The sequence below is a fragment of the Flavobacterium sp. ARAG 55.4 genome, from assembly GCF_051846875.1.
GTDB lineage: Bacteria > Bacteroidota > Bacteroidia > Flavobacteriales > Flavobacteriaceae > Flavobacterium > Flavobacterium plantiphilum.
The window spans coordinates 90,968-148,638 of sequence record NZ_JBPYCT010000008.1; the positions used below are offsets into that span (position 1 = coordinate 90,968).

At 35.4% G+C, this 57,671-nt stretch carries 46 protein-coding genes and 1 tRNA gene (1 of these 47 cut by a window edge); 16 read left to right on the forward strand and 31 right to left on the reverse strand.

Translation table 11 applies throughout. From position 1 onward, the window contains the following. Nucleotides 1-1,733: the 5' portion of a prolyl oligopeptidase family serine peptidase gene (locus ACSV4D_RS10540; RefSeq protein WP_439228250.1), read on the reverse strand. 121 nt of this gene lie to the left of the window's left edge; the window shows 1,733 of its 1,854 coding nt (coding positions 1-1,733); it begins with the start codon at nucleotides 1,731-1,733; its stop codon lies beyond the left edge, outside the window. Nucleotides 1,734-1,951: 218 nt separating this feature from the next. On the opposite strand from ACSV4D_RS10540, the gene mtgA reads away from it, so the two are divergent. From mtgA to ACSV4D_RS10570, 6 genes are all read left to right on the forward strand, one after another. Further along, entirely contained in the window at nucleotides 1,952-2,695 is a 744-nt protein-coding gene (gene mtgA, locus ACSV4D_RS10545; RefSeq protein WP_408079900.1) for a monofunctional biosynthetic peptidoglycan transglycosylase, read from the forward strand. Further along, nucleotides 2,696-3,658 (forward strand): lipid A deacylase LpxR family protein, encoded by a 963-nt coding sequence (locus ACSV4D_RS10550; protein ID WP_439228251.1) that lies wholly within the window; start codon nucleotides 2,696-2,698, stop codon nucleotides 3,656-3,658. Between the two features lie 123 nt (nucleotides 3,659-3,781). Beyond that, the gene (locus ACSV4D_RS10555; protein WP_439228252.1) at nucleotides 3,782-4,846 is read left to right on the forward strand and encodes a formylglycine-generating enzyme family protein; all 1,065 of its coding nucleotides are present in this window, start codon (nucleotides 3,782-3,784) and stop codon (nucleotides 4,844-4,846) included. 107 nt (nucleotides 4,847-4,953) lie between these two features. Further along, nucleotides 4,954-8,946 (forward strand): hybrid sensor histidine kinase/response regulator transcription factor, encoded by a 3,993-nt coding sequence (locus tag ACSV4D_RS10560; protein ID WP_439228253.1) that lies wholly within the window; start codon nucleotides 4,954-4,956, stop codon nucleotides 8,944-8,946. Nucleotides 8,947-9,054: 108 nt separating this feature from the next. Further along, the gene (locus ACSV4D_RS10565; protein ID WP_439228254.1) at nucleotides 9,055-11,541 is read left to right on the forward strand and encodes a glycoside hydrolase family 31 protein; all 2,487 of its coding nucleotides are present in this window, start codon (nucleotides 9,055-9,057) and stop codon (nucleotides 11,539-11,541) included. A gap of 131 nt (nucleotides 11,542-11,672) precedes the next feature. After that, a complete protein-coding gene (locus ACSV4D_RS10570; protein ID WP_439228255.1) occupies nucleotides 11,673-12,155 on the forward strand; it encodes a hypothetical protein in 483 nt (160 codons plus the stop codon). Nucleotides 12,156-12,216: 61 nt separating this feature from the next. Here ACSV4D_RS10570 and ACSV4D_RS10575 read toward each other — a convergent pair. After that, nucleotides 12,217-12,290, reverse strand: a tRNA-Ala gene (locus ACSV4D_RS10575). 101 nt (nucleotides 12,291-12,391) lie between these two features. On the opposite strand from ACSV4D_RS10575, the gene ACSV4D_RS10580 reads away from it, so the two are divergent. The 3 genes from ACSV4D_RS10580 (at nucleotide 12,392) to ACSV4D_RS10590 (ending at nucleotide 14,635) form a co-directional block, all read left to right on the forward strand. Next, a complete protein-coding gene (locus ACSV4D_RS10580; RefSeq protein ID WP_439228256.1) occupies nucleotides 12,392-13,159 on the forward strand; it encodes an enoyl-CoA hydratase/isomerase family protein in 768 nt (255 codons plus the stop codon). Between the two features lie 191 nt (nucleotides 13,160-13,350). Beyond that, nucleotides 13,351-13,803, forward strand: coding sequence for a 6-pyruvoyl trahydropterin synthase family protein (locus ACSV4D_RS10585; RefSeq protein ID WP_408079886.1), 453 nt, complete (start codon nucleotides 13,351-13,353; stop codon nucleotides 13,801-13,803). Nucleotides 13,804-13,891: 88 nt separating this feature from the next. Further along, entirely contained in the window at nucleotides 13,892-14,635 is a 744-nt protein-coding gene (locus tag ACSV4D_RS10590; protein ID WP_439228257.1) for a UDP-2,3-diacylglucosamine diphosphatase, read from the forward strand. Here ACSV4D_RS10590 and ACSV4D_RS10595 read toward each other — a convergent pair. The 7 genes from ACSV4D_RS10595 to ACSV4D_RS10625 form a co-directional block, all read right to left on the reverse strand. After that, entirely contained in the window at nucleotides 14,632-14,985 is a 354-nt protein-coding gene (locus ACSV4D_RS10595; protein WP_408079882.1) for a hypothetical protein, read from the reverse strand. The two genes, ACSV4D_RS10590 and ACSV4D_RS10595, sit on opposite strands and share 4 nt — an antisense overlap. A 75-nt stretch (nucleotides 14,986-15,060) precedes the next feature. Beyond that, nucleotides 15,061-16,101, reverse strand: a complete 1,041-nt coding sequence (locus tag ACSV4D_RS10600) for a glycosyltransferase family 9 protein (RefSeq protein ID WP_439228258.1) — start codon at nucleotides 16,099-16,101, stop codon at nucleotides 15,061-15,063. 120 nt (nucleotides 16,102-16,221) lie between these two features. Next, nucleotides 16,222-17,502: an MFS transporter gene (locus ACSV4D_RS10605; protein ID WP_439228259.1), complete on the reverse strand. Its 1,281-nt coding sequence runs from the start codon at nucleotides 17,500-17,502 to the stop codon at nucleotides 16,222-16,224. Further along, the gene (gene recJ, locus ACSV4D_RS10610; protein WP_439228260.1) at nucleotides 17,502-19,193 is read right to left on the reverse strand and encodes a single-stranded-DNA-specific exonuclease RecJ; all 1,692 of its coding nucleotides are present in this window, start codon (nucleotides 19,191-19,193) and stop codon (nucleotides 17,502-17,504) included. Before recJ ends, ACSV4D_RS10605 begins: the two co-directional genes overlap by 1 nt. A 74-nt stretch (nucleotides 19,194-19,267) precedes the next feature. After that, nucleotides 19,268-19,612 carry a HopJ type III effector protein gene (locus tag ACSV4D_RS10615; protein WP_439228261.1) on the reverse strand — a complete coding sequence of 115 codons (345 nt, stop codon included), beginning with the start codon at nucleotides 19,610-19,612 and terminating at the stop codon, nucleotides 19,268-19,270. Between the two features lie 90 nt (nucleotides 19,613-19,702). Further along, nucleotides 19,703-20,428: a 16S rRNA (cytidine(1402)-2'-O)-methyltransferase gene (rsmI, locus tag ACSV4D_RS10620; protein ID WP_439228262.1), complete on the reverse strand. Its 726-nt coding sequence runs from the start codon at nucleotides 20,426-20,428 to the stop codon at nucleotides 19,703-19,705. A gap of 35 nt (nucleotides 20,429-20,463) precedes the next feature. Further along, on the reverse strand, nucleotides 20,464-21,489 hold the full coding sequence (locus ACSV4D_RS10625) for a hypothetical protein (protein WP_439228263.1): 1,026 nt from the start codon (nucleotides 21,487-21,489) through the stop codon (nucleotides 20,464-20,466). Between the two features lie 212 nt (nucleotides 21,490-21,701). Between ACSV4D_RS10625 and ACSV4D_RS10630 the strand changes: the two genes are divergently transcribed. Next, a complete protein-coding gene (locus ACSV4D_RS10630) occupies nucleotides 21,702-22,292 on the forward strand; it encodes a thymidine kinase (RefSeq protein ID WP_408079868.1) in 591 nt (196 codons plus the stop codon). A 103-nt stretch (nucleotides 22,293-22,395) separates the two neighbouring features. After that, nucleotides 22,396-22,815 carry a YMGG-like glycine zipper-containing protein gene (locus ACSV4D_RS10635; protein WP_408079866.1) on the forward strand — a complete coding sequence of 140 codons (420 nt, stop codon included), beginning with the start codon at nucleotides 22,396-22,398 and terminating at the stop codon, nucleotides 22,813-22,815. Between the two features lie 67 nt (nucleotides 22,816-22,882). Here ACSV4D_RS10635 and rpoN read toward each other — a convergent pair whose 3' ends face one another. From rpoN to ACSV4D_RS10670, 7 genes are all read right to left on the reverse strand, one after another. Continuing rightward, nucleotides 22,883-24,343: an RNA polymerase factor sigma-54 gene (gene rpoN, locus ACSV4D_RS10640; RefSeq protein WP_408079864.1), complete on the reverse strand. Its 1,461-nt coding sequence runs from the start codon at nucleotides 24,341-24,343 to the stop codon at nucleotides 22,883-22,885. Nucleotides 24,344-24,469: 126 nt separating this feature from the next. Further along, nucleotides 24,470-25,903, reverse strand: coding sequence for an asparagine--tRNA ligase (gene asnS / locus ACSV4D_RS10645; protein WP_439228264.1), 1,434 nt, complete (start codon nucleotides 25,901-25,903; stop codon nucleotides 24,470-24,472). 977 nt (nucleotides 25,904-26,880) lie between these two features. Next, nucleotides 26,881-27,750 (reverse strand): S1 family peptidase, encoded by an 870-nt coding sequence (locus ACSV4D_RS10650; protein WP_439228265.1) that lies wholly within the window; start codon nucleotides 27,748-27,750, stop codon nucleotides 26,881-26,883. 358 nt (nucleotides 27,751-28,108) lie between these two features. Beyond that, nucleotides 28,109-30,733 carry an MGH1-like glycoside hydrolase domain-containing protein gene (locus tag ACSV4D_RS10655; protein ID WP_439228266.1) on the reverse strand — a complete coding sequence of 875 codons (2,625 nt, stop codon included), beginning with the start codon at nucleotides 30,731-30,733 and terminating at the stop codon, nucleotides 28,109-28,111. 200 nt (nucleotides 30,734-30,933) lie between these two features. After that, a complete protein-coding gene (locus ACSV4D_RS10660) occupies nucleotides 30,934-32,070 on the reverse strand; it encodes an MORN repeat-containing protein (protein ID WP_439228267.1) in 1,137 nt (378 codons plus the stop codon). 132 nt (nucleotides 32,071-32,202) lie between these two features. After that, the gene (locus ACSV4D_RS10665) at nucleotides 32,203-33,039 is read right to left on the reverse strand and encodes a mechanosensitive ion channel family protein (RefSeq protein WP_439228268.1); all 837 of its coding nucleotides are present in this window, start codon (nucleotides 33,037-33,039) and stop codon (nucleotides 32,203-32,205) included. Between the two features lie 106 nt (nucleotides 33,040-33,145). Further along, nucleotides 33,146-35,545, reverse strand: coding sequence for an efflux RND transporter permease subunit (locus tag ACSV4D_RS10670; RefSeq protein ID WP_439228269.1), 2,400 nt, complete (start codon nucleotides 35,543-35,545; stop codon nucleotides 33,146-33,148). 191 nt (nucleotides 35,546-35,736) lie between these two features. Between ACSV4D_RS10670 and ACSV4D_RS10675 the strand changes: the two genes are divergently transcribed. Together ACSV4D_RS10675 and ACSV4D_RS10680 are read left to right on the forward strand one after the other, a co-directional pair. Beyond that, nucleotides 35,737-38,007, forward strand: coding sequence for a cation:proton antiporter (locus ACSV4D_RS10675; protein WP_439228294.1), 2,271 nt, complete (start codon nucleotides 35,737-35,739; stop codon nucleotides 38,005-38,007). 3 nt (nucleotides 38,008-38,010) lie between these two features. Continuing rightward, entirely contained in the window at nucleotides 38,011-38,340 is a 330-nt protein-coding gene (locus tag ACSV4D_RS10680) for a DMT family transporter (RefSeq protein WP_439228270.1), read from the forward strand. Here ACSV4D_RS10680 and ACSV4D_RS10685 read toward each other — a convergent pair. From ACSV4D_RS10685 to ACSV4D_RS10700, 4 genes are all read right to left on the reverse strand, one after another. Further along, nucleotides 38,337-40,829 carry a DUF5686 family protein gene (locus ACSV4D_RS10685; protein ID WP_439228271.1) on the reverse strand — a complete coding sequence of 831 codons (2,493 nt, stop codon included), beginning with the start codon at nucleotides 40,827-40,829 and terminating at the stop codon, nucleotides 38,337-38,339. The two genes, ACSV4D_RS10680 and ACSV4D_RS10685, sit on opposite strands and share 4 nt — an antisense overlap. A gap of 115 nt (nucleotides 40,830-40,944) precedes the next feature. Then, nucleotides 40,945-41,508 carry a ribosome recycling factor gene (frr, locus tag ACSV4D_RS10690; protein ID WP_408079845.1) on the reverse strand — a complete coding sequence of 188 codons (564 nt, stop codon included), beginning with the start codon at nucleotides 41,506-41,508 and terminating at the stop codon, nucleotides 40,945-40,947. Nucleotides 41,509-41,571: 63 nt separating this feature from the next. After that, entirely contained in the window at nucleotides 41,572-42,279 is a 708-nt protein-coding gene (pyrH, locus tag ACSV4D_RS10695) for a UMP kinase (protein WP_408079843.1), read from the reverse strand. A gap of 61 nt (nucleotides 42,280-42,340) precedes the next feature. Beyond that, nucleotides 42,341-43,126, reverse strand: a complete 786-nt coding sequence (locus ACSV4D_RS10700; RefSeq protein WP_439228272.1) for a patatin-like phospholipase family protein — start codon at nucleotides 43,124-43,126, stop codon at nucleotides 42,341-42,343. 107 nt (nucleotides 43,127-43,233) lie between these two features. Here ACSV4D_RS10700 and ACSV4D_RS10705 point away from each other — a divergent pair, with 107 nt between their 5' ends. Next, nucleotides 43,234-43,857, forward strand: a complete 624-nt coding sequence (locus tag ACSV4D_RS10705) for a thioredoxin family protein (RefSeq protein WP_408079840.1) — start codon at nucleotides 43,234-43,236, stop codon at nucleotides 43,855-43,857. 475 nt (nucleotides 43,858-44,332) lie between these two features. On the opposite strand, the gene ACSV4D_RS10710 is transcribed toward ACSV4D_RS10705, so the two are convergent. The 8 genes from ACSV4D_RS10710 to ACSV4D_RS10745 form a co-directional block, all read right to left on the reverse strand. Next, on the reverse strand, nucleotides 44,333-45,295 hold the full coding sequence (locus ACSV4D_RS10710) for a peptidoglycan DD-metalloendopeptidase family protein (protein WP_439228273.1): 963 nt from the start codon (nucleotides 45,293-45,295) through the stop codon (nucleotides 44,333-44,335). A 146-nt stretch (nucleotides 45,296-45,441) separates the two neighbouring features. After that, complete coding sequence (gene truB, locus ACSV4D_RS10715; RefSeq protein WP_439228274.1) at nucleotides 45,442-46,143, reverse strand: tRNA pseudouridine(55) synthase TruB; 702 nt, start codon at nucleotides 46,141-46,143, stop codon at nucleotides 45,442-45,444. Further along, the gene (locus ACSV4D_RS10720; protein WP_439228275.1) at nucleotides 46,143-46,940 is read right to left on the reverse strand and encodes an undecaprenyl-diphosphate phosphatase; all 798 of its coding nucleotides are present in this window, start codon (nucleotides 46,938-46,940) and stop codon (nucleotides 46,143-46,145) included. The genes truB and ACSV4D_RS10720 overlap by 1 nt, the downstream gene beginning before the upstream one ends. Before the next feature lie 75 nt (nucleotides 46,941-47,015). Continuing rightward, nucleotides 47,016-47,249, reverse strand: coding sequence for a DUF3098 domain-containing protein (locus ACSV4D_RS10725; RefSeq protein WP_408079833.1), 234 nt, complete (start codon nucleotides 47,247-47,249; stop codon nucleotides 47,016-47,018). A gap of 86 nt (nucleotides 47,250-47,335) precedes the next feature. Continuing rightward, a complete protein-coding gene (locus ACSV4D_RS10730) occupies nucleotides 47,336-48,211 on the reverse strand; it encodes a cell division protein FtsX (RefSeq protein WP_439228276.1) in 876 nt (291 codons plus the stop codon). A 253-nt stretch (nucleotides 48,212-48,464) separates the two neighbouring features. After that, on the reverse strand, nucleotides 48,465-49,202 hold the full coding sequence (locus ACSV4D_RS10735) for a sulfite exporter TauE/SafE family protein (RefSeq protein ID WP_408079829.1): 738 nt from the start codon (nucleotides 49,200-49,202) through the stop codon (nucleotides 48,465-48,467). A gap of 5 nt (nucleotides 49,203-49,207) precedes the next feature. After that, complete coding sequence (locus ACSV4D_RS10740) at nucleotides 49,208-50,593, reverse strand: alginate export family protein (RefSeq protein ID WP_439228277.1); 1,386 nt, start codon at nucleotides 50,591-50,593, stop codon at nucleotides 49,208-49,210. A 27-nt stretch (nucleotides 50,594-50,620) separates the two neighbouring features. Further along, nucleotides 50,621-50,965 (reverse strand): winged helix-turn-helix domain-containing protein, encoded by a 345-nt coding sequence (locus tag ACSV4D_RS10745; protein ID WP_439228278.1) that lies wholly within the window; start codon nucleotides 50,963-50,965, stop codon nucleotides 50,621-50,623. A 187-nt stretch (nucleotides 50,966-51,152) separates the two neighbouring features. Here ACSV4D_RS10745 and ACSV4D_RS10750 point away from each other — a divergent pair, with 187 nt between their 5' ends. Together ACSV4D_RS10750 and ACSV4D_RS10755 are read left to right on the forward strand one after the other, a co-directional pair. Continuing rightward, nucleotides 51,153-54,704 (forward strand): leucine--tRNA ligase, encoded by a 3,552-nt coding sequence (locus ACSV4D_RS10750; protein ID WP_439228279.1) that lies wholly within the window; start codon nucleotides 51,153-51,155, stop codon nucleotides 54,702-54,704. Between the two features lie 191 nt (nucleotides 54,705-54,895). Further along, nucleotides 54,896-55,585 (forward strand): zinc metallopeptidase, encoded by a 690-nt coding sequence (locus tag ACSV4D_RS10755; protein ID WP_408079821.1) that lies wholly within the window; start codon nucleotides 54,896-54,898, stop codon nucleotides 55,583-55,585. Nucleotides 55,586-55,710: 125 nt separating this feature from the next. Here the strand turns inward: ACSV4D_RS10755 and ACSV4D_RS10760 are convergent, their stop codons facing one another. The 3 genes from ACSV4D_RS10760 to ACSV4D_RS10770 form a co-directional block, all read right to left on the reverse strand. Beyond that, nucleotides 55,711-56,070: a hypothetical protein gene (locus tag ACSV4D_RS10760; protein ID WP_439228280.1), complete on the reverse strand. Its 360-nt coding sequence runs from the start codon at nucleotides 56,068-56,070 to the stop codon at nucleotides 55,711-55,713. A 121-nt stretch (nucleotides 56,071-56,191) separates the two neighbouring features. Next, nucleotides 56,192-56,941, reverse strand: coding sequence for a uroporphyrinogen-III synthase (locus ACSV4D_RS10765; RefSeq protein ID WP_408079817.1), 750 nt, complete (start codon nucleotides 56,939-56,941; stop codon nucleotides 56,192-56,194). Between the two features lie 13 nt (nucleotides 56,942-56,954). Beyond that, nucleotides 56,955-57,626, reverse strand: a complete 672-nt coding sequence (locus tag ACSV4D_RS10770; protein ID WP_408079815.1) for a DUF4271 domain-containing protein — start codon at nucleotides 57,624-57,626, stop codon at nucleotides 56,955-56,957. Nucleotides 57,627-57,671 lie beyond the last annotated feature (45 nt).

Genomic DNA, 57,671 nt, shown 5'->3' on the forward strand with positions numbered 1-57,671 from the left:
TGTGCCGCTTGAAAAGCTTCTTGTGCCTGACCTGTTGGCACACGAAAATCTTTTCCGCCCTGAATGATTAGCAGGGGCGTATTCCAGTTTTCGACCCGGTTGATCGGATTGAATTCGTTGTATGCTTTTTGAGCCGCAGTATTGTCTTTTTCCCAATATGGACCACCAAAATCCCAGTTGCTAAAGAATATTTCTTCGGTAGTTCCGTACATACTTTGGGTGTTGAATACGCCATCGTGTGCAATAAAAGTTTTAAAACGATTTTGATGGATTCCGGCTAAATAAAACACAGAATAACCACCAAAACTGGCACCAATACAGCCCAACCGATTGGCATCAACATAACTTTCCTGAGCTACATCATCAATAGCAGAAAGATAATCGTTCATTACCTGTCCGCCCCAGTCTTTGCTGATTTGTTCGTTCCATTCAACCCCGTGACCGGGCATTCCACGACGATTAGGAGCCACAATAATATAATCATTGGCAGCCATTAATTGAAAATTCCATCGGTAAGAATAAAACTGGGTCAACGCACTTTGAGGTCCACCCTGACAATATAATAGAGTTGGATATTTTTTTGAAACATCAAAATTAGGTGGAAAAATAAGCCAGACCAGCATTTTTTTACCATCAGTAGTAGTTACAGATCTTTTTTCGGTTTTGCTTAAAGCCAAAGACTGATAAATTTCAGTATTAATATGGGTTAATTGTTGCCAAATATTTTCAACTAAATCGTAAGAAAATATTTCAGCCGCATGATTGGTATCTTCTCTGCTGACTATAATTTTTGTATTGTTAAAACCAATCAGATTTGTAATGTCAAAATAACCATCCGTAATTTGTTGAATTTGTGGTTGCATCTTTGTAAGTCCGGGAAAATGAACTTCAAATAATTGTTTAGTGCCGTCAACGGGAGCGATGAAATATATTTTTTGGCTATCTTCACTCCAAATAAAACTATCCACTGTTCCATCCCAATGTGCAGTTAAGTTGATTTTTAGTCCTTGAAAAAGAACAATAATATCATTTTTATCGGCTTCATAACCATCCCGTTTCATTTGCAGCCATGCCAGAATTCCTGTAGCTGAAAATTGTGGCGCTACATCATAACCTGCATTTTCTTCCGTAAGATTAGTGGTTTTAGCTGTTTGTAATTCATATTGAAAAATATTAGTATTGGTAGAAAGGGCATATTGTGTACCTGTTTTTTTCTTTGATACATACAGAATATTTTTACTGTTCGGAGACCAGATGTAATCTTCATCTCCACCAAAAGGTTTTTGCGGGCAATCAAAAAGTTCGTTTTCCATGATGTCTTTTTGCGGAGCATCATCTTTATCTTCTTTATAAAAAACATGATTAAATTTACCTTCATTCCAGCTATCCCAATGGCGGTAATTTAAAGAATCATAAATTTGAACGTCAGCTTTTTCCAGTTCAGGATAAAAATCTTTCCCTAAGACATTTTCCAGTTTTACTTCCTGATGGGAAAGCAGGTATTTGCCATCAGGCGATAGTTTTTTATTGACTAAAATTGTATTCGGGTCTTCAATTTCAGTAGGATTTCCGCCGTTTATGGGAATAAAATAATTTTTGATTTCCTGTTTGTTTTCTTCAACTGAAGGCGTACTTACTTTATAAACAATATATTTTTTGTCTTTGGATATCCCCAGAGTTGTTATCCGTTTTAATTGCCACAGTAAGGAGGCTGTCATTTTATTTTGAGTCATGTTTTGAAGCTAACATTTATTTAGAACCATAAAAATAGGAATTTTAAAATGGCTGGTTCAGGTATTGTAAAGGTTTTAAGATTTAATTGAGAAATAAGAATAAATGTTATTGGATGATTAATTAAAAAAAGTAATTTTACCTTATCTAGAAAATACGGATAATTTATGAGTGTCTGTATTTTATTTTTTTTCAAAAAAGTATCAGGAGAATAGCATAAATGGCAACAAAAATCACACCTAAAAAATCAAATTCAAAACCTCAAACTAAGAAGTCGCAGGGATTCATGGCTAAAATGAGGAGGATTGTATTAAAAATTATTTTGTGGTTTATAGGTCTTTCTTTGTTTTTTGTAGTCTTTTTTAAATTTGTTCCGGTACCTTTTACGCCGCTTATGCTAATCCGTGCTATTGAAAATAAAGCGGCGGGTAAGCCTGTTTATTTCAACCATGACTGGGAACCATTGGAAAACATTTCGGTTAATTTACAAAAAGCTGTTATTGCCAGTGAAGACGGTTTGTTTTTAAAACATCATGGTTTTGATTTTAAAGCCATGCAAAAAGCCTATAAAAACAACGAGCGCGGCAGAAGAATAAAAGGTGGAAGCACTATTTCCCAACAAACGGCAAAAAATGTTTTTCTCTGGCAGGGACGTAGTTATGTCAGGAAAGCTCTTGAGGCTTATTTTACAGTTTTGATTGAGTTGATTTGGGGAAAGGAACGCATAATGGAAGTGTATCTCAATAGTATAGAAATGGGCAATGGCGTCTATGGAGCTCAGGCTGCTGCCGAACACTGGTACCGAAAAGATGCCGCTAATTTAACACCAAGACAGGCAGCAGGAATTGCAGCCATTTTACCAAATCCCCGAAAATTTACCGCTACCAGTTCTTCGTCCTATATCAACAGAAGAAAAGACAAAATTGTACGTGTAATGCGCACAGTGGGAAAAATAGAATATTAAATGCAATCGAAAAAAGTACTTTTTTTCTGTTTTTTTTTATTGATTTCGGCAAATGCAGTAAGTCAGAAAGCTCCTTTTGAAATAGGTATCGTTACCGATAATGATTTATATACTTCTACTAAAAATGACCAGTATTATACCAATGGACTGGAAATTTTTTACAGGTATTTATCTTCAAAAAATAAACCGAATGTTTTAAAAAGAATAAATGAAATTAAGGCAGGACAATATATGTACAGTCCCAGATTCATTTATGTTGATGAAGAACAAATGTTTGACAGACCGTTTGCAGGTTACCTTTTTGGTCAGTTTGGCAGAACCACCTTTTACAGCAATCAGTCCGTATTTAAAAAACAGCTCCAGATAGGTGTTCTGGGACCTAATTCTTTTGCAGATAAGATACAAAAGGGAACGCACCGTTTATTTAATTACACTGCTTTTGAAGAGTGGAAATATCAAATTCATAATGCGTTCGGACTACAATTTAATGTTTTGTTTGCTAAAGCTTTTTCGGGCAATAAACAAAGAGACAGAGTTGATTTTCATTGGCAGTCTGAGGCAAAATTGGGCACAATTTTCACGTCTTTTTCTACAGGGTTTGTTACAAGAATTGGATTTAAAAAATTAGTTCCTCTTTCGGAGTCTAATTTTTATGGTGCTTCATTGACAACTGAAAAGGAGGGTCTAAAAGAGGAGTTTTATTTTTATATGGCTCCTTATTTTAATTACCAGATGTATGATGCCACTATACAGGGAAGCCTTTTTAGTAACAGCAGCCCGGTTACTTTTGATGTCATTCCGTTTCGTTTTAATGCCGAAGCAGGATTGAGATACCGAAAAAAAAATCTGAATCTTTCTTATGCTTTTGTATACAGGGGGAAAGAATTAGATATGGAGAGAAATACAGGATATTTTTATGGTTCAATAGGTATTTCCTATATTTTTAATAATTCAAGTCACTAGTTTAAAATCGAATCGAACATACCAGCACAATCAGTTTTGTTGTTAGAATTGGAATAAAAAAGTAGTAGTTTTGTCTGGTACTATATTTCAGGATAGTACTTTTTAGATAAACATTATGATTGTATGAAAATAAACAAATGGATTTTTGGAGTTTTGTTGATTGTTATTAATGCTTGCAATAACAAAGAACAGCTTGTCAAAGAACAGCCTGAGGATGTTGCGACGCCTCCTAATATGGTTTGGATTCCGGGAGATAGCTTTACGCAGGGAGCAAAAGAAAATGATCGCTTAGCACTCGAACATGAGAAACCGGCACATAGTGTGGCAGTGGATGGTTTTTTTATGGATATCACCGAAGTGACCAATGCCAGTTTTAAAAAATTTGTCGATGAAACACATTATGTAACTACTGCCGAAAGACCTATTATATGGGAAGAATTCAAAAAAAGTCTGCCTGAAGGAACACCTAAACCGGCCGATTCATTATTGCAACCTGGGTCTTTGGTTTTTAATGAGAAAGTAAAAAATGTGACCAATTATACTGATTTTCGCCAATGGTGGAAATGGGTAAAAGGAGCAAACTGGCGTCATCCGGAAGGAGATAACTCTGATATCATTGGAAAAGAAAATTATCCCGTAGTTCATATTTCTTATGAAGATGCTCAGGCTTATTGTAAATGGGCAAAACGCCGATTACCTACAGAAGCCGAATGGGAACTGGCAGCAATGGGTAATTTAAAAAATCCGGTTTACAGCTGGGGAGATGATGCCTCAAAAACAGACAAAGAAGCAAATACCTGGCAGGGTGATTTCCCTAATTACAACAGTAAAAGCGATGGCTATTCGGCTTTAGCAGCAGTAAAATCATTTGTTCCAAACTCATTGGGGATTTATGATATTGCAGGAAATGTTTGGGAATACACTCAGGATTGGTACAACGTAAATTATTATCAGGAGTTATTTTCGAAAGGAGAAACTACCAGAAATCCTCAGGGAGCTAACGAAGCTTGGAATCCTGCCAATCAATATGAAAAAGAGCGAATTATAAAAGGCGGTTCCTTTTTATGTAATGAATCGTATTGTTCCAGTTTTAGAATCTCTGCCCGAATGGGAATGGCGGAAGGTTCCAGTTCTAATCATGTGGGCTTTAGAACCGTAGTTGATTTAAAAATGCTTCAAAAAGATTAATTTTTGAAACTGTAAAAAATTATAAAACCGTTTCGTTTAAAAAAGCGAAACGGTTTTTTTGTAGTTTCGTCAGAAGTAATTCCATATTAGAATTCCAAATAATAATTATGAGTATTCATTTTCGGCGAATTTTACCAATGCTGTTCTTGTGTTTTTGTGTATTTCTAAATGCGCAACAATCTTTCGTATTTACAGCTATCGATTCTAAAAACGGGCTATCGGACAATAGGGTTCGAACTATTCTTCAGCTTCACGACGGACGAATGGTTGTTACTACCGAAGGTGTTACCAATATTTATGACGGAACTTCCTTTAAATATTTGCATTTAAAAGGCAATAACATTTCCCGATTAACTGGTTATTCAGGATTTCATCACGGATATGTGGATAAAGATTATGTCTGGATAAAAGACAAAGGAAAGCTGATGTGTATTGACATTAAGCAGGAACGTTTTATAACCAAACCCGATAGTGTTTTATTTAAAATGGGAATTCAGGAACCCATAGCTGATTTTTTTGTCGATACTTCTCAGAATTATTGGGTGCTTACGTCATCTGATAAGTTGTTATTTCGAAATGCCAAAAACGGAAAGATTTCAGTTTTTCTTAAAAATGTTTCTACCCGCAATGGAGTCAAAGATCAACTCTATGATGTAGCTGTTATCCGGCAACAACTTTTTCTTTTTTATAAAAACGGATTAATTGTTTGTTATGATTTGAATACGGCTAAAGAGTTGTATAAAACCAATTCGTTATCAAATCAGGAACAATCGAAATACAATAATACGCTGATGGTGGTACAATCAGACAACGCATTGTACCAAATCCGAAATGGATCAACAGGCCTTATGCTGGCTTACGATATTAAAAAACGAACACACACTAAAATACTTGAAACCGATTATTGGCTCAATACTATTTCTGTGGATAGTAAAGGTAATTTATGGGTGAGTTGTGCCATCGGATTGTGGTTTATTGACAAAAATCTAAAAGAAAAACAATTCATTCCGTCGTTCCGATTGGTTGATGGAACGGAAGTAAATACCGAAGCCAGCACACTATACAACGATTCACAGGGCGGTCTCTGGATAGGGACATTCAATCATGGGTTGTTGTATTATCATCCTGAGCGATTCAAATTTAAGAATGTAGGGAAAACTTTTTTTGGAAAGCAATCAAAAGATATTGATGTCAGCTGTTTTGAGCAAACGGCAGAGAATACAATCTTGGTTGGAACCAAAAACGGATTGTACACCTATTTACCTGAAACTCTAAAACTTTCTGTTTTTTCGGGATTCCCGGTCGATGCAGATTGTCTTTCTATGACTAAAGATTCCCAAAACAGGATTTGGATTTGTACCAGAAATAAAGGAGTGTATTGCTTACAAAACAATCAGCTTAAACGTATTGATAAACTAGGTAAAAATTGTCGTTACATAGTTGAAAAACCGGATGGGCAGTTTTTAGCAGCAACAGCAGAAGGATTAGCTGATTATAATCCTGTAAGTGGTTTTTTCCAACTGTTACAGCTGAAATTAAATGGGGAAGAATTAGGTTCTGTTTCTCAGCTGATTGCTTTTGACAAACAATCTTTTTTTGGAAGAAGTGATGCTGGATTATTTGTTTATAATTATAAAAATAATGAGATCAGCCAACCTCTGAAAGTACTTTTGAAGAATGAAAACCAACATTACACCGCTGTTTTCAAAGACAGTCGTGGGATTATATGGATTGGAACTCAGGATGGGTTAAGTGTCTGGCAGCCATCAAAAGCCGAATTACATACACTTTTTACAGATGACGGCTTAATTAATAACAGCATTAAAGGGATTGCAGAAGACAAAAAAGGACTCATTTGGGTTACTACTGCTGGAGGAGTATCCCGGATTGCAGTGGATAACAAAGAAAAGCAACTTCGTTTTTTGATGGCAAATTTTAATCATTTGGATGGTGTGATTGAAAATGAATTTACCACTTCGGCAGTATTTGCTTCGGATAACGGACAGTTGTATATGGGCGGTGTAAATGGTTTTAACAGCATCGATTTACAGAAGCCCTGGTCGTTTAAACAATTACAAAAGCCTTTGTTTACGGGTTTGATGCTTTTTGGAACCCATGTAAAAACAGGGGAATCCTATGATGGCAATGTTATATTGAAAAATACAATTGCTACAACTAAAACTATAGCCTTAAACTACAATCAGAACTTTATAAGTGTTGCCTTTTCGGCATTGAATTATGTGAATCCCATGCAAACGTATTACCGCTATCGCTTGGAAGGCATTGATGAAAACTGGCGTGAAATAGTGGCTCAAAATGGTACCGGAACTGCTTCTTATACTAATTTGGCTCCCGGAACTTACATTTTGAAAGTAAAAGCGGCCAGCAATAGCAGAGAATGGTCGAAAGAGTATGCCGAAATCAAGATTGTTGTAAACCCACCTTTTTGGAAAACACCAATCGCTTATGTATTGTATTTAATAATCGCTTCAATGTTGCTTTATTTGTCTTTATCCTATTATAAAAAATGGACCAATCAGCAATTAATACGCAAAAATGAAGAAAAACTGAATGAAATGAAATTTAGTTTTTTTACTAATGTCAGTCATGAATTCCGTACACCGCTTACGTTGATTATTAGCCCGCTGGAATCTGTTTTGAAAGAAATAAAAGAAACTGCCATTGAATCAAGAATCAAATTAGTGCACCGTCATGCGTTACATTTACAGCATTTGGTCAATCAGTTATTGGATTTTAGACGCCTGGAAATTTCGGGTGAAAAGCTGAATCTGACTTTTGGGGATGTAGTAGATTTTATAATGCAGTTCGAAGATTTGTTTGGCAAATTAGCAGAAGAAAAACAAATCGATTTTTCGATACAATCTGAAATAACAGAGCTGTTCCTGTATTTCGATAAAGATAAATTGTATAAGGTAATCAGTAATTTACTGTCCAATTCCTTCAAATTTACTGCTAAAGAAGGAGTTATAATGGTTCGAATTTCACAAAAAAAGGCAGATGCTGTTTATTTAGAAATCATTGATTCGGGTTCGGGAATTTCAGAAAATGATTTACCAAATGTATTCAACCGTTTTTATCAGGCTTCGAGAACTCAGGGTGGAAGCGGGATTGGATTGCATTTGGTGAAAGAATATATTGAGATGCATTCGGGAGAAATTATCGTAACGAGTGAACCTAATATAAAAACAGTATTTACAATTACAATTCCAACTCATCTTGTTCCGTTACAAACAGATTTGGAAATAAAAAATAAAGATTCACAGTTTTTAACGGAGAGTCAAAGTTTGCTGACAGATGTAAAAAAAGAGAAAATTTTGGTAGTGGAAGATAATGAGGATTTAAGGTCTTTTCTGGTGAATGAGTTAGCTAATACCTACGAAGTTTTTGAAGCTGTAGATGGTGAAATAGGTATAGAAACGGCTTTGTCACTAACTCCTGATTTGATTATAAGCGATGTAATGATGCCAAAAGTAAGTGGATTTGAATTATGCGAAAGCATAAAATCTAATGTGCAAACTTCACATATTCCCGTAATATTATTAACTGCCCGTTCCTCAGAAGAACTCAAAATTACAGGCTATCAGGCAGGAGCCGATGAATATTTGTCAAAACCCTTTAATCTCGATATTTTGTTGCTTCGAATAGAGAAATTAATTGCGCAGAAGAATCTTCGTCAAGCTGCTTTTTCTCAAAAATTAGCAGTAAACCCGAAAGAGATTACCATAACATCACTTGATGAACAGTTAATTGAAAAAGCACTTAGCTGTATGGAAAAAAATATGGATAATGCATCTTATTCTGTTCAGGAATTCAGTCATGATCTGGGAATGGATCGAACGGTATTGTACAAAAAACTGCAATTTATTACAGGACTGGCTCCTTCGGAATTTATTCGTTCCATTAGATTAAAACGCGCTGCACAACTATTAATTCAGAGTCAATATTCAGTAGCTGAGGTATCCGAAAAAGTAGGCTTTAATACACAGAAATATTTCAGTAAATATTTCAAAGAAGCTTTTGGAGTCAGTCCTTCAAAGTATGCCCAAAGTGAAAAAAATACTGATAATGAGTTACTATAAAGGAATAAACAACGAAATGTACCCATGAAAACAACATATCGTACCTATGCTTTTAAGTGAATAGATTTAGCTTTGGTTCTTTATTGATTAACTAAAAAAATAAACCAAATGAAAAATGCATTTCTGAGTAGAAACTCCAAGTATATGTTATTGCTTGCGATGTTTTCTTTTTCGTCTTTAGTAGCTCAAAGTTTTCAAAAAACAGCTTTGGGGATAAAAACAAAAATTCAGGCACTCGATGTAGAAGTCCAATTTTACAGTCCAACAATTGTTCGTGTTTTAAAATCACCCGAAGGAGTTGCTTTCAAAAAAGAGAGTTTATCTGTTACGAAAAAACCAGAAAGCACAAAATTCACAATGCAACAAAATGGAGATATCGTTTCGTTAAAAAGCGATAAAATGAAAGTGGATTTAGATTTGAAATCAGGTAAGATGTCCTTTAATACTCTTGCCGGAGCATCTCTTTTAAATGAGGCAGCATCAGGAGCAAACTTTACTGATTTTAATGATGCAGGCTCTAAAACGTATAGCATCAATCAAAATTTTGCATTAGATAAAGACGAAGCTATTTATGGTTTGGGGCAACAACAACGTGGTCAGTTATCACTTCGTAATGCTAAAATCAATATGGTACAAGGGAATGTTGATGACTATGTTCCTTTTTTAGTTTCTACTAAAGGATACGGATTGTTTTGGGATAATTATTCGCCAACTGTTTTTGAAGATAAACCCGAAGTTACATCATTTAGGTCGGAGGTAGGGGATTGTATCGATTATTACTTTATGATTGGTGGAAATATTGATGGTGCTATTGCGGGTATGCGTGAACTTACCGGACAAGCGCCTATGTTTCCTTTATGGACCTTCGGATATTGGCAAAGTAAGGAGCGCTACAAAAGCCAAAATGAATTGGTAGGTGTAGTGGGTAAATACCGCGAATTAGGAGTGCCACTGGACGGAATTATTCAGGATTGGCAATATTGGGGTAATAATTATTTATGGAATGCGATGGAATTTCTTAATACTGAATTTCCAAATCCAAAGAAAATGGTGGATGATATTCACAACATGAATGCACATGTTATTATTTCTATCTGGAATTCTTTTGGACCACAAACCAAGCAATTCCGGGAAATGCAACCGAAGGGAATGCTTTTAAATTTTGGTACCTGGCCGCAATCCGGACTGGAAACCTGGCCGCCTAACCGGGACTATCCATCAGGTGTTCAGCCCTATGATCCGTATAATCCTGAAGCTCGTAACATTTATTGGAAATACCTCAGTAAAGGTCTTTTTTCTGTAGGTATTGATGGTTGGTGGATCGATTCATCTGAGCCGGATCACCTGGATTTCAAACCTTCTGATTTTGATATTAAAACCTATTTGGGTTCATTTAGAAAAGTGCGTAATGCTTTTCCTTTGATGGCTGTAGGAGGAGTTTCTGAACACCAACGCGCAGAAAGTTCAGATAAGCGAATTTTTATTCTTACCCGTTCTGCTTTTGCAGGACAACAGCGTTATGGTGCTAATACCTGGTCGGGTGATGTGAATTCGTCCTGGCAATCCTTACGCAATCAGATTCCTGCTGGTCTAAACTTTTCTATGAGTGCTATTCCGTATTGGAATACAGATATTGGAGGTTTCTTTGCTGGTGCTTACAAAAAAGGATGGGGTGACGGAACTAAGAATCCATCCTTTCAGGAATTGTATGTACGCTGGATGCAGTTTGGTGCATTTACTCCTATGATGCGTTCGCATGGTACAGATATTCCCAGAGAAATATACAATTTCGGGAAAAAAGGGGAGACAATCTACGATGCTATAGCCAAAACAATTGATTTACGTTATTCACTGTTGCCATACATTTATTCCGCTTCATGGGATATTACAAAAAATCAATCGACAATGATGCGTGCTTTAGTAATGGACTTCGATGATAAGAAGGTAGTTAACATGAACAATGAATATCTATTTGGTAAATCAATATTAATTGCACCTGTTGTTCATGCACAATATACACCTGAGACCATTGTAAAATCAAATGAAGAAACAGGCTGGAATAAAAATGAGGATACAAATGTGGCTAAAATCCAGGCGGCTACTTTTGGTCAGGCCAAATCAACAAAAGTGTATTTGCCGGAAGGAACATCCTGGTTCGATTTCTGGACAAACGATACTTTTAAAGGGGGACAGGAAATAACCAAAGCTACAACAATTGATGAGATTCCATTATACATTAAATCAGGTAGTATTATTCCTTTTGGACCCAAAGTACAGTATGCAACGGAAAAAAAATGGGATAATTTAGAAATCCGGATTTATCCCGGAGCCGATGGGGAGTTTACTTTATATGAAGACGAAAATGATAATTACAATTATGAAAAAGGAGCTTATTCTACAATAATTTTTAAATGGAATAATAAAACTCAAACTTTAACGATTGGAAAAAGAAAAGGAAATTTCAACGGTATGCTAAAAAACAGAACCTTTAACATTGTACTTGTAACTAAGGAAAAAGGAACAGGAATACGAACGGGGAAAAATTATGATAAAACCGTTGACTACGACGGAAAACAAAAAAACATCAGGTTATAAAATTGTATTTTTGAAAAGTGATAAAATATAGTAAAGGCTTTTTGTTCTATAAAAATTATGATAAATTAGCCTTTAATACTCCATTAGTTGTAAATTAGTGGTAGTATAAAACCATTTTAAAATATAGTTATATGAAAAAATCAGGTATTTTTTGTTTGTTATTCCTTTGTTTCGCTATCGAAAGCTGTAAAAACAACGAAGAACAAAAGGAGGCTGAAAAAGCTAAAATAGAGGCTGACATGGTGGTGAATACAGCATGTTATAAGGCTTTTTATGATAAGGACACAATAGATTTAAAAGTAAATACTTTGGAAAGTGGCAAAGTCTCCGGAGATATGACCATGAAGCTGGATTTATTGCCTCACAAAATGGGAGAATTTTCAGGAGAGTTTCATGGTGATACTTTATTTGTAAGCTACACTTTTATTAATGAAGGAAATGAAAAAATAACCTATAAAAATCCAATGGCTTTTCTTAAAAAAGGAGATGAACTTGTTTTAGGTAACGGAAAAATAGAAACTTCTATGGGAGCTTCTTATTTTGTAAAAGGAGAACCCATAGATTTTGAAAATGTAAAATATAAATTTTCAAAAATTGATTGTGAGGAGAAATAATCTCAAGCAAATAGTATCAATAAAAAAAGTCTTAAACAATTGCTGTTTAAGACTTTTTTTGTGGAGAATACCGGATTCGAACCGGTCACCTCTTGCCTGCCAGGCAAGCGCTCTAGCCAAATGAGCTAATCCCCCAATTGTGGGGCAAATATAGTATTTTATCAGATTCAAAAAACAACTTTTGAAAAAACTATTCATTTTGTTGAATATTTTTAACTTTACCTAAAAACTATTCCATGACTATACACAGTTCTTCGGGCTCATTAATTACGACCATCGACAATAAAGTTGCCACAGTTGAATTTGGACATCCGGCAAGTAATTCGTTCCCTCGGGTTTTATTGGATTCACTAAGCTCTGAAATAAATAATTTGAGTGTTAATGAAGCTGTCAATGTCATCGTTTTAAAGAGTAAGGGTACAGCGGCTTTTTGTGCCGGAGCTTCTTTTGAGGAACTCTTGGCAGTTACCAATCAGGAAGAAGGACTTGAATTTTTTTCAGGTTTTGCTTATTTAATTAATGCCATGCGCAGCTGTTCAAAACTAATTATCGGGCGTGTTCATGGTAAGACCGTTGGCGGTGGAGTAGGTATTGCAGCAGCCTGCGATTATGTTTTTGCAACTGCAACTGCTTCTGTAAAACTATCCGAACTCGCTATCGGAATTGGTCCATTTGTTATTGAACCTGCCGTGAGCAGAAAAATCGGGAAAACCGCCATGACCGAAATGACTCTGGCAGCTCATGAATGGAAATCAGCAGCCTGGGCACAACAAAAAGGATTGTATGCTGAAGTTTTTGAAACTACGGAATTACTGGATACCGCTGTTACTGATTTTAGTTCTAAATTGGCTTCTTATAATTCGGAAGCTTTATTTGAAATGAAGAAAGTAATTTGGGATGGTACTGAGAACTGGGAATCACTTTTGTTGGAAAGAGCCGCTATTACCGGGCAATTAGTATTATCTGATTTTACCCGAAAAGCACTGGCAGAATTTAAAAAATAAGATTATTTCTTTTTAGAAGCTATTCCTGCTGTCCGCTATATCTTTTTATTTTGTCCTAGTGAAACTGTCGAAGGACAAAATAAAAAGGATGCCGCTACCATCAGGGCTAGAATGCCGTGAAATCTCAAAGAAGCAATTTTCAGGTCATTTCTCATATCAATTCCTTAAATTTGCAGTCAAAATAATTTACAATGAGTAATATCCGAATTACAAAACAATTTAGTTTCGAAACAGGTCATGCGTTATATGGTTATGACGGAAAATGTAAAAACGTACATGGTCATAGCTATAAATTATCGGTCACCGTTATTGGTAAACCTATTACTGACAGAAATGATGTGAAGTTCGGAATGGTAATTGACTTTTCGGATTTAAAAAAAATTGTCAAAGAAGAAATTGTAGATCAGTTTGATCATGCTACTGTTTTTAACGAAACAACCCCTCATGTGGAATTGGCACAAGAATTAAAAAACCGTGGTCATCATGTAATTTTAGTTGACTATCAGCCTACAAGTGAAAATATGGTTGTAGATTTTGCCAAAAGAATTGTCCGAAGACTGCCTGATGGAATTACATTGTTTTCTTTAAAATTACAGGAAACAGAATCTTCTTTTGCCGAATGGTTTGCAAGTGATAATCTTTAAATAAGTTGTACGTTAAGAGTTAGAAGTTAAGGGTTACACACATAGCTATAACTCACAACTCATACCCCATAATCCATAACTCATCCAAATGAAAAAAGTTTATTTTGCTTCTGACCAGCATTTTGGAGCGCCAACAGCCGAATTAAGTTTTCCCAGAGAACAGAAATTTGTAGCCTGGCTCGATGAAGTGAAAAAAGATGCCGAAGCTATTTTCCTTTTAGGTGATTTATTTGATTTTTGGTTTGAATATAAAACCGTTGTTCCTAAAGGGTTTGTGCGCGTTTTAGGTAAACTGGCCGAAATTCGTGACAGCGGAATTCCAATATATTTTTTCGTTGGTAATCATGATTTATGGATGGATGACTATTTCGAAAAAGAATTAAATATTCCGGTTTATCATGATAATCAGGAATTTACTTTTAACGGGAAAACCTTTCTTATAGGCCACGGTGATGGAAAAGGTCCTGGTGATTTAGGCTATAAACGCATGAAAAAAGTATTTACGAATCCTTTTTCTAAATGGCTTTTCAGATGGCTTCATCCCGATATTGGAGTGCGTTTAGCACAATATCTTTCTGTAAAAAATAAATTGATTTCCGGAGAATCCGATGTAAAATTTCTTGGAGAGGATAAAGAATGGCTGATTCTGTATGCCAAACGAAAACTGGAAACCAAACATTATAATTACCTGGTTTTTGGTCATCGCCATTTACCGATGATTTATTCCGTAGGTGAAAATGCGCAGTATGTTAATCTGGGTGACTGGATTTCATATTTTACTTATGGTGTTTTTGACGGAGAAAATTTTGAATTGAAAACTTTCGAAAATTAATTTCTCCCTTCACTATTAAGATATTCATCCATCTGAATACGGAATAGTGTTCCATTCACTAAGTCTTTAATATCCTTTAATTCATTCATAGATACGGATAAATCCAATGGATATAAGGGGGTTTTTAATAAATACCGGCAGGTGGAATTTAGATTGCAGTTCTCACAGCACGTGTTTTTTGCAATACTTTCGTCAATCAGATAATTAAAATCTTTTAGTTCAGAAACGGTAAAAAACAAACCTATTTCTTTAAATATTAATTGAATTCTGTTAGGTATAGCACCTTCTTTTTTTTCCCAGTAAAAAGCAATTCCTAGGCTGTTTAAATATATTTGTTCTATTTGTTCCATAATAACTGATTGTATGAAACAAATATAATTATTATTTATAATAATTCTAAATAAAAACAAAAAAATAAAGTAAGACTAATTCAGACGTGTTTTAATAAGTGTAATTATTGCATCTGCATGAGTTGTTTTAGTGTCAATAGCTAGGCTATTGTTGCCATAAGGCTTGTATTTTTCAGGATTTGTTATATGAAAAAGACCTAAAACAGTTGTTTGAGAGGCACAGGCCAAATGCATAATGCCACTATCGGCACCAATAAAGAGGGAGGTATTTGCTATGAAAGCAGCTATTTCACGAACATCTTTACTGTAAAAAGAAGGAGCTTTGAAGTTAATTTGTGAAACATTTTCTACGGGTAATATTTCAACGATATTATAATCGGGGAAAGCAGCTTTTAGTTTTTCATAAAAGGTGTCCCACCAGTCGACACAATAACATTTAGCTCCTGTTGCGAATGTAAAAATGGCAATTGTTTTTTTATTGTCAGGAACAATTCTGTTTAAAATTAATTTTGCATTTTCAATTTCCTGATTGCTAAGTTTCATGTTGATTGTAGGAACTTCAGTTTTGCGGGTTGGCAAACCAAACTTTTCTAAATAATGCCTAAATTCATAAACAGGATATTTAGCCATATGTGTATAATCGGGATATTGCTGAATGATGTCGTCATTTAATTCCCCAAAAGATTTGAAATCAGCATTTGCAAACTGAGTTGATAATCGTCCCGAAGAGGAACCCTGGTCAATGTTGATTACTAAATCATACTTTTTGCGTTTGATTTTGTACCACACCATACAATATCTAATAAGTTCTTTAAAAGGTTTTCGTGGTAAAATGATATAGTCCTGTACAGAAGAATAATTTTTAAAAATTACTGGGGCTAATCCTCCTTTTACAAATAAATCAATTTTGCAATCAGGAAAAACAGTATTGATTTCCTGAACAAGCGGTGTTATCATTAATAAATTTCCTAAACGGTGATTGGGACGGGATATTAGAATTTGTTTAAACTCAATTTTGGAATTTGAATTTTCAGTCCATTTATTATTCCCTATATTTTTAGTTAACCCACGCGTAATTTTTCGTCTTAGTGTATTTATATAGGTTTTAAAACTCATCTTGTATTGGTTTAATATAGGGTTAAAATACAATTTAAATAGAATATTTAAACCAATTTATAGATTAAGCTTTGTATTTGATAAATATTTATCTGAATTTTAAGAAAAAATAGTTTTTTTTTAATCTTCTTTTTCGTGTTCTTCAATGTCTTTTCTTAAATCTAATTTTCTAAAAGTGGGAGAGATTATTCCCGTAGTCAGAACCACTAATAAGGTCATGCTTCCGCCAAAAACTACTGCTGTTACTGTCCCCATCAGCCGGGCTGTTAGTCCGCTTTCAAAAGCGCCTAATTCATTGGATGAGCCAACAAACATGGAATTAACAGCCGAAACTCTTCCCCGCATATTATCAGGCGTTTTAATCTGTAATATTGTCTGACGAATAACAACCGAAATCCCATCAAAAACGCCACTGAAAAATAAAGCAAAAAGGGATACCCAAAACAGGGTAGAAAGTCCAAAAATGATAATACAGACTCCGAAGCCAAAAATAGCAGCCAGCAATTTCATTCCCGCATTTTTGCTCAGAGGCACATATGCCGTAATTAGCATGGTGAGAAAAGCACCTACTGCAGGTGCAGCTCTTAAAAAACCAAACCCTTCCGGCCCCACTTTTAAAATATCCTGTGCAAAAATGGGTAACAGTGCTACTGCACCACCAAAAAGTACCGCAACCATATCTAATGTAATAGCTCCTAAAACCGTTTTGTTGTTAAAAACAAATTTGATCCCTTCCGCTAAACTTTGCATGACAGGTTCTCCAATTTTTGGATTTAAAATAGGCTTTTCACTTATTTGAGACAAAGCCAATAATGCCATTACAGAACAGGCAAAAACCAAACATAAAGACCAGTGAACACCCATTAAAGTAATTGAAAATCCGGCGACTGCTGGACCTACCACTGCAGCAATTTGCCAAACCGTACTGCTCCAGGTGGCCGCATTGGGATAGATTTTTTTAGGCACAATAAGGGAGAGTAGTGAAAATATTGTGGGACCTAAAAATGCTCTTACTAATCCGCCCAGAAATACCAGGAAGTAAATGGCGTACAAAATGATTTGTTGTGAATAGCCTTCAACTACGGTTGGCCATGTCAGTAAAAATAATCCAAAACTAATCACTGAAAAACCAAAAATACATTTCATCAGCAATCCTTTTTTCTCTTTTTGATCTACAATGTGACCTGCAAACAGGGCTAATGAAACGGCAGGAATGACTTCCATTAAACCTATTATGCCCAGAGAAAGTGCATCTTTAGTAATGCTGTAGACTTCCCATTCAATGACTATAAATTGCATGGACCAGGCAAAAACCATAGCAAAGCGAAGAAATAAAAAAGTATTGAATTCTTTGTACCGCAAGGCAGCATAAGGATCTTTCTTTATTTTTTTTGAATTCATTATTGAAGGCTTTTTAATCGTAACTGAGTCGAAATTTGCCCATTCCATTCATTTTCATCAATGCAATAGGCAATTTGAAATGGTTTTTGATGCGTAGTTAACTCTATTTTATTTCCCAGTCCAAAACCGATAGCTGAGATACCTTCGGCTGCTGCATTTTGTTTTACAAATAATTTCAGGTGTTCATCTGCTGCGCCCAGTTTTTTGGCATAACCGGTATCTATTACGTTTTTAGTCAAAAAAACAGGTGTCATATTCATCGGGCCAAAAGGTTCGAATTGTTTTAAAATCCGTGTAAGTTTTGGTGTGATGTCTGAAAAATTAATTTCGGCATCAATTTCTATTTCAGGAATAAGCTGGTCGGGATGAATGGTTTTTTGTACTTGTTTTTCAAAAGCTTCTTTAAAAGCGGCATAATTTTCAGCTTTCAGGGTCATTCCGGCAGCATACATGTGTCCGCCAAATTGCTCCAGATGTTCCGAACAGGCTTCCAGTGCATTATACACATCAAAACCTTTTACAGAACGCGCTGAAGCAGCATATTTATCGCCACTTTTAGTAAAAACTAAAGTCGGACGATAGTAAGTTTCTATTAATCTGGAGGCTACTATTCCTATAACACCTTTATGCCAGTTTTCCTGAAAAACAACGGTTGTAAAACGCTGCTGTTCCTGATTGAGTTCAATTTGTTGAAAAGCTTCTTTAGTAATGTGTTTGTCCAGATCTTTCCGGTCGGCATTGTATTGCTCAATTTCCGAAGCAAATTGCTGTGCCTGTTCAAAATCAAATTCGGATAATAATTCCACCGCATGATTACCGTGTTTGATACGTCCGGCTGCATTAATTCTGGGGGCAACAATAAAAACCACATCAGTAATATCCAGGGTTTGTTTTTTGATTTGGTGAATTAAAGCTTTAATTCCCGGTCTGGGATTGTTGTTAATCACCTGCAAACCAAAATAAGCGAGCACTCTGTTCTCACCTGTCATGGGCACAATGTCAGCAGCAATGGCAGTAGCTACTAAATCAAGATACGGAGCCAGATCTTCAATAGTCTGCTCTCTGTTCATGCCCAATGCCTGAATGAGTTTAAACCCAATTCCGCAGCCGCATAATTCGTCATACGGATAGTTGCAATCGGCTCTTTTAGGGTCCAGTACCGCAACGGCTTCTGGTAAAGTTTCACCGGGTCTATGGTGGTCACAAATGATGAAATCGATGTTTCGCTCTTTTGCGTAAGCTACATGATCTATAGATTTAATACCGCAATCCAGAGCGATAATCAATGAAAAACCATTGTCGTCTGCGAAGTCAATTCCTTTAAAGGAAACGCCATAACCTTCATCATAACGATCCGGAATATAAGTGGCAACATTGAGATAAAAACTTTTTAGATAAGAAGAAACAAGCGAAACAGCTGTTGTTCCATCAACATCGTAATCTCCAAAAACTAAAATACGTTCGTGGTTTTCGATGGCATTTTCAATTCGTTCAATTGCTTTATCCATATCTTTCATCAGATAAGGATCATGCAAATGATCTAAAGAAGGGCGAAAAAAATGTTTGGCTTCTTCAAAAGTTTCAATGCCGCGCTGTACTAATAACTGGGCTACAAAAGGTGCTACATTTAAGGCTTGTGCCAAATGGCTGATTTTGTCTTCCGAAGGTTTGGGTTTAAGAGTCCAACGCATTTGATTCTAGATTTTAGATTTTAGATTTCAGAATGTAGAAAGCTAAAATCTACAAGCTGAAATCTAAAATAATTTTATTTTAAAACTAAAGCAGTTCCTTCAAATTGAATTCCGTCCCAGCCATGAATCATAAAGTTTCTGATGTTTTGATGATTGGTTCCTTCCGGTTCTCCTAACACTTCGTCACGGTAAAAAGCACCAAAACAAGTTAAAGTTTCCTCTTTAGAAAGCTTTTGCAATTGGGCGAAAGCAAATAATTTGCAAGAACCGGAATTAGTTCCGGCAGCGTTATGAGTGTTTCCGTTTTGGAAAGCAGTAGGAGTAAAGTCGTAATTTTCTTCTATTACTGCTATCGTTTCAGGAAAAGTAATGGTTTCAGGTGTTTGTTTTAGTTTTTCTAAAAAGGCTTGTATGCTCATGGTTTTAAATTTTATTTTTTGCTACAGATTTAAAAAAAGTATTAAAGGATTTTTAATCTGTGTTAATCCTTTTAATCTGTAGCTGAACTTTTATTCTTCTTTTTCTTCGTCTTTCGAAAATTTATTCTTTTTGGCTTCTTTTACAATGGTTTTTCCAGCAACGACGACTACAATTTCGCCTCTCGGTGCTGTTTTTTCAAAGTGGTCTAAAACTTCTTTAGCCGTTCCTCTTCGGTTTTCTTCGTGCAATTTAGAGAGTTCTCTGGAAACACATATTTGTCGGTCTTCGCCAAAATAAGTCACAAATTCGGCTAAAGTCTTCACTAATTTATGTGGAGAAACATAGATAATCATGGTTCTGGTTTCTTCGGCTAATTCTAAATATCGGGTTTGACGGCCTTTTTTCTCCGGCAGAAAACCCTCGAACACAAATTTGTCATTAGGTAATCCGCTATTTACCAAAGCCGGAACAAAGGCAGTTGCACCCGGAAGACATTCTACGGCAATTCCGTTTTCGACACAGGCACGCGTTAACAGAAAACCGGGATCTGAAATCGCCGGAGTTCCCGCATCTGAAATCAGAGCAATGTTCTCGCCGGCTTTTAGTCGGGCAATTACATTTTCGATGGTTTTATGCTCATTGTGCATGTGATGACTGTGCATGTGAGTACTAATCTCAAAATGCTTCAGGAGTTTTCCGCTGGTACGCGTGTCTTCGGCAAGAATCAAGTCGGCTTCTTTCAGAATCCGGATAGCTCTGAAAGTCATGTCTTCAAGATTACCTATGGGCGTGGGAACGATATATAATTTTGACATAAATTAGTTGAAACAGAGGTTGCTGTTAGGATGTTTTAAAGGAATTTTTTTTCAATAATTTCCATAAAACGCTCTTCATACTCTTCTTTACCTTCCCAGTTATTGTAATCCGGTTTTACCATTTCATCTATAAAACTTTTGGTTTCGTAAAAATTATTATAGGTAATCAATTGGTTCATGACACGGTTATAATCTTCATTGCTGTTGCCAAAAAGATGTTTCACAAAGGCAATACGGTCATTTAAATCAATATCTATTCCTTTTCCTTTTGAAAACTTATCGTTTAAGGAGGTTGGTTTTGGAGTTGTTTTTTCAGTGTTTTCTACTGCTTTCTGTACGGGAGTTTCTGTGGTTTTAACAGGTTCAAAAAATACTTCTTCAGCGGGAACAGCCACATCATCTACTTTTACAAATTCCGGTTCGTTATAATTTAAACCCAATAAGTCTTCAAATGAAATTTGTACCGTTTCCGGTTTTTTAACTTCTTCTTGTTCGTCTTTTTGTTGATCTTCGGCTTCTTCTGTTAATTCAAATGCAGCGGTAAATTTTTCCTCTTCATCAGTTTCGTCCTCTTCTTCCATTTCAGGTTCTGATTCATGAAATTCAATAGTGTTGTCTTCCGTTTCAGTTTCTTCCACAGTAACTAATTCGTCATCTTCATCCTCATCATCCACATTTTCCTCTTCCTCTGCTACTATTTCTTCATCGGTAACTTCTTCTTCAATACTTGTTTCAGGTTCCGTTATTTCTTCTTCATTTTCAGCAACTGCTTCTTCAGTCTGAGTATTTGGATACAGATTGCTTTCATTCATCTCTATTTGCGTTTCCACCGGAAGGGAAGCTTCTTTGTTATAAAAGCCTTCTACTTCTTTTTCAATTTCGCTATAGTTGCCAATGGTAGGTTTCGCATCGCTGTAGTTTTCTTCTACAAATTTTAAAACAGATAGTTTTTCATATAGTTTTTGGGTTTCCAAATACAATTGATTAACATCTGATTTATCTTTAATTTGTAAAATTCTGTGAGCGATGCTGATTAAATCAGCTTCTAATCTTTTTTTCATAATAGTTAAATTATAGTATGTATTTTGGCGAATGACTTTTGTTTGTACAAAGAAAAATTTGAATAAATGCTTTTTAATAAAGCAGATACAAACTCTCAAATTGCTAAAAATTTTCTACTTTTGAGAAAGTGTAAAAGTATAAAATCTTAAGCCGATTAATACGTTTACAAAGTAATAAAAACTATTCATTTTTTAAGTTAGAAAAATACAAAATGTTTCTCGAAAATACAGTAAATCATAAAGAGCAATTTGGTTGGATTGAAGTAATTTGCGGTTCCATGTTTTCGGGTAAAACAGAAGAATTAATTCGCCGGTTAAAAAGAGCCCAGTTTGCGAAACAAAAAATAGAAATTTTCAAACCGGAAATAGATACCCGTTACCATCAGGACAGGGTTGTTTCTCACGATTATAATGAAATCAGGTCCACACCGGTTCCGGCAGCTGCTAATATCGCTATTCTGGCTCAGGGCTGTGACGTAATAGGAATTGATGAGGCTCAGTTTTTTGATGATGAAATTATTACGGTTTGTAATAATCTGGCAAATCAGGGAATTCGTGTGATAGTAGCAGGATTAGATATGGATTTCAAAGGAAATCCCTTTGGTCCTATGCCCGGTTTGATGGCAACTGCTGAATATGTAACCAAAGTTCATGCGGTATGTACCAGAACCGGAAATTTAGCTCACTACAGTTTTAGAAAAACGGCTAATGATAAATTAGTGATGTTAGGTGAAACGGAGGAATACGAGCCTTTAAGCCGGGCTGCTTACTTTGAGGCTATGCAAAAAAGTCAGGAAGAATAGACAGTTAGGATTAAATTATATAATAAATTAAATAAATCTTATAATAGCTGCGTTATAGCTATTCGTATCTTTGTAAGTAATTAATTTTTAAAAAATCTAGGTCATGAAATTTATTTATGTAATGGTAGCTTCTTTGATGATTGTTTCTTGTAAAAAAGCAGATTCAGCTGGTGTTTTAGACGATAAACAAGCAAGTATTGATTCAATGAAAATGGAAATGGTCAGACAAAAAACCATTGACTCCATGAAGATAGAAATGGCTAAACAAGAAGCTGAAAAAGCGGCCAAAGAAAAAGAGGTGACGGTGATTAATAACACAACGCCACAGGCAGCTCAGACTCCGGCAGAAAGAAAAAAATGGAGTAGTACTGCTAAAGGTGCTGTTATTGGTGCTGGTGTAGGTGCTGCTACGGGAGCAATAATCAGTAAGAAAAAAGGTGAAGGTGCTATTATTGGTGGTTTAGCAGGTGCTGGTGTTGGTGCCGGTACAGGTGCTATTATAGATGGTAAGAAAAAAGAATAGAGTTAAATTTTTATAATAAAAGAAAGGCTGTTTCATGAATTTTGAAACAGCCTTTTTCGTTGTGTTTTTATATCTTTTTACGCATTCTGGCTACTGGAATATCCAGTTGCTCTCTGTATTTGGCGATAGTTCTCCGGGCAATAGGATAACCTCTTTCTTTTAATAATTCGGCTAACTGATCGTCCGGAAGTGGTTTTTTCTTGTCTTCTTCTTCAATTATATTTTGCAATATTTTTTTGATTTCCAAGGTCGAAACATCTTCTCCCTGATCGTTTTTCATGGCTTCTGAGAAAAATTCTTTTATCAGTTTAGTTCCATAAGGAGTTTCTACATATTTACTGTTAGCCACACGGGAAACGGTCGAAATATCGAGTCCTACAATATCGGCAATGTCCTTTAGAATCATCGGTTTTAGCTTGGTTTCATCGCCATCTAAGAAATAGTCTTCCTGATAATGCATAATGGCATTCATGGTTACAAACAAGGTTTCCTGTCGTTGTTTGATGGCATCGATAAACCATTTGGCTGAATCCAGTTTTTGTTTGATAAACTGAACCGCCTCTTTTTGAGAATTAGATTTATCTCTGGAATCCTTATAGGTTTGCATCATTTCCTGATAATCCTTTGAAACGTGCAACGAAGGTGCATTTCTGCCGTTTAAGGTTAATTCGAGTTCGTTGTCAATAATTCTGATGGCAAAATCAGGAACTACATTTTCAGTGACTTTGTTATTTCCTGTAAAACCTCCACCCGGTTTAGGGTTTAATTTTTCGATTTCGTGAATGGCTTTTTTAAGTTGTTCATTCGAAATATTGTATTTCTGAATCAGTTTGTCGTAATGTTTTTTAGTAAAAGCATCAAATTGATTTTCAATAATGTCCGAAGCCAATTCAACCGAATCTGTCGGTGTTTTGTGCTTTAATTGCAATAAAAGACATTCCTGTAAGTCTCTGGCACCCACACCTGATGGTTCTAACTGGTGAATGACCTGCAGCATGCGTTCTACCATGTTTTCATCGGTATAGATGGCTTGGGTAAAAGCCATATCGTCTACCATATCCGGGATACTGCGTCGAATGTAGCCCATATCGTCAATACTTCCCACCAGAAATTCAGCAATTTCTCTTTCGTGATCGTCTAGGATAAACGTATTGAGTTGGTTGATTAAATCCTGATGAAAACTAATAGGAGCAGCTAGTGGGGAGTCGCGTGTTTCGTCATCATCACTGTAATTATTTGCCTGCGTTTTATAGTCCGGAGTATCATCATCACTCAGGTATTCGTCTATATTGATGTCATCGGCATCTATACTTTCAGAGTCATCGTAATCATCATATTCATCGTTTTCATATTCGTCTTTTTCATATTCCTCCTCTTCTTTTCCGGATTCCAATGCCGGATTTTCATTCATCTCTTCTAAAAGACGCTGTTCAAAGGCTTGCGTAGGCAATTGAATTAACTTCATCAGCTGAATTTGCTGTGGAGATAATTTCTGTGATAATTTTAAATTTAAGAATTGCTTTAGCATTTTTATAGTTTCTGAGTTGCTAAGGTTCTAAGTGGCTTAGTTTTCTCGTTTTTTATGAAATAAAATTAATAAAATATCTAGTTTAAAACTTCGCTGCTTAGTGTCTTAGTTACGAAGCAACTTCGATTAAAATTCAGCATTTCCAGGTGTTCTTGGAAACGGGATTACGTCACGAATATTAGTCATTCCGGTTACAAAAAGCACTAATCTTTCAAAACCGAGTCCAAAACCGGAGTGAACCGCGCTACCAAATCTTCGGGTATCCAGATACCACCATAATTCCTCTTCATCGATGCCCAAGACTTTCATTTTTTCGACCAAAACATCAAAACGTTCCTCTCTTTGCGAACCTCCTACGATTTCTCCAATTCCCGGAAAAAGGATGTCCATCGCGCGAACGGTTTTTCCGTCTTCGTTTAAACGCATGTAAAACGCTTTTATTTTAGCCGGATAATCAAACAGGATGACCGGACATTTAAAATGTTTTTCCACCAGATAACGCTCGTGCTCACTTTGTAAGTCGGCACCCCATTCGTTAATGATATATTGAAATTTTTTCTTTTTATTCGGTGTAGAATCTCTTAAAATGTCGATGGCTTCTGTGTAAGATACGCGTTTGAAATTGTTTTCCAAAACGAAATTCAATTTCTCCAGCAAACTCATTTCGCTTCTTTCGGCTTGTGGTTTCGATTTTTCTTCTTCTAATAAGCGACTTTCTAAGAACTTCAAATCGTCAGGACATTTGTCCATGGCGTATTTGATCACGTATTGGATAAAATCTTCGGCCAAATCCATATTGGCATCCAAATCATTGAAAGCCACTTCCGGTTCAATCATCCAAAACTCAGCCAAATGGCGCGAAGTATTCGAGTTTTCGGCTCTAAATGTTGGTCCAAAAGTATAAATCTGTCCCAGAGCCATGGCAAAAGTTTCGCCTTCCAGCTGCCCTGAAACCGTTAAATTAGTATGTTTTCCAAAGAAGTCTTTCTTGTAATCAATGTTTCCTTCTTCATTTTTGGGTAAATTCTCAATTGGTAATGAAGTCACCTGAAACATTTCGCCGGCACCTTCAGCATCAGCTCCGGTAATAATTGGTGTATTCACATACACAAACCCTTTTTGTTGGAAATAGCTATGTACCGCAAATGACAATACCGAACGCACGCGCATAATTGCCCCAAAAGTATTCGTTCTGACACGCAAATGCGCATTTTCACGTAAAAATTCCAAAGAATGTTTCTTGGGTTGCATCGGGAATTTCTCCGGGTCTGAATCTCCTAAGATTTCCAACTGAGAAACCTGGATTTCATATTTCTGTCCTGCACCTTTGCTTTCTGCTAAAGTTCCTGTAACCGAAACCGCAGCCCCGGTAGTGATTCTTTTTAAGGTTTCCTCAGGGATATTTTCAAAATCCACCACACACTGGATGTTATTGATGGTCGAACCGTCATTCAAAGCAATAAACTGATTGTTTCTAAAAGTTCTAACCCAGCCTTTAACGTTTACTTCATGAAGCGTAGTAGTGCTGCTAAGTAAGTCTTTAACTTTAGTATGCCTCATTGGTGTATCAATATTGATTAAAATAATCCTGTTTCTATGACACAAATATAATTCATTTTTTCAAAGCAGTAAACCCAATCCATTCAATTAGGAGCTCAATCCCGCTATACATTTCAATCTTATTGTTTTTAAAGGAAAAACAATAAGGATTTCCATTTCTATCGGGGCTAGGGCGTAGTGGAATTATCGGTTTTTATCGAAAAAGCTTTTATTTGACAAGGTCACACTAAGGGAACACAGAAATTTACGAAGCTTTAATTCACCATTTATTAATCCTTTGGTATCGTCCTATTTTTATTAACGTAATAATTAATTTTTAAAAAGAGTAAGCATTTAACAAAGAAAAGCCACCCCGCCTTACAGGCACCCCTCCAGAGGAGGGGAAGTTGCGTGATTTTCCCCTCTGGAGGGATGTCCAGCGGGCGGGGTGGTTCATTTACTATTCGTTAATTAATGATATTGTCCTATTTTCCCGAAATTTATTTCGGGGCTACAACATGGATCGTTCCTACGGAACTATAAGCCATACCGTTCCTACGGAAGTTTTCTGTGTAAATAGTTTATAGAAATTCAATACGTTTTGAAGCATGCTATCTAAGAGCCGTAGGCTCGACATATTTTATAGGGATAGATTCTAATCCATCCACAATTGGCGGTGCATTTTTTGTGTGCCGTAGGTACGGGATATTTAATTTATAATGTAGAGGTTTAAAAGTAACCCGTGATTCTGGTGCTCGATTGCATCGAGTATCAAAATTATTTTTGAGCAGCAAACAAAGCGTTTTTAACGCGGGAACTATTCTCAAACATAATTAAATGTTTGCTTTAAGAAACTACAATAAAAAAAACAGAAGTAACTATTTTAAGTTATTTCTGTTTTAGTTACCCGCGTTACAAACGCTACGATTTTTCTTTTAATTGAAGTAGGTACTCGATGCAATCGAGCAGCAGTTGGGTAATTGCGGTTGTGCGATGTCTTATTTTAATATTTTTTTGAATTCCAATATTTCTGATGATTTAATAACATAACCCAAATTCATAGGTACTTCAGACTTAACTTTTTCAGAAGATAATCCTGGAATTGACTTTATAACTTCTCCATCTACAGTATACAGAGGTCCTGCATATAAAATACCAAGTAAAAATAATCTTGAAGAACCAAATTTAGCAGTTCCTCTTTTGTCAATATAACCTGAATCATTGTATTGAAAAATAGGAGAACCGCTTGAACCACCAAATGCAGCAATATCAATCAGAAATTCTTTTTTTCCATTATAATCTAAATATGAAGGTGTTGCTGTTATCCCTCTTCTAACAATAGGCATATTATTAGTTTTATCCCATAAACCATTTGGATATCCAATCATAAAAATTTCTTCAAAGGTTTTAAATTCTTTTTTTTGAAAATCATCAGTTGGGATTTCGTTTTCAGAAAAACCTACAGTATAAAAGGAAACATTGTTTTTTTGAATTTGTTGAAGTATTTGTCCAATTGGGATTGCTACTAAATCTGTGTTAGCATTTGGGTGTTGAATTACTGTTTGATTAGAATTAGGAATTTCAAAAATAGACGCATTACCATTTTCAGGATTTCCATTTATTGATTTTCTAAAGTAAAGAAAAATTTTCTTAGCACCATTTACTACATGTTTATTAGTAATTATAACGGAAATATATTTGGTAGAGTCTTTTTCTACTTTAAAATTGAAGAAAAAGCCTGTTCCAACAAATTTGTCAGTCTCAATACGAATAGTATTAAATGTTAATTGTTCAGTAATATGTGGAGCTTGGCAAAATCCAAATTCTGAAACTAAAAAAAGCAGACAGATAATAAAATTTTTTTTCATTTATGTTAGTTAAATAATATATAGTTTATTCTTTTATACTCGGAGGGTAGATATCGCACAACTAGTTTATAAGTCTGATTTTATCAGACTCATCCTCTCAATTTTGGGTGGATAGGTCTGACGGCTATCAGCTTTAAACTTTTCCAAATATATAAAAAACAATCCTACAAAAACAGAATTTTCTCACTAGCCCTGATAGAAGAGAAAATCCTTGTGGGGCAGGGTTATGCCCCACAAGATTGAAACGGATAGCAGGAACATAATTTTCCTAAAAGCACAAATCTTCTGCTCCAAAAACAAAAAAATCCCATCTCGTTACTAAAAACAAGATGGGATTTATTCAATTTATAAAAGTTATTTAACTATTCTCCTCCAGTTCCAAAATCAAATTAGCAATCAATGCCGTCCATCCGGTTTGGTGGGAAGCACCAAGACCTTTTCCGGTATCGCCATCAAAGAATTCATAGAACAGATGTTCGTTTCTGAAATGCTCGTCTTTGGCAAAATGCATTTCGTGGTCGTCCGAATGGTATTGGAATTTGCCATCACTATTGCGTCCAAACAGTTTGATTAAACGTTTGGTTAGTTCGTTGGCAATTTCTTTTAAATTCATTTTAACTCCTGAACCCGTTGGGAATTCATAGATGTACGTTGGTCCATAAAAAGTATAATATTTACGCAACGATTGGATAATCATATAATTCAACGGCATCCAGATAGGCCCACGCCAGTTAGAATTTCCGCCAAACATATTCGAACGGCTTTCTCCGGGCTCGTATTGAATCTGGTGATGTCCATGATGCTGGAACACAAATGGATGATCCTTGTGGAATTTAGACAGGGAACGTATTCCGTAATCCGACAGGAATTCATTTTCGTCTAATAATCGGATTAAAAGATGTTCGAGTCGGAATCCGCGCATAATCGAAAACAGGAAATTTCCATCTGCGTTGGCCTTTTCTAAATTCGAAATCAAGGAAGCCAGATCAGGGCGCGTTCTGATAATTTCGTTTGCTCTTTTTCTAAAATCCTGCAATTGATCGAAGAGCTCTTTGTTCATGATTTCGACCGCAAACAGTGGAATTACTCCCACTAGTGAACGGACTTTTAGACGCTCGGTTTTGCCATTTGCCATTTCCACTACGTCATAGTAAAAATTGTCTTCGTCATCCCAAAGCGAAATATCTTTTTTCCCGATATGATGCATCGCCCAGGCAATATTTAAAAAGTGTCTGAAAAATTTAGCCGAGACATCTTCGTAAATTTTATTGGTTTTGGCCAGTTCCAGCGACATGCGAAGCATATTCAGCGAAAACATCGCCATCCAGCTCGTCGCATCGGCCTGTTGCATTTTTTTAATTCCTTCGGGCATGTGATTGCGGTCAAAAACTCCGATGTTATCCAGGCCTAAAAATCCTCCTTCGAACAAATCGGTTCCGCTGGTATCTTTTTGGTTCACCCACCAGGTAAAGTTGATGAGTAATTTTTGAAAAGCAGTTTCCAGAAAATCAGTATCTGCTTTTCCGGTTTTGTTTTTGTCTTTATCGTAAACTGTCCACACTGCCCAGGAATGCACGGGAGGATTGACATCACTAAAATTCCATTCATAAGCCGGAATTTGTCCGTTAGGATGCATGTAGCTTTCCTGTAAAACGAGCAGTAATTGCTGCTTGGCAAAATAAGGGTCAATTTCTACAAAAGAAGCCATGTGAAAAGCCAAGTCCCAGGCGGCATACCAAGGGTATTCCCATTTGTCGGGCATCGAAATCACATGACGATTGGTAAGATGTTGCCAGGAATAATTTCGCATATTCGAACGATGAGGTGGGTCTTCCTTTAGACCGCCAAAAAGCCATTTGTAAACATCGTTATAATAAAACTGCTTGGTCCATAACAAACCTGAAAAAGCACTTTTGGCGATAGCACGATGCGCTTCGGGGATTTTTTCGCTTATGGTTTCGTTGTAAAAGGTTTCGCATTCTGTTTTCCGTTGGTCAAACAAATTGTCAAAATCAGCCCAGGGATTTTCTAATAGCAGATGACTTAAACGGATTTTGATGCTTTTTTCTTCGCCGGCTTTTAATTCTAATTCATGCCATATAGCCACTTTAGTACCAAACTTCTCCGGATTTACTGTTGCTTCTCCATGGATAACATGATTGTTGATGCCGTCTTTGACGTATTTATATTCATTAGAGAAATTGTAAATGCGTTCGTTATTGGTTTCGTTTTCACAAAATAACTGCTTTCCGTCTTCATGATATAAATAATAATCTTCAATACGGCTGCTTTTAGAAAGCACTATGTTTTCAGAAACCGATTCCATATTTGGTCTCGGGTGGCGGTCGTTGTGTTTCCAGAAATTACGAAACCAGTAATGAGGCAGCACATGAATTTTGGCTGTTTCATTTCCTCTGTTCACCACGGTCACTTTCATCAGGATGTCGTCGGTTCCGGCCTTGGCATATTCGATATAACAATCAAAATAGGCATTGTTGTCAAAGCTGTTGCTGTCCAAAATCTCAAATTCCGGTTCTTCACGACTTCGTTGATTTTTGTGAACCAAATCAGTATAAGGGAATTCGTTTTGTGGGTATTTATACAGGTATTTATTGTAGGTGTGAGTGGGAGTAGAAATTTGATGGAAATAGAGTTCTTTCACATCCTCGCCATGATTTCCCTGATTATTGGTTAAACCAAATAAACGTTCTTTTAAGATAGGATCTTTTCCGTTCCAAAAAGCAGCTGCCAGACATACAATTTCTCTGGAATCACAAAAACCTGCAATCCCTTCTTCTCCCCAGCGGTAGGCATTGCTTCTTGCTTTGTCATGGTCTATAAATTCCCATGCTTCTCCGTGCTCACTATAATCTTCACGAACAGTTCCCCATTGTCTTTCGGCTAAATAGGGACCCCATTTTTTCCAATTTCTGTAATTGTCAGCAACGGCTAATCTTTCTGTTTCTGATGTTGTCTGTCCCATATTAGTTGTGGTATTAATTCTAAAAAAACGGATTTTTAATAAATTACAGGTATTTTATTAGATACGATTTTTAGTAAAAATAACTTTTTTTCACACAACTGTTTGTTTGTTAATGAAGTATTGTCTAATTATTGATATTGCCAAGTTTGTTTTTGTTTTTTATAAAAAAAGAAGCTGTTTTTTGATGAAATTGTAGCTCATTATTCGATTATAACTCCATTATTATAATTGGATTTTGTTGTCCCGTCTTTTTTATAAAGAATGCCGTTAAATTCATTGTTGTTTTTCCATTCTCCTACAAATTTTTCTCCATTGGCATAATACATCGTTCCTTGACCTGTGCGTTTATTTTTTTCAAAATGACCGATATAACTGTCTCCGTTAGGCCAGCTGTAGGTTCCTTGTCCTGCCCGATAGCCTTCTTTCCATTCTCCGGAATATTTTTCTTTGTTTTCGTATGAAATTGTTCCTTGTCCGTTCATTTGGGAGTTTTTAAATTCCCCAATGTATTTTTGTTTCGTATCAATGTAAGTTCCTTTGCCGTTATGCTTTCCGTCCTTCCAATAACCAGTATAATTTTCTCTTGTAACAGCATTTGTAGTTGTCCCTAAGCCATCAAATTTACCTTCTTTCCATTGACCACTATATTTCCAGCCATCTGTATAAGTTTCTATTCCTTGACCATTTGGTTTTCCCTCTTTAAATTGACCGGTGTAAACAGCTCCATTTGGGTATTTTCTAGTTCCTTGACCATTTGGTTTTCCCTCTTTAAAATCACCGGTATAAACATCACCATTTTGGTTTATTCTGGTTCCTTTACCATTATATTTAGTGCCAGTATACATTGAGTTTTTAATAAAAATAACAAATCCTAAGTCATTACCTATGCCAGAACTCCATTTGCCAGCATATTTAGTGCCATCTGATGTGTAAAAAACACCTTGTCCGTAGAATTTGTTGTCTTTCCATTCACCAACATATTTGTTGCCAATATTATAAATTATTGAGCCTTGCCCGAAAAACTGGCCCTCTTTAAAATTGCCAATATATTTAAATCCATTTTTAACTTCATAAGATCCGTATCCATCCAGTCGATTGTTTTTCCAATTGCCTTCGGCAATATTGCCATGAAAATTAGCTTTGCCTTTACCATTAGCTATTTTGGTTACTCCATCATATATAAATTCGCCTTTGTAGTAGCCACAGTTTTTAGGAAAAGGACAAATATTAATTGAGTCATTTTCATTTGTGGTGTATACTTTGTCTTCGTTGCTGGTGTTTTGTGCCTGACAAACAAGGTTAAAGAATACAATAAACAGGGATAAAGTTTTGGTCATTTTGGAATTGGTTTATAGTTTAAGTTATTCCAAATATAATAATTCTAAACCTTCTTTGTAAGAAAAAACTATTTTACATAAAAAATCCCGCCTTCTGTTGAAAACGGGACTTCTGATCGTATTTTGAAAAAACTATTTCTCTTTAATAAAATGCATATCCATTTGAGGAAACGGAATGTTGAGGTTGTAATCGGCAAATTTGTTATATACTTTTTCATTCATGTCAAAAAACACATTCCAGTAATCCGGACCATCTACCCATACTCTTACGGTAAAATTCACCGAACTGTCTGCCAGTGCAGAAAGTCCCATAAAAGGAGCAGGCTCTTTTAAAATTCGTTCATCCTGTGCAATGAAATCATTGATGGCTCTTTTAAAATTTTCAGTATCATCTCCATACGCAATCCCAAATGTCCAGTCTACTCTTCGTGTAGGTTCGGCAGAATAATTGATTAAAGCACCTGTGGAAAGCGGTCCGTTAGGGATGATGACTAATTTTTTATCAGGAGTATTGAGCATGGTAGAGAAAATAGTAATTTCTTTTACTGTTCCTGTAAATCCCTGAGCTTCGATAAAATCACCTAACCGGAAAGGTTTTAGAATTAAAATAATAACACCTCCGGCAAAATTCTGAAGGGTTCCTGATAATGCCATACCTACCGCTAAACCGGCAGCTCCCAGAATAGCTACAAAAGAAGTCATCTGAATGCCAATCATTCCCATTACCGTGATAGCTACTAATGCTTTAAGTACAATATTGGTTAAGCTTTTTAAGAATGGAATTAAAGAATGATCAATTCTTGATTTCTCCAGAGAGTTTCCCACTGCTTTAGTAATTATTCTGGTTGCCCATAAACCAATTACGAGAACTATAATTCCTCCAAGCAGTTTAGGTGCGTATTCAAAACCAAAGTCTATTGTTTTATCAATGTATTTGTTTACAAGAGTTACCTGTTGGTCTATAAGCATTTTAATTTTTTTTTTGTTTCTACTCGTCAGGCTTTTCGATTTCGCCCCGTTTTTTTTAGTGGTTACTGGACTCCACTTGATGAAATAAAATTATCTTAAACTCTTTTTAGTTGTCTTCCGGTTCGCCTAAATGATCTAAAACATCAATTTTAGGTTCAATAAATTCCTGTTCATTTGCCAGTGATTTGTTCAGTGTTAACACCAGACAAGGCAGTAACATTAAATTAGACAACATTCCAAAAGCAAGGGTAATAGCAATTAATCCGCCAAGGGCAACTGTTCCTCCAAAATCAGAAAGCATGAAGACAGAAAACCCCGCAAAAAGTACTACCGAAGTATAGAACATACTGATTCCGGATTCCTTAATTGTGGCAAAAACAGATTTTTTTATCTTCCAGTTGTTGTTTGTTAATTCCTGACGGTACTGTGCCAAAAAGTGAATCGTATCATCTACTGAAAGTCCGAATGCAATACTAAAAACCAATATAGTGGATGGTTTTAGAGGAATTCCAAAATAGCCCATTAATCCGGCAGTAATCATCAACGGAAGTAAATTGGGGATTAAAGAAACAACCACCATTTTGAAGGAACGGAACATGAAAACCATTAACAGTGAAATTAAAAATATCGCAAAAAGGATGGAACTTACCAGATTATCCAGTAAATATTTGGTTCCTTTTTCAAAAACCAGCGCTTTTCCGGTCATGGAAACTTTATAGCGGTCTTTAGGGAAGATAGTATTGATTTTAGCCCAGAGTCTGTCTTCGATTTTAGCCATGTTTCCGGTGCCGATGTCTTTCATAAAAGTGGTAATACGGGCTACTTGTCCCGTGCTGTCCACATAACTTTTCATGATGTTTTCTTGGGAATTTTTAGTTCCGTTTTTAGCATAGCCTAAAATGAAACTTTGTTCCTGCGAAGTCGGCAAATCATAATATTCCGGATTTCCATTATAATAGGCCTGCTTAGAATATTTAACCAGATTAAGAATCGAAATTGGCTTGGATAATTCAGGGATTTCTTCAATGGTTTTTTGAAATTCGTCCATTTTTCTCATGGTCGAAAGTTTCATTACCCCTTTTTTGCGTTGGGTATCAATAGTAATTTCTAAAGGCATGACACCATTGAATTCTTTTTCGAAAAACAAAATGTCTTTAAAAAAACCGGTGTTTTTCGGCATGTCTTCTATTAAACTTCCCGATGTCTGAATTTTTAAAGCACCGATACAGCTTATAAGAAATAAAAATATCGCCACAGCATAGACATATCTGCGGTTGTAGCGGACCATTTTTTCTATCCAGGAAATAAAAACTTTGGTGTAATTCCGGCTCAGGTGTTCTAAATGTTTGTCCTTAGGAACCGGCTGGTAGCTGTAATAAATTGGAATTACAATCAGGCATAAAAAGAATAAAGCAATAATACTTAACGAAGAAACAATACCAAATTCTTTTAATAATTCGCTTTGGGTGATGATAAAAGTAGCAAAACCCGCGGCAGTGGTTAAGTTAGTCATTAAAGTTGCTGTTCCCACCTTAGTAATTACCCGTTGTAAAGCACGTGCTTTGTTTCCGTGAGCACGAAATTCCTGCTGGTATTTATTGGTCAGAAAAATACAGTTGGGGATGCCGATAACAATAACCAATGAGGGAACAATAGCGGTAAGTACTGTAATTTCATAATGGAATAGTCCCAGTAATCCAAAAGTCCACATAACCCCTGTAATAACAATGAGCATCGAAATTAAAGTGGCACGGAAAGAGCGGAAAAAGAAAAAGAATATCAATGAAGTAATTAACAGAGAAGCCCCTATGAACAGACTAATTTCATCAGTTATACTTTTGGCATTCAGTGTTCGGATGTAAGGCATTCCCGAAACACGAAGGTCTACACCGGTTTCTTTTTCAAATGCTTCAATTTTAGGAATAAAATCATTTAAAATATAATCTTTTCGGGCGGCAGTATTTACAATTTCTTTATCCATGTAAATGGCTGAGCGAACCGTTTCTTTGTTGTTAAAAAGCAATCCCTCATAGAAAGGGAGTTTGGTAAACAAATCTTTTTTAAGGCTGTTCAGGTACGCCTGATCTTTCGTTTTACTCTGGTCTACAAAGGGAACCAGCTCAAAACTTTCTATTGCTTCGTTTTTTTGCAGCTTCTTTAAATCACTTACTGAGACTACTAAATCAATTTCTTTGTTCGATTTTAAATCCAGCATTAATTTATTCCAGGCAGTAAAAACTTTCGGGGTAAAGAAAACATCGTCTTTTACACCTACGACAATTAAATTTCCTTCTTCTCCAAATTCTTTTAAAAAAGCATTGTATTCTTTATTTATAATATTGTTGTCAGGAAGTAAATTAGCTTCAGTAAATGAAAAACGGATATTTTTCCATTGTAAACCTAAAAATAAAGTTATCAGAAAAATAAGGCCTAAAATGGCAATACGGTTTTTAAGTACAATTCGGGCTACAAATTCCCAAAATCCCACTTTTAATTTCTTTTTCATAAAGTTTTAAAATGGCTGCAAATGTAATGAAAACCATAGCAAAGGAGTAATTTTTTTGTAAATTTTAAATCAATTTTAGGGTTTTATCAGGCCTGTTTTTTTATTCTGAAATTAATATCAGCCGTGTAAATTCTATCAAAGAATTTAGCATCTTTGTGTGGAATTAAATCAATTATTGTGGCGATATGGTTTTGAAAAAATATAAAAATTCGTTGTTCTATTTTGGGGTTACGGGAGCCTTCTCGGTATTGATTTACTGGATCATCCAAAAAGGAAAATTATTGGAATTAAAGAAGTCAAATATTGCAGTTCATATTCAAAATGACTCTTTTAATGATTTTATAGATTCGATGCTGCATAATTTTAAAGATCCGCTGGCAATTTTACTGGCACAAATCGTTATGATTATCTTAACGGCACGAATTTTTGGATGGTTTTTTAAAAAAATCGGTCAGCCTACGGTTATTGGAGAAATAATCGCCGGAATAGTGCTGGGGCCTTCTCTGGTAGGGATGTATTTTCCGGAATTTTCAGCTGCATTATTTCCCGAAGAATCTTTAGGAAACCTCAAGTTTTTAAGTCAGATAGGTTTGATTCTTTTCATGTTTGTCATCGGAATGGAATTAGATGTAAAAGTCCTGAAAAATAAGGCTAGTGAGGCCATTGTTATCAGTCACGCCAGTATTATTATTCCTTTTGCTATGGGAATTGGCCTGTCTTATTTTGTCTACAATCAGTTTGCACCGGAAGGTGTCGAGTTTTTATCGTTCAGTCTCTTTATGGGCATTGCGATGAGTATTACCGCATTTCCTGTTCTGGCACGTATTGTTCAGGAACGCGGAATTCATAAAACACGTTTGGGTGCTATTGTGATTACCTGCGCTGCGGCCGATGATATAACCGCCTGGTGTTTGCTGGCTGTGGTAATTGCCATTGTAAAAGCGGGGGATTTTGTGGGATCACTTTATGTAATTTCGCTGGCTTTACTGTATGTTTTAACCATGCTTTATATCGTAAAACCTTTTTTGAAAAGGATAGGAGATTTGTATGCAGAAAAAGAAAATATCGGAAAACCCGTTATGGCTTTGTTTCTGTTGCTGCTGATTCTTTCCTCTTATGCCACTGAAGTAATAGGAATTCATGCGCTATTCGGAGGTTTTATGATGGGAGCTATAATGCCTGATATTGCTAAATTCCGAATGATATTTATTGAAAAAGTAGAAGATGTATCGGTGATATTATTGCTGCCGTTATTTTTTGTTTTTACCGGTCTGCATACTCAGGTGGGCTTAATTAATGATGTTTATTTATGGAAAGTGACCGGAGCTATTATTGCAGTGGCTGTCATAGGTAAGTTTTTAGGAAGTGCTTTTGCGGCGAGATTTGTAGGGCAAAATTGGCATGACAGTTTAACTATTGGTGCTTTAATGAATACCAGAGGTTTAATGGAACTGATTGTTTTGAACATCGGTTTGGAATTAAAGGTTCTGACACCGGAAGTTTTCACCATGATGGTCATTATGGCATTGGTTACTACTTTTATGACCGGACCTGCACTAAATGTACTTGGTTTTGTTTTTAAACATAAAAATGAAACAGAGTCCGTAGAAGTTGTTGATGAAAATAAATACCGGATTTTAATTTCGTTTGGGAATAATGAAAAAGGCAAATCATTACTGCGTCTGGCTAATAGTTTAACCAAAAAACAAAAATCAGCTTCGGTAATTACGGCAATGCATCTTTGTCAAAGTGATGAATTGCATTCATTTAATATGGAAGAAATAGAAAAAGAAAGTTTCGAACCTATATTTGATGAGTCTGAGCAGTTAGGGGTAAAACTGTTTTCTATTTTTAAAGTGACGAATGATATTGAAAATGAAATTGCCGATGTAGCTAATAATGGCGACTATGATTTGCTTTTAGTAGGTTTGGGAAAATCAATTTTTGAAGGGAGTTTGCTGGGAAAAGTGATTGGTTTTACTACCCGGATAATCAATCCCGACCGCTTGCTGGATAAATTCAAAGGAAAGGAGGGCTTATTTGAAAATTCTCCCTTTGATGAAAGAACAAGGCAAATCGTGGCCAAAACTAAAAAACCACTGGGAATTTTAATTGATAATGATTTTGAAGCATTAAATCAGGTTTTTGTACCACTTTTAAAATCAGATGATGCCATATTAATGGATTATGTTCAAAAGATGATTTTAAACAACAATTCTAAAATCAATATTCTGGACAGCAATGATTTTGTGAAAAATAATTTTGTGATTCAAAGTACAGTTGTTACTTTGTTGCAAAAATTCCCTAACAATATAACAGTAATTACAAATTCAGATTTGAATACTACTTTTTTTGAACAGCAGGATCTGATGCTGATTAGTTTAGAAAGCTGGAAAAGCATCATCGATAGTGAAGCAGACTGGTTAGTAAATGTTTCTTCTGTTTTAATTATAAAATCATAAAAGATGAGTTGGATTTTCTTGATAATAGGCGGATTGTTTGAAGTAGCTTTTGCTTCCTGTCTGGGTAAGGCCAAAGAAACGACCGGAATGGAATCGGTCTGGTGGATGATTGGTTTTTTACTGAGTTTAACAGTAAGTATGTTTTTATTGTATAAAGCTACACAGGAATTGCCTATTGGTACAGCTTATGCGGTCTGGACAGGAATAGGAGCTGTAGGAACTGTTTTAGTTGGAATTTTAGTGTTCAAAGAACCCGCTACTTTCTGGAGAATCTTTTTTATTGTAACACTTATAGCTTCTATCATCGGATTAAAATTTGTCTCGAATCATTAGAATCCTAAATTCAGTACAAAACTTAGTTTTATAGCAATATTGTCTTCAAATTTTGGCAGTTGATTAGGACCATAACGGTAAAAAGTGGTCAAACCCAGACCGTTGAAAATTTGATTCAATTCGATACCCGATTCGAAAAAGCCATCTTTCAGTGTTTTAAAATCCAGGCCGGCATGCTGCTCCGGATGATCTAAATTTCCCCAGGCTGCACGAGTCACTAACACAAGTGAAGGTTTTACTTTTTGAAATAAAGTAACACGGTTAAAAGCATGTTTGAATTGGAAAAAAGCATATTTATTAGAGAAAAATTCATTGAAAAACATCGTTTCAAAACTGTTTTTACCTCCAAAAGTAATTCTTTCAAGTATGGTTTCTTTAGTGATGTTGTTAGGTGAAGTATTGTATAAATGTGTAATAGGAATGTCGCCTAAAGCATAGCCCGCCTGAAGCAGCAAGCTGGTTTTCTGCCCATTTAAGTATTTCTTCTCATATTCAGTTTTGAAATCAAATTTGCTGAAATTAAAATCATTATCCCATAATCTCCCTAAGGACTGGCTGTATTGAAAACTGAATTTAGGGAAGCGTTTTTCGGTTTCAATCCGGTCGGTTGGGGTTTGCATAAAATCACTAAACGGGCTCCATTGTATAGAAACCATTGCGGTTGTCATGGTGTATGAAGTATGTAATTTTCCGTTATAAAGAAAAGCATAATTAAATTTAGGTTCAATCAGGCTGTGATTAACTTCCCAGATGCTTTCTGTTTTTGGAATTTTTCTGGTTTCAAAATAGGCTTTCCAACTTATATAATTATAAAAAGTACTGATGTTAATGGGTCTTGGATCGTATATTTTAAAAGGTTTTTTTTCGATTGAAAAAGTAGTGCTCGCAATTTCTCTGACATCATCAGTATAGGCAAAACCAAGCCAGGAATTGGTTTGTTTTTCAAGTCTTACCGCTGCGCCCAGACTACCTTTAAATATTCCGTCTTTAGTACCATAAGCATAATAACCTTCTACTCTGAAATTTTTCGAAAGACGTTCATTTGTAACACCTCCTAAGCCTAAACGGAATCCTTCGTAGTTGTTATAACTGAAAATTTTGCGTAAATCCATGTCAAAAAAACCAATGGGTAAATAGCCATTGATAATTTTCTTGCCTAAACGGACTCTGCTGGCAATTTTTTTTCTGGATGCGATGCTGTCTAATTCTATATAAGTTTGCTTGGAACGATTGTCAATACTGTCTTTGCGATATTTATTCCAGAAAGGTTCTGTTTTATCAAAGGCATTTTGTTCTATTTCTACGGCAAAATAAGGATTTTTTAGAACCGTTTTTTTGTTTTTTTCCAGGTCAAAATTATAGCTTTCTGAATGCAGGTAGATATAATCCGAAGGCTGCTTTTTTCGGGATTTAAAATCATCCACATCGCCGTCAAACTGAATGGTTCCTCCAAATATTCTGATGTCATCGTCATTTTTTCCTTTTATAATCCGAAAGTTTTTATGTACAGGAAACCAGATGTTTTCATCCGGGAAATATTCAAATTCATGATTGCTGCTAATGTTTAATAAGCCTCGAATCCGCAGGATAGCTTTTGCCACAGCATAACTGTTCTGATCAATATATAAAACACCTTCAAGCCCTTTGGACTTATTTTTCTTTTTATTTTTAAAATAAATCATATAGGAATTCCGACCGTTAATGGTGACGGTGTCCAGTAATTTATAATGATATTCTTCTACTGCATTATCGGCTATCGGACTGATGTATTTGGTTTCAAACAATTCGTATTTAGTATCATAAATAGAAAATGATTGCAGATTAAAAGACAGGATTTCGTATAAAGGCTGTTTTAAGCCTGCCATTTTAGTTCCTAAAATAGTTTCTTTTAAGGTGTTGTCGTCAAACTGAAATTGGGATACTTTTTCGGTTTGAAACAAATGCCGGGTGCTTACTGTATTCTTAAATTTGTAATTAGTGGAGTCAATTTTATAATATATGCCGTTTTTAGTTCTTTTAACAACAATAGAATCAATCTGCCCTGAAATAGAATCAGGATTTGCCGAAACAATGAGTTTGTTGTATGTTTTATACGTAAAGTGAGGCAGTCTCTTTTGCGGATTATTGTTGTCTTTGAGTGCAATTGTTTTTGTTATAACAGATAAAGCCGCATTTTCGGGATTAATTACAACTTCGTTTAAATGATCCGTTTGTTGTTTCAGGGAGATGTTATAAAAGCTATTGTTTCTTTGAACAGTCGTTTTATTGGTATTATAACCAATATAAGAAACTGTGAAAAAAGTAATAGGGCTCAGCGAACTAACAGAAAATTTTCCATCTACATCAGTAACACTGCTAATGCCGTTATTAGTAGTAATAGTAGCAAAAGCTAATGCCTGATTAGAAACAGATTCTTTTACAATTCCGTTGATTTGAAATTGTGCCTGAAGCGAAACCGTGAACAAAAGGAATAAGAGAAGCTGCTTCATAAGGGATATTTGTATCAAAACGCCTGTAAAGCCGTTTTGGTATCGCAAAAGTAATAATAAAAAATCCGTCCTGATAAACTATCGGAACGGATTTTTAAAGTTGTTTTTTTGAAAATCAGACTTTCATAATTTCTGCTTCTTTTAAAACAAGAAGTTCATCTATTTTTTTGATATAGGTATTGGTCAGATTTTGAACATCTTCTTCGGCACTTTTACAAATGTCTTCTGATGTTCCTTCTTTTTCCAGTTTTTTAATATCCGTATTGGCATCTTTTCGCGCATTTCTAATCCCGATTTTAGCATCTTCGGCTTCTGCTTTAGCTTGTTTTGCCAGTTCGCGACGACGGTCTTCTGTCAAAGGAGGTACGCTGATAATAATTACGTCTCCGTTGTTCATAGGATTGAAACCAAGATTTGCCACCATAATGGCTTTTTCAATAGTTTGCAGCATGTTTTTTTCAAAAGGCTGTAAAGTGATGGTTCGGGCATCCGGAACACTTATTTTAGCAACCTGATTTAACGGTGTGGATGAGCCATAATAATCCACAAAAACACTTCCTAACATAGCAGGAGAAGCTTTTCCGGCACGAATATTTAGAAATTCTTTTTCTAAATGAGCGATAGAACCTTCCATAGATTCTTGTGTGCTATCTAATATAAATTCAATTTCTTCAGTCATTTTTTTAGATTTTAGATTTTAGATTCCGGATTTTTCTGTTATCTGAAAACTGCTTTCTGCTAATTAAATATTTACTACTGTTCCAATATTTTCCCCATCGCAGATTTTTTCTAAGTTTCCGTTTTGGTTCATATCAAAAATTAAAATAGGTAGTTTATTTTCCTGGCTTAAAGTAAAAGCTGTAGTATCCATTACATTTAATCCTTTTTTAATTACATCGTCAAAAGAAATGTAGTCAAATTTCACTGCCGAAGCATTTTTCTCCGGATCACAATCGTAAACTCCGTCTACGCGGGTTCCTTTCAGGATTACATCAGCATTGATTTCAATTCCACGTAAAACAGCGGCTGTGTCAGTAGTGAAGTATGGATTTCCCGTTCCGGCACCAAAAATTACAATTCTTCCTTTTTCCAGATGGCGGTCGGCTCTTCTTTTAATATAAGGTTCAGCAATAGATTCCATCTTTAAGGCGGTCTGCAGACGTGTTTTCATGCCTTTTTCTTCCAGAGCACCTTGTAAAGCCATTCCGTTAATCACGGTAGCAAGCATTCCCATATAATCTCCCTGCACTCTGTCCATTCCGTTGCTGGCTCCTGCAACACCTCTAAAGATGTTTCCTCCCCCTATTACGATGGCAATTTCTACACCTTTGTCGTGAACTTTTTTGATTTCTTCAGCATATTCAGCTAATCTTACAGGATCTATTCCGTATTGACGTTCTCCCATTAATGCTTCTCCGCTTAATTTTAGAAGAATTCTTTTGTATTTCATGTCTTTGTTGCGTTGATTGGTGCAAATATAGGGATATTCTTTTTTTCTGAAATAGGCCGACTTAAATTTTATAAATTTTGTTTTCGTAACTGTATTTTGCCGCCTGGTAACCCAGATTAAAAATGGTGTCCATTTTAACTTTATTAGTTTCAAAAGTGCTGTAGATGCTTAGTTCCTTAGGCTGGATAATCCAGTCACACTGTATAAATTTAGTGCTGTTGGAATTTTCAGAAAGGATATCAAAAGCTCTGGTTGTGACTGCCCGGATGGAATTTAAATCTTTGGCCGTGATCATGTTTATCGGGCTTACATATACACCAATAATCATGTCGCAGCTTTCTCGTATTAAATCAGTGGGAAAATGATTTAAGATACCACCATCGCTGTAATAATTTTCATTAATTTCATAGGGTGAAATTATTCCCGGAAAAGAGCAGGAAGCAATTAAGGCGTCAACAATTCTGGTTTCAGGTTCAAATATTTTTAACTTACCTTTAATCATATCAGTAGCAGTGATTTGGGTTGGGATTTGTAAATCACTTATTCTGGCGTCTTCAAAAACCACATGAAAATAATCTCTGAAAGCTTCTGAATCGATTAGTCCTGCTTTAATAAAAGTAATATGTCTCCAGTGAAATAAATAAATTGATTTGAAAAAGCTTAAAATTTCTTCAGGTGTTTTTCCCCAGGCATACATGGCTCCCACAATCGAACCAGCACTGGTTCCTGCAATTTGATTAGGACGAATGTTTTTTTCTTCTAAAAATTTGATAGCACCCGCATGGGCTAAACCTTTTGTTCCGCCGCCTGAAAGCGCCAGTCCAATTGATTTTGAATTTAAGTTCATCTTTTTGCAATTTTTATAAAAATACACTTTTTAGTTATTAGGAAGTGATTTTTTTCATTTTTCATTCACTATATTTAGCTTAACTTTACTCAAAACATTAGCAAAATATGATACAGTCCATTGCCCGTGCCTTATTCAATAGTTACTCTTATTCAGAATACAGAAAATTAATAACCGACTTATTAAAAGATGGTAAATCTACAGGAAACGAACAGTCAGAAGAATTAACAAATTACAGCAGTCTCAACGAAACCCGGATGAATCGTTTAGAGAAAACGATGAAACTTTCAGATGATTATAGTAACAGTCTCGGTTCTTTGAAAAATGAGTATATCTGGCTGGTTATTTCTGAAGGCTGGTGTGGTGATGCAGCGCAATTGTTGCCCATTTTTGATAAAATGGTTGATGCTTCGAATGGAAAAATTGAAATGAGAATTGTTCTGAGAGATGATAATTTAGAATTAATGGATCATTTTCTAACCAATAAAGGCAGAGCCATTCCTAAACTGATTGTTATCAATAAAAAAACCTCGGTTGCACTAGCGCATTGGGGACCAAGACCAAAAGGAGCTGCGGATCTTATTGCTAATTACAGAAAAGAACATAAAGTTTTTGATGAAACCATAAAAACCGAATTGCAGTTATGGTATTTACATGATAAAGGAATTTCAACTCAGGCAGAAATTATAGATATGATGCTGGATTTAGACAAGGAGAATGTGGAGAATTAGTGAGCTTTTTTGTTTTGTAGACTTTACGTGATTTTTTATAGAAATTATACCCAATAACCATGAAGAATTTTATTTTGTAGCATCGCTAAAATAAACGGAGATATAATTATCAGAACAATAATAATAAAACCAAGGCATTTTGCTGTTTTACTATTTAAAAAAGTATCATTTTTATAATGGTCATATATTTTATGGTATCTTTTCTTATGATAAAAAAGAAAATAAACTATCAAAATGCTAGTCATTGAAATAATGAAACTTTTAAATCCACTTATTTTCATTTTTTGGTATGAGGGGTCAATATAACCGATTAGATTAATCATTGATAATTCAACACAATAAAATGAAACTGTAAATATTCCGCCAACAGTTAAATTAGGGATGTCATCTTTGTATTCTCCATGTTTATAATAAGAATTGTAAATAATGTAAAATAATCTGATCATAATTTTCTTAAAATGGATATTTTAAATTTCTAATTAGATATCGCAGTTTTCTTGGTTAGAAATTCGGCTCTTTCTTCTAATTCTTTTTTGGTGAGCTCCTGTTTGATAATGTTTTCAGGAGTAGTTACAGTGTAATCTTGGGATTTGTACATTTTATCATCTAAAGCAATCAAGCCTTTATTTGTTTGGAAAAATGGGTTTAATTTTTTTGTAATTCGTCGGTCTAAATGTTTTTTTTTATCTGGAAAAACATCTTTCATATAAGCTTTATAGTAAATTTGAAAAAAAAGGTGGTATTGATTATCTACACTTTTTTCTAAAATTCCTAAATACTCTGTTGGTAAAACGGTTTGCCCAATTTTTACGTTGATAGCGTCTTTTTTAAACCCTGCATATTTGGCATAAGTACCGTCTTCATGTTCTATTATAATGGAATTTCTTTTTTCGTAAAATATGTCAAAACTTTTGGGATCAAAATCGTATTCATTTTCTATTTCAATAACAATACCTTTTCTCATAACGTGTATTGTTTGATTTTGAGTGGATTCTGAATAATTAATAGGTGTGATATAATTATTATCGCCCTCAGCAAGTTGGCTCATAAGAGTCATAATTGACCATATACTAATATTTCCGCCCTTCTTGAAAGGTAATAAATACTTGAAATTTTTATCAATATCAGGTTTTGGATTTCCTTTTATGAAATAAGGCTCACAAATAAATTTTATCTTTTTCTCTGGTTTAATGGGTTTTAGTTTGAATAAAAATCCGGAGTTTTCTTTAATATTTCCTTCATAAAAATATTTATCAGTGTTTTTAAGTGATTCAAATTTTACAATAAGATGGTAAGTTCCGGGACTGCTTTTTTGATAATAAAAATCACAGCTGTTATCAGGATTTCTAGTGTAAGTAACACGAACGCCTTCTATTTGTCCATAAGAGTTTAAAGCAAAACATAAAAAAATCAATAAAATAATTATTCTGCCATTCATGTCTGATTTTTATTAGTTACTATTGGTTGAAACAAATCTAATAAAAAACAGAATCAATAATTATTTTTTTGTAGTATTTTTTTTAAAACAAAAAAAACGGTGATTTGAATTATAGCTTTTCTATATTTTGTTTTTACAGAATGATTTCACTTAGAATTTAATCCTAAAGACTCTTCAAACAAGTTAACATCAATCGCATTTTTTACATCAAAATCGCCAATTTTTGTTCGTCTTAGAACGGTTAAGTGCGAACCGGAATTCAGGGCTTTCCCAAAATCAAATGCCAGTGAACGAATGTAAGTTCCTTTGCTGCAAACGACTCTGAAGTCGATTTCAGGAAGTGCAATTCGGGTGATTTCAAATTCGTGAATGGTGGTTTTTCTGCTGGCAATTTCTATTTCTTCTCCGGCACGGGCATGTTCATACAGGCGTTTTCCGTCTTTTTTAATTGCCGAAAAAATAGGTGGTTTTTGGTCAATTTCACCTAAAAACTGTTTCACCGCTTCGTGAATTAGAGCCTCATCAATATGTGCTGTTGGGAAAGTGGCATCAATTTCGGTTTCTAAATCATAAGATGGAGTAGTGGCTCCTATGTGAAACGTTCCCGTATATTCTTTGGCCTGTCCCTGAAGTTCAGCAATTTTTTTGGTAAACTTTCCGGTGCAGATTAAAAGTAATCCTGTGGCTAGAGGATCTAAAGTTCCTGCATGACCTATTTTGAACTTTTTAGGCAATCCCACTTTGTTAATCAGCAGGTATTTTAATTTATTAACTGCCTGAAACGAACTCCATTTTAAAGGTTTGTCTATCAGTAAAATTTGTCCGTCTAAATATTCTTCGGTTGTCATTATAATATGCTAAGCGGATGAATAAAAAAGTGAATCAATAACAAAGCGATTCCGGCAATTATTCGGTAATAACCAAAAACTTTAAATCCGTTTTTCGTTAAAAATCCAATAAAGGTTTTAATAGCTAAAAGTGCTACAATAAAAGCGACCACATTGCCAATGATTAACAAGTTAGTTTGCTCATCAGTTAATACAAAACCGTCTTTGTAATAATCATAGCATTTTTTTGCAGTAGCTCCAAACATGGTAGGTACAGCCAGAAAAAAAGAAAATTCGGCTGCTGATGTTCTGGATAATTTTTGAGACATTCCTCCCACAATACTGGCTCCACTTCGGGAAACTCCCGGAATCATGGCTAAACACTGGAAAAAACCAATTTTGATGGCTTGTGAATAACTGATTTCCTGTGAAGTTTCGGTAGTATCAGGATTGTTAAACCAGTCGTCTACCTTTAGCAGAATAATCCCTCCAATTAAAAGCGAAATGGCAACCGTTACCGGATTTTCTAATAAACCATCGATAAAATCACTTAACAATAAGCCTAAAACTACCGCAGGAATAAAGGCAACCAATAATTTAAAATAGAAATCAAAAGATTGAAAAAAGCGTCTGAAATAAAGAATTATAACTGAAAGTATCGCTCCTAACTGGATGACGATAGTAAAAAGTTTTGTAAAATCGTCCTGTGCAATTCCGTAAAAGGAAGAAGCGATAATCATGTGTCCGGTAGAAGAAACAGGAAGAAACTCAGTAATTCCTTCTATTATTGCAAGAACAATAGCTTGTAATGTATTCATTTAATTTAGATTTTAGATTTTAGAATTCAGATTTTAGTTGTTACTAACTGATCACTAAATACTGAACACTGAATACTATTTCTTTGGATTTTTTAAAATGGCATAAATAGTAATTCCAAAACCAATTAAAACAGTAGTAGGCGCTAATCGAATTCTCCTGAAATTAAAGATAGCGTCGCTGTACACTTTTGGGTCATCACTGCCGCCACCTGACATTAAAATAAATCCAAGGGCAATTACTCCAATTCCTATCAAAAGGATTTTGTAGTTTACTTTGTCAAATAAAAATTCGTGTTTATCGTCTTTCATTTTTTATTGCGAGGAACGAAGCAATCTCATTCCGTTTTTTTTAAGTTATTATTTCTAATTCTAAAATCTGAATTTGCAATCTGAAATTAATAAAGATCGTCAGTTCTGAGGTTTAAGAATCGCTGGGTAGCAAAATGAGTACTTAACCAGGTGATTAAAACGCCAAATCCGAAAACAGCAGCAAAAACCAATACAATCAAAGTCTTATCTTCTACGATTCCCAGTTCCGGAAAGTTAGCATTTACATAAGATAAAAGCCCAATTAATGCTAAAATTGCTAAAGCCGCTCCAAGCATTCCTAATTTTACGCTTCGCATTACAAATGGTTTGCGGATGAATGCTTTGGTAGCACCTACCATCTGCATGGTTTTGATAATAAACCGGTTAGAGTAAATAGAAAGTCTCAGTGAACTATTGATTAGCAATACCGCTATGAAAGTAAGGAATCCGCTGATTACTAAAATCCACATACTTACTTTTCTTATGTTTTCATTTACCAGATTGACTAATTGTTTGTCATAAACAATATCCGAAATCACCGGATTAGTACGCAAGTTTTGTTCTATTTTAGCAACAGAGTCTTTTTCTACATATAAAGCTTTAAGATGGATATCATAAGAATTCTGCAACGGATTCTCGCCCAGAAAAGTTAAAAAATCCTCACCAATGATATCCGTATGCTGTTTAGCTGCGGCTTCCTTACTGACATACGTAATGGATTTTGCATAAGGAGCTTTTTTTAATTCGGCTCCAAAACTTTTTAAGATAGTGTCATTAGCTTCGTTTTTAAAGAAAACCGTCATGGCAATTTTTTCTTTAAAATCGTCTGCTAACTTTTTAGAATTAATAATAAAAAGTCCTAATGTTCCCAGCAGAAATAACACTAAGAATATACTCAATACTACCGAAAAATAAGAGGAAATTAACCTGCGTTTTTGAAACTTATCAAATGAAGAACTCATAGCTTACTTTAATTATGGGGTAAAAATAATAAAGTATTTCTTTAATATGAAGTTAATAACGTTCAAAGTTTTAATTTTCTTATAATAAAACCGGGATTTTAAAAATATTATTGCCAGAGCCTGTTTTAATATCATCAAAAACATCTCCCAAACCCTAAAGGGGGTGATTTTGGTCAATTTCAAGAGGTTTTCCTCTCTTTAGGTTTGGACAGAGATTTTTTTTAATTTAAATAAATTTCAAAAAAGAGAATTCTTAAGTGAAAAGTAACTTCAGGCCTGCAATTGTCAGTCCAAGAGCAAGGAGGTATTTTAATGTTTTAGTGTTGAATTTTTGGCTTCCAAAATGAGAGCCTAATAAACCCCCAATGATGGTAGCCAGAACGGCTATTTGTAAATCTTCGGATAAATAAAAACCTCCTTTTTGAATTTGCCCATAAAGTCCGGAAATCGAATTGACAAAAATAAATAAAGCCGATACAGCTGCGGTTTCTTTTAATTTTGACCAACGCATTAAAAGCATTAACGGACTAAGAATAATACCGCCACCAATACCTAATAGTCCGGAGAGGAGTCCGATACTGCCTCCTGAAAAAAGTCCTGCCCAAAGAGGGATTTCCCGATTGGGTTCATTTTTTTCTTCAAATTGATATACGAGCCTGATAATTGAAATGAAGATACAAATACCTAATATTTTTTTATAGATAGTATCCGGTAAGCTCATACTGCCTCCTAAAAAAGCCATCGGAATACTTGCAATCACAAAAGGCAGAAATAATTTTAACCTAAAAGCACCTGCTCTGTAAAAACCAATAAATGAGAATAGCGATACAGCTAAATTCATCACTAATGCCGATTGTTTCATCATAACGGGAGCTACACCTGCCATTGTCATAATAGCTAAGTAGCCACTGGCACCGCCATGACCTACAGATGAATATAAAAATGCAACCAATGCTAATAGAAATAGTATTAAAATAGGGCTGTAATCCATGAAAATTATTTTTTAAGGTGGAACAATTCGGGTTTAAAAGTTACCATCACATAACTCCAAACTGGGGTGATGTTGCTGTTTCCTGATTTCAGGGTTTCCATGCTTTTTTCGGCTGCCATGTACGAAAATCCAAAATCAATTAGGGTAAAAGAATTGCATTTGTAGTGGGCTGATAAATCATTTTCAAAACCCAAATACGGATTGATGTTTTGGTCCAGATTATTTTTGACTTTATTAGCTAAGTAAAACAAATGAAAATCAGAACGCAGACTTATTTTATTATTTAAATCATAAGTAAAAAATAAATACGGATTAATTAAACCGCCATTTTTTACATCAGAAGGAAAGGACGTAAAATAGTCCATATTTCCCATGAATTTCCAGGCTACTCCATAAAGTGGCACGAAGGATTTGGAAATTGTAGTTGATTTTTCGGCCTTATCACCGCTCGTGATTTCTGCTCCTAACCGTGTACTAAGTTTATTGGTTTTTAACTGGATTTCAGGTTGTAAATAATAAGCCGAAATCTGGTTTCCGCTTTGTAATTGACCGTATTGGTAAAAACCGCTCAGGGTTAAATATAAATTGCCTTTTTCAAAATCCAGTCGTCCGCCAGAAGTTCCACGAGTGTAGAGCGTATTGCTATTGGTTTTACTTTGGTAACTATCGGCAGCATTCATTGTTGTCAGACTGAAATTTTTATTCAGTTTCGCTTTTAGATAATGAACGTTTAGCAATTTGTAGTTGGTGAAAGTTGTTGGTGAAAAATCGGTATCAAAAATACGTTCGGAAGTTTGGTTAAAAGATGTTATCAATTCCGAATGAATCGTATTGTTGTTGAAAGTTAGATTAATTCCGTCATGTGCTCTCGCTGCCTGACTCCAGTTGGCTGCTGAGAAAATTCTGCCGTTATCTAATTCTACTTTTTGACGACCTAATTTTATCGAGAAATGATTTGAAATTCCAGTTTCTGCATAAGCTTCAAATACATTCAGGGAACCCGATGCAGAAGTTTGTCCGTATTGTCCCCAAACACGGATATCCTGAATCGAAGTATGGAATTTGAATTTTGGCTGAGCATAATCGACATTTAAACGGCTTCTTTGTGAAGTAAAATAAGCCGCTTTGCTATCGGCTGTTCGCAATTGTTTGTAACCATCCCTGTATTCAAATCGTGGTCTGAATTCCAATTTAATGCTGAAATCTGTATTTTCTGAACTTCCTTTTTTAGTTATTTCTGTAGCTGTCAGTATAGAGTCGGCTTCTCTTTGAGTAATCAATTTTTTTTGAACTAATAACCTCGTAAAAGCTGCATTGTCCTGAGCTTTTATTCTTACGACAGGAAGAAAAGCAAATACAGCTAAGAAGTAAAGAATAATCGATTTTTTCATAAATGTATGAAGCAGATTTATGTGTTTTTAAAATTTTAGATTTTTATTTTCTTTTTCAGCAAAATCTTTAATTCGCTTTTCTATTTCATAAAAAGTAACAATGGCTTTTTCTCCGGTAGAAGTCAAACGGGCACCGCCACCGCCTTTTCCGCCTAATATTTTTTCTACTAAAGGACTTCCGGCTCGCTGATTCATTTCCTTTACCAGTTGCCAGGCTTGCCGATAAGCCATTTTCATTTCTTTGGCGGCATTAGTAATGGAACCCGTTTTTCGAATGTTTTCTAAAAGCCAGATTTTTCCAATTCCCAGAAAAGGACCTTCTGTTTCTTCTATCCAAAGACGAACTTCTATTTTATATTTTTTATTGGCCATGGTTATGTTTTTTAAAACACAGTGTAAAAATAAGTATTTTTACGTATAAAAATACGTAACTATGATTTTTTTTATTCTAAATAAAATAATTTTTATAGCCCGTACAATAAACGTAAATTTGCGACCTCATAATTTTATTTACTAAAACTTAGAAACTTAGCTACTTTATAGCTTAGCAACTCGAAAAATGAAATACAATCCGAACGAAATCGAAGCCAGATGGCAACAATACTGGGCTGACAATAAAACTTTTGCAGCCGAAAATAATTCAGCTAAACCAAAACATTACGTTTTAGATATGTTTCCTTATCCGTCGGGAGCGGGATTACACGTAGGACATCCGCTGGGATATATTGCTTCGGATGTGTATTCCAGATATAAAAGACATCAGGGTTTTAATGTGTTGCACCCCATGGGTTATGACAGTTTTGGACTGCCGGCCGAACAATATGCGATTCAAACCGGACAACGTCCGGAAGATACCACCCGAGTGAATATTGACGGAGGAGTGGATAAAGAAGGAAACCAAATTGCAGGTTACCGTAAGCAATTGGATAAAATCGGTTTTTCATTTGATTGGGACAGAGAAGTGCGCACATCAAATCCGGATTATTACAAGCATACGCAGTGGATTTTTATCCAATTATTCAATTCCTGGTACAATAAAGAAACGGATAAAGCAGAGGATATTTCGACTTTGATTGCCATTTTCGAGACAGCAGGAAATTCAAGCGTAAATGCAGTTTGCGATGATAACATCGAAGCTTTTACGGCTGCTGAGTGGAACGCTTTCGCAAAAGATACTCAGGAGAAAATTCTGTTGAAATACCGATTGACTTATTTGGCAGAAACGGAAGTAAACTGGTGTCCGGGATTGGGAACGGTTTTAGCCAATGACGAAATCGTAAACGGTGTTTCAGAACGTGGCGGATTCCCTGTGGTGCGTAAAAAAATGACGCAATGGAGTATGCGAATTTCGGCTTATGCAGAGCGTTTATTGCAAGGGTTGAACGATATTGACTGGAGCGAATCGATTAAAGAATCACAAAGAAACTGGATTGGAAAATCGGTTGGAGCGATGGTGACATTCCCCATCCTATCCTTCCCCGAAGGGGAAGAGAACTTGGAGTCTAATTCAACTTTAGGTTACATGACTGGAGGAAATAATTCTCATTTATTACTCGAAAGAGCCAAAGAAATGAGAAATAATCCAACTGAAGCAGAAAAAGTATTGTGGTTAAATTTGAAATCTAAAGCATTAGATTATAAATTTAGACAACAACATTTAATTGATGATTATATAGTTGATTTTGTTTGTCTTTCTAGAAAACTAGTGATTGAAGTAGATGGAGAAATTCATGATTTACAGCAAGAAGCGGATGCTGAAAGAACAAAGGTACTGAAAGAAAAAGGCTTTAAAGTAATCCGATTTAATAACAAAGAGATTTTAAATAATATTGATAGTGTTCTAAATATTATCACACACGAATTACGCAATGCGATAGTTCCCCCTTCGGGGGCTAGGGGGATTACGGTTTTCACTACTCGTCCTGACACTATTTTCGGAGTGACCTTTATGACTTTGGCACCGGAGCATGAATTGGTAACTCAAATCACAACTGCTGAACAAAAAGCGGCTGTTGAGGCCTATATCAAAAAAACGGCTAAACGTTCTGAAAGAGAGCGTATGGCGGATGTAAAAACCATTTCGGGAGTATTTACAGGTGCTTATGCCGAACATCCGTTTACTAAAGAACCTATTCCGGTTTGGATTGGGGATTACGTTTTAGCGGGTTATGGAACAGGAGCTGTAATGGCGGTTCCTTGCGGAGACGAAAGAGATTATGCTTTTGCTAATTTCTTCAAAGGAACTAACGGAATGCCGGAAATTAAAAATATATTCCTCCCCAACCCCTCCAAAGGAGGGGCTTTGCAAGAGGATAAAGCAAATGCAGGCTCCCCTCCTTCGGAGGGGCTGGGGGAGGAAAGTGCTTTTTCAGCCAAAGAAGGTTTTGTTTTACAAAACTCCGATTTCTTGAACGGAATGGGTTACAAAGACGGAACTCAAAAAGTAATTGCCGAATTAGAAAAATTAGGTCAGGGTTACGGAAAAATCAATTACCGTTTGCGTGATGCGGTTTTCTCCCGTCAAAGATATTGGGGAGAGCCATTTCCGGTGTATTATGTGAATGGTTTGCCACAAATGATTGATGCACAACATTTGCCCATTATTTTACCGGAAGTTGAGAAATATTTACCAACAGAAGATGGTTTGCCTCCGTTAGGAAACGCTACTGTTTGGGCTTGGGATTCTGAAAAGTTGTCGGTTGTGAGTTGTGAGTTGATAGATCATGTGACTGTTTTTCCATTAGAATTGAATACGATGCCGGGTTGGGCAGGAAGTTCCTGGTATTGGATGCGTTATATGGATGCACATAATGATACTGAATTTGCTTCTGCAGAAGCTTTGAAATATTGGGAATCGGTGGATTTATACATTGGTGGAAGCGAGCACGCAACCGGACACTTATTGTATTCTCGTTTTTGGAATAAATTCTTAAAAGACAAAGGTTTTGCGCCAACAGAAGAACCCTTCAAAAAACTGATCAATCAGGGGATGATTTTAGGGACGAGTGCTTTTGTTCAGGGTGTTTGGGTTGAAATAAGTTATCGTTCTGCAAAAAGAGATTTTGCTGAAGAGGATGAAGATTATATTTCAGTTGATTTTCCTCGTCCTTTTTTTATTGGGATTTCAAAGAATGTTTTCGGTTCAAAGGAGTTTCAAATGGATGAATATGGAATTGTAGATAACGATGTTTTAAATAAATTAATCAGTGAAAAGTTCCCGAAATTAAAATTTATAAATGAAGAAGAAAATTTATTAGATGAATGTTACGATTATAGATGTTCAGTAGTAAAACCTCATACTGATGTGAATTTTGTAAATGCGTCTGATGAATTGAATGTTGATGCTTTTAAAAATTGGAGAGAAGAATATTATACAGCAGAATTCATTTATGAGGGAGATGGTAGATTTATTGTAGGTCGCGAAGTTGAAAAAATGTCGAAATCGAAATACAATGTAGTCACTCCTGACAATATTTGTACAGAATACGGTGCAGATACTTTGCGTTTGTACGAAATGTTTTTAGGTCCCTTGGAACAGGCAAAACCTTGGAATACGGCTGGTATTTCGGGAGTTTTTGGATTCCTGAAAAAATTATGGCGTTTGTATTTTGATGACAATGGTTTGATTGTTACCAATGACGAGCCAACAAAAGACAACCTGAAAAGCTTACATAAAACCATTAAGAAAGTTTCAGAAGATATTGAGAATTTCTCTTTCAATACTTCGGTTTCTCAGTTTATGATTTGTGTGAATGAATTATCGGCTCAAAATTGTCATTCTCGTGCTATTTTAGAACCATTGGCTGTTGTGATTTCGTCTTATGCGCCACATATAGCAGAAGAATTGTGGTCTCAATTAGGACATGAAGGTTCTATTGCAACTGTTCCTTTTCCAAAATTCGAAGAAAAACATTTGGTAGAATCAGAGAAAGAATATCCGGTTTCCTTCAACGGAAAAATGCGATTCACTATCAAATTGCCTTTGGATTTGACCAAAGAACAAATTGAGGAAATCGTAATGAATGACGAAAGAACTCAAAAACAATTAGATGGCAGAACGCCAAATAAGGTGATTATTGTTCCGGGGAAAATCATCAATCTTGTAGGTTAGAATAAATTCCAATATCTTAAATTCCAAATTCCAATTGTTACACTGAGCTTGTCGAAGTGTAATTGGGGTTTGGAATTTTGTTTTTGAAATGGCAATTTAATACATTTTTAACAGCTGTCAAACTGACATTTTTTTAATTTGGTGTATAATTTGCTGTTTGTTTAGGAAAACAAAACTAAAACGATTAAAATATGGGAAGTGGTTATTTAATTCTGGCGGGAGTGATCATGCTCTTTAGCTGGTTAGTAAGTTCGAGATTAAAAAGCAAGTTTGAGCATTATTCGCAGTTGCATTTGCAAAACAATATGAGTGGTGCAGAGATTGCTACCAAAATGCTACACGATAACGGGATCTATGATGTAAAGGTAATTTCGACTCCGGGACGATTGACTGATCATTACAATCCGGTGGATAAAACAGTAAATTTAAGTGAGGCGGTCTACAATGAGCGTAATGCGGCTGCCGCAGCTGTGGCAGCTCACGAATGTGGTCATGCGGTTCAGCACGCCGTGGGTTATGAATGGCTCACTATGCGTTCTAAACTGGTTCCGTTTGTTAATGTAGCTTCGAATTTTATGCAGTGGATATTATTAGCCGGGATTATTATGCTGGAAACGTTTCCGGGGCTGTTGCTCTTTGGAATTATCCTGTTTGCGGCGACTACTTTGTTTTCGATTGTTACTTTGCCTGTAGAATATGATGCCAGTAATCGTGCTCTGGCCTGGCTTAAAACAAAAAACATGCTTAATCCTGCTGAATATGCCGGAGCAGAAGATTCGTTAAAATGGGCAGCACGTACTTATCTGGTAGCTGCCATAGGTTCTATAGCAACCTTATTGTACTATCTTTCCATTTATATGGGAGGAAACAGGAGGGATTAAGGAATTCAATAGCAATAGCGGTTTCAAAAATCAATTTCAAAATATAAAATCCAAATTCCAATAATTAGTGATTAATTGGAATTTGGATTTTTATTTTTCTGAATTTAAAAATTACTATTGAATCTTTATTCCGGCATGTTTTGTTGCTGCCACTCTATCAGAACGGCTACCTGAGCGTCAGTCAAAGGAGGTTTTTTATTTACAGGAGGCATAAATTTACGATCATCCTGCGGCAGTCTCACGCGCGAAATGATAGCGTCAATATTTTCTTTTACATGTTCATAGCTGTCAAAAGCTTCTTTTTTTCCTTGTGGCGGAATGTGGCATGGCGTACAGCTATTTTCAATAAGAGGTTTGATATCGCTGCTATAACTTATCTTTTTAATATCAACATATCCTGAATTGTTTTTTTGGACGCTGCTGCAATTGATAAACAGCATAGATAATGGCAGTATTAGCATAATGAGCTGAATTTTTCTTTTCATTGTTTGAGTTAATTTTTGGTTGTTAATCAAAAATACTTAAAAAACGAATCGGAGAGCAATAAAATAAAAAAGCCATCTCAAAAAAAATGAGATGGCCTTGTGTTATATTGTGTCCGTATGATTACTTCGCTTTATTAGCTTCAGCAATGTATTTTTCTAATGCCATGGTCATAGAAGGTGTGCCCGGTGCAGGAGCAAGAATATCAATTCTTAATCCGTGGTCTAAAGCTTCTTTTTGAGTAGTGCTTCCAAAAACAGCAATTCTGGTATTGTTTTGCTTGAAATCCGGGAAGTTTTTATATAATGATTTAATTCCTGTTGGGCTAAAGAAAGCCAGAACATCATAATAAACATCTGCTAAATCAGATAAATCACTCATTACTGTTCTGTAGAAAGTGGCCTGAGTCCAGTCTACTTTCAGGTTGTCTAAAGTAATTGGAGCGTCAGCATTTAGCTGATCTGAGGCTGGTAACAGGAATTTTTCGTCTTTGTATTTTTTAATCAAAGGAGATAAGTCGGCAAAATCTTTTGCTCCAACATAAATTTTACGTTTTCTGTATACTACGTATTTTTGAAGGTAAAAAGCTACTGCTTCCGATTGACAAAAATATTTTAAACCTTCCGGGATTTTAAAACGCATTTCTTCCGCCACTCTAAAAAAGTGGTCAACAGCATTTCTACTGGTTAAAATAATAGCAGAAAAATTGTTGAGATCAATTTTTTGAAGTCTAATTTCTTTTGCGCTAACTCCTTCTATGTGTATAAAAGGGCGGAAATCAATTTTGATTTTATGTTTTTGTTGGAGTTCAAAGTAAGGTGAATTCTCTACTTTAGGCTCTGGTTGCGATACCAAAATTGTTTTGACTTTCATATTTTAACATTTTCTAAGCGCTCCCTTTTGTAAACAAATAATACATGAAAAAATAGGGAGCTATTTCGAGAGTGCAAAGATATAAAATAAAATAAAACAACTTACTGAATATTAATTTTTGATATTTTTTTATTGAAATAGAATAAGTCAGAACGCTTAGCATAAGTATTACGGCGATTATTGCTATAGGAATATTCTGTGAAACAGTGTTGTAGTAGAATAATATAATATTCACAGGTAAAATAATAATACCAATATAAGTGCGATAAGTGATTTTCTGAAGGTTAAATTGCTCTACAAATTCTTCAATATTGAAAGTTGTCGCAATGATTTTTTCGACTAAAAACTTTGATAAAATGAAAAAGATAAGAAAAGTGATAATCTGAATATAAAGTAACCAGTCCGTTTTTGAAGCATATCCAAAAATGCTTAAAGAAATCTGAATAAAAAAAGCAAAAGAAATCACCTGTACAAAAAATAAGGAGATGGTAAAGCTGCTTTTTAACTGGCTGCTGTCACGATACACTTTAGAATATTTATCCGAGAAGATGAGATTGATAAAATCGCCAAATCGATTTCCGTAAGCCGATTTAGTGAATGCAATAATAGCAAAAGCCAAAACAAATAAAAGGGTAGCCCAGTCTTTGTTTTCGGTGATTCTCGGATGTAAGAGGTAGTCTGTCATAGCGAAAGCAAAATTAGTAAAATTTTATATCAATATTTTTATTAT

Bases quoted from the DNA above. Each gene is read 5' to 3' on its own strand.
- ACSV4D_RS10740 (WP_439228277.1), bottom strand. From the start codon at position 50,593: ATGAAAAAATCGATTATTCTTTACTTCTTAGCTGTATTTGCTTTTCTT.
- ACSV4D_RS10600 (WP_439228258.1), bottom strand. From the start codon at position 16,101: ATGAGTTTTAAAACCTATATAAATACACTAAGACGAAAAATTACGCGT.
- truB (WP_439228274.1), bottom strand. From the start codon at position 46,143: ATGACAACCGAAGAATATTTAGACGGACAAATTTTACTGATAGACAAA.
- ACSV4D_RS10735 (WP_408079829.1), bottom strand. From the start codon at position 49,202: ATGGATTACAGCCCTATTTTAATACTATTTCTATTAGCATTGGTTGCA.
- recJ (WP_439228260.1), bottom strand. From the start codon at position 19,193: ATGCGTTGGACTCTTAAACCCAAACCTTCGGAAGACAAAATCAGCCAT.
- ACSV4D_RS10705 (WP_408079840.1), top strand. From the start codon at position 43,234: ATGATACAGTCCATTGCCCGTGCCTTATTCAATAGTTACTCTTATTCA.
- ACSV4D_RS10655 (WP_439228266.1), bottom strand. From the start codon at position 30,733: ATGGGACAGACAACATCAGAAACAGAAAGATTAGCCGTTGCTGACAAT.
- ACSV4D_RS10745 (WP_439228278.1), bottom strand. From the start codon at position 50,965: ATGGCCAATAAAAAATATAAAATAGAAGTTCGTCTTTGGATAGAAGAA.
- ACSV4D_RS10605 (WP_439228259.1), bottom strand. From the start codon at position 17,502: ATGAATTCAAAAAAAATAAAGAAAGATCCTTATGCTGCCTTGCGGTAC.
- ACSV4D_RS10665 (WP_439228268.1), bottom strand. From the start codon at position 33,039: ATGCTTATAGACCAACAGGTAACTCTTGTAAACAAATACATTGATAAA.
- ACSV4D_RS10750 (WP_439228279.1), top strand. From the start codon at position 51,153: ATGAAATACAATCCGAACGAAATCGAAGCCAGATGGCAACAATACTGG.
- ACSV4D_RS10700 (WP_439228272.1), bottom strand. From the start codon at position 43,126: ATGAACTTAAATTCAAAATCAATTGGACTGGCGCTTTCAGGCGGCGGA.
- ACSV4D_RS10710 (WP_439228273.1), bottom strand. From the start codon at position 45,295: ATGAATGGCAGAATAATTATTTTATTGATTTTTTTATGTTTTGCTTTA.
- rsmI (WP_439228262.1), bottom strand. From the start codon at position 20,428: ATGTCAAAATTATATATCGTTCCCACGCCCATAGGTAATCTTGAAGAC.
- ACSV4D_RS10650 (WP_439228265.1), bottom strand. From the start codon at position 27,750: ATGAAAAAAAATTTTATTATCTGTCTGCTTTTTTTAGTTTCAGAATTT.
- ACSV4D_RS10630 (WP_408079868.1), top strand. From the start codon at position 21,702: ATGTTTCTCGAAAATACAGTAAATCATAAAGAGCAATTTGGTTGGATT.
- ACSV4D_RS10660 (WP_439228267.1), bottom strand. From the start codon at position 32,070: ATGACCAAAACTTTATCCCTGTTTATTGTATTCTTTAACCTTGTTTGT.
- ACSV4D_RS10615 (WP_439228261.1), bottom strand. From the start codon at position 19,612: ATGAGCATACAAGCCTTTTTAGAAAAACTAAAACAAACACCTGAAACC.
- ACSV4D_RS10725 (WP_408079833.1), bottom strand. From the start codon at position 47,249: ATGAAAGACGATAAACACGAATTTTTATTTGACAAAGTAAACTACAAA.
- ACSV4D_RS10770 (WP_408079815.1), bottom strand. From the start codon at position 57,626: ATGACAGACTACCTCTTACATCCGAGAATCACCGAAAACAAAGACTGG.
- rpoN (WP_408079864.1), bottom strand. From the start codon at position 24,343: ATGCTAAAGCAATTCTTAAATTTAAAATTATCACAGAAATTATCTCCA.
- ACSV4D_RS10720 (WP_439228275.1), bottom strand. From the start codon at position 46,940: ATGAATACATTACAAGCTATTGTTCTTGCAATAATAGAAGGAATTACT.
- frr (WP_408079845.1), bottom strand. From the start codon at position 41,508: ATGACTGAAGAAATTGAATTTATATTAGATAGCACACAAGAATCTATG.
- mtgA (WP_408079900.1), top strand. From the start codon at position 1,952: ATGGCAACAAAAATCACACCTAAAAAATCAAATTCAAAACCTCAAACT.
- ACSV4D_RS10560 (WP_439228253.1), top strand. From the start codon at position 4,954: ATGAGTATTCATTTTCGGCGAATTTTACCAATGCTGTTCTTGTGTTTT.
- ACSV4D_RS10670 (WP_439228269.1), bottom strand. From the start codon at position 35,545: ATGAAAAAGAAATTAAAAGTGGGATTTTGGGAATTTGTAGCCCGAATT.
- ACSV4D_RS10755 (WP_408079821.1), top strand. From the start codon at position 54,896: ATGGGAAGTGGTTATTTAATTCTGGCGGGAGTGATCATGCTCTTTAGC.
- ACSV4D_RS10730 (WP_439228276.1), bottom strand. From the start codon at position 48,211: ATGAGTTCTTCATTTGATAAGTTTCAAAAACGCAGGTTAATTTCCTCT.
- ACSV4D_RS10585 (WP_408079886.1), top strand. From the start codon at position 13,351: ATGAGTAATATCCGAATTACAAAACAATTTAGTTTCGAAACAGGTCAT.
- ACSV4D_RS10580 (WP_439228256.1), top strand. From the start codon at position 12,392: ATGACTATACACAGTTCTTCGGGCTCATTAATTACGACCATCGACAAT.
- pyrH (WP_408079843.1), bottom strand. From the start codon at position 42,279: ATGAAATACAAAAGAATTCTTCTAAAATTAAGCGGAGAAGCATTAATG.
- ACSV4D_RS10765 (WP_408079817.1), bottom strand. From the start codon at position 56,941: ATGAAAGTCAAAACAATTTTGGTATCGCAACCAGAGCCTAAAGTAGAG.
- ACSV4D_RS10685 (WP_439228271.1), bottom strand. From the start codon at position 40,829: ATGAAGCAGCTTCTCTTATTCCTTTTGTTCACGGTTTCGCTTCAGGCA.
- ACSV4D_RS10550 (WP_439228251.1), top strand. From the start codon at position 2,696: ATGCAATCGAAAAAAGTACTTTTTTTCTGTTTTTTTTTATTGATTTCG.
- asnS (WP_439228264.1), bottom strand. From the start codon at position 25,903: ATGAGGCATACTAAAGTTAAAGACTTACTTAGCAGCACTACTACGCTT.
- ACSV4D_RS10625 (WP_439228263.1), bottom strand. From the start codon at position 21,489: ATGAAAAAAAGATTAGAAGCTGATTTAATCAGCATCGCTCACAGAATT.
- ACSV4D_RS10635 (WP_408079866.1), top strand. From the start codon at position 22,396: ATGAAATTTATTTATGTAATGGTAGCTTCTTTGATGATTGTTTCTTGT.
- ACSV4D_RS10565 (WP_439228254.1), top strand. From the start codon at position 9,055: ATGAAAAATGCATTTCTGAGTAGAAACTCCAAGTATATGTTATTGCTT.
- ACSV4D_RS10555 (WP_439228252.1), top strand. From the start codon at position 3,782: ATGAAAATAAACAAATGGATTTTTGGAGTTTTGTTGATTGTTATTAAT.
- ACSV4D_RS10760 (WP_439228280.1), bottom strand. From the start codon at position 56,070: ATGAAAAGAAAAATTCAGCTCATTATGCTAATACTGCCATTATCTATG.
- ACSV4D_RS10595 (WP_408079882.1), bottom strand. From the start codon at position 14,985: ATGGAACAAATAGAACAAATATATTTAAACAGCCTAGGAATTGCTTTT.
- ACSV4D_RS10570 (WP_439228255.1), top strand. From the start codon at position 11,673: ATGAAAAAATCAGGTATTTTTTGTTTGTTATTCCTTTGTTTCGCTATC.
- ACSV4D_RS10590 (WP_439228257.1), top strand. From the start codon at position 13,892: ATGAAAAAAGTTTATTTTGCTTCTGACCAGCATTTTGGAGCGCCAACA.
- ACSV4D_RS10680 (WP_439228270.1), top strand. From the start codon at position 38,011: ATGAGTTGGATTTTCTTGATAATAGGCGGATTGTTTGAAGTAGCTTTT.